The 56,381-nt window shown below is 59.2% G+C and carries 54 protein-coding genes (2 of these 54 only partly in view); 30 read left to right on the forward strand and 24 right to left on the reverse strand.

Translation table 11 applies throughout. The features are described from left to right. Both AC13DJ_RS05555 and tmpT read right to left on the reverse strand, forming a co-directional pair. Positions 1 to 1,093: the 5' portion of a PrkA family serine protein kinase gene (locus AC13DJ_RS05555; protein WP_482933351.1), read on the reverse strand. It extends 830 nt beyond the left edge of the window; the window shows 1,093 of its 1,923 coding nt (coding positions 1–1,093); the start codon lies at positions 1,091 to 1,093; its stop codon lies beyond the left edge, outside the window. A 258-nt stretch (positions 1,094 to 1,351) separates the two neighbouring features. Then, positions 1,352 to 2,011 carry a thiopurine S-methyltransferase gene (gene tmpT, locus AC13DJ_RS05560; RefSeq protein ID WP_224849490.1) on the reverse strand — a complete coding sequence of 220 codons (660 nt, stop codon included), beginning with the start codon at positions 2,009 to 2,011 and terminating at the stop codon, positions 1,352 to 1,354. Positions 2,012 to 2,085: 74 nt separating this feature from the next. Here tmpT and AC13DJ_RS05565 point away from each other — a divergent pair, with 74 nt between their 5' ends. From AC13DJ_RS05565 to AC13DJ_RS05575, 3 genes are all read left to right on the forward strand, one after another. Further along, on the forward strand, positions 2,086 to 3,021 hold the full coding sequence (locus AC13DJ_RS05565) for a D-2-hydroxyacid dehydrogenase (RefSeq protein ID WP_482933350.1): 936 nt from the start codon (positions 2,086 to 2,088) through the stop codon (positions 3,019 to 3,021). A gap of 139 nt (positions 3,022 to 3,160) precedes the next feature. Beyond that, positions 3,161 to 4,378 (forward strand): maltose/maltodextrin ABC transporter substrate-binding protein MalE, encoded by a 1,218-nt coding sequence (malE, locus tag AC13DJ_RS05570; protein WP_482933349.1) that lies wholly within the window; start codon positions 3,161 to 3,163, stop codon positions 4,376 to 4,378. Positions 4,379 to 4,456: 78 nt separating this feature from the next. After that, entirely contained in the window at positions 4,457 to 5,755 is a 1,299-nt protein-coding gene (locus AC13DJ_RS05575) for a YihY/virulence factor BrkB family protein (protein ID WP_288370251.1), read from the forward strand. Here AC13DJ_RS05575 and AC13DJ_RS05580 read toward each other — a convergent pair. From AC13DJ_RS05580 to AC13DJ_RS05630, 11 genes are all read right to left on the reverse strand, one after another. After that, entirely contained in the window at positions 5,748 to 6,977 is a 1,230-nt protein-coding gene (locus tag AC13DJ_RS05580; RefSeq protein ID WP_474541233.1) for a DUF445 domain-containing protein, read from the reverse strand. The genes AC13DJ_RS05575 and AC13DJ_RS05580 overlap by 8 nt on opposite strands. Positions 6,978 to 7,258: 281 nt before the next feature. Next, positions 7,259 to 7,993, reverse strand: coding sequence for a 16S rRNA (uracil(1498)-N(3))-methyltransferase (locus AC13DJ_RS05585; protein ID WP_474541234.1), 735 nt, complete (start codon positions 7,991 to 7,993; stop codon positions 7,259 to 7,261). 2 nt (positions 7,994 to 7,995) lie between these two features. Next, a complete protein-coding gene (locus AC13DJ_RS05590; protein WP_482933348.1) occupies positions 7,996 to 9,348 on the reverse strand; it encodes an adenosylmethionine--8-amino-7-oxononanoate transaminase in 1,353 nt (450 codons plus the stop codon). Between the two features lie 253 nt (positions 9,349 to 9,601). Next, positions 9,602 to 10,330, reverse strand: coding sequence for a TorF family putative porin (locus AC13DJ_RS05595; RefSeq protein WP_008175315.1), 729 nt, complete (start codon positions 10,328 to 10,330; stop codon positions 9,602 to 9,604). Between the two features lie 464 nt (positions 10,331 to 10,794). Next, positions 10,795 to 10,950, reverse strand: coding sequence for a porin (locus tag AC13DJ_RS05600; RefSeq protein WP_482933347.1), 156 nt, complete (start codon positions 10,948 to 10,950; stop codon positions 10,795 to 10,797). 206 nt (positions 10,951 to 11,156) lie between these two features. After that, positions 11,157 to 11,804 carry an amino acid ABC transporter ATP-binding protein gene (locus tag AC13DJ_RS05605; protein WP_482933346.1) on the reverse strand — a complete coding sequence of 216 codons (648 nt, stop codon included), beginning with the start codon at positions 11,802 to 11,804 and terminating at the stop codon, positions 11,157 to 11,159. 13 nt (positions 11,805 to 11,817) lie between these two features. Continuing rightward, positions 11,818 to 12,468: an amino acid ABC transporter permease gene (locus AC13DJ_RS05610; protein WP_482933345.1), complete on the reverse strand. Its 651-nt coding sequence runs from the start codon at positions 12,466 to 12,468 to the stop codon at positions 11,818 to 11,820. A gap of 215 nt (positions 12,469 to 12,683) precedes the next feature. After that, complete coding sequence (gene metF / locus AC13DJ_RS05615; RefSeq protein WP_482933344.1) at positions 12,684 to 13,553, reverse strand: methylenetetrahydrofolate reductase [NAD(P)H]; 870 nt, start codon at positions 13,551 to 13,553, stop codon at positions 12,684 to 12,686. Between the two features lie 12 nt (positions 13,554 to 13,565). Further along, positions 13,566 to 14,948, reverse strand: coding sequence for an adenosylhomocysteinase (gene ahcY, locus AC13DJ_RS05620; RefSeq protein WP_289101908.1), 1,383 nt, complete (start codon positions 14,946 to 14,948; stop codon positions 13,566 to 13,568). A 447-nt stretch (positions 14,949 to 15,395) separates the two neighbouring features. Beyond that, positions 15,396 to 16,586 carry a methionine adenosyltransferase gene (gene metK, locus AC13DJ_RS05625; RefSeq protein ID WP_482933343.1) on the reverse strand — a complete coding sequence of 397 codons (1,191 nt, stop codon included), beginning with the start codon at positions 16,584 to 16,586 and terminating at the stop codon, positions 15,396 to 15,398. Between the two features lie 96 nt (positions 16,587 to 16,682). Continuing rightward, positions 16,683 to 17,684 (reverse strand): metalloregulator ArsR/SmtB family transcription factor, encoded by a 1,002-nt coding sequence (locus tag AC13DJ_RS05630; protein WP_482933342.1) that lies wholly within the window; start codon positions 17,682 to 17,684, stop codon positions 16,683 to 16,685. A 235-nt stretch (positions 17,685 to 17,919) separates the two neighbouring features. Here AC13DJ_RS05630 and tkt point away from each other — a divergent pair, with 235 nt between their 5' ends. From tkt to fba, 4 genes are all read left to right on the forward strand, one after another. Then, entirely contained in the window at positions 17,920 to 19,920 is a 2,001-nt protein-coding gene (gene tkt / locus AC13DJ_RS05635) for a transketolase (RefSeq protein WP_482933341.1), read from the forward strand. Further along, positions 19,920 to 20,999 carry a type I glyceraldehyde-3-phosphate dehydrogenase gene (locus AC13DJ_RS05640; RefSeq protein ID WP_482933340.1) on the forward strand — a complete coding sequence of 360 codons (1,080 nt, stop codon included), beginning with the start codon at positions 19,920 to 19,922 and terminating at the stop codon, positions 20,997 to 20,999. The genes tkt and AC13DJ_RS05640 overlap by 1 nt, the downstream gene beginning before the upstream one ends. A 78-nt stretch (positions 21,000 to 21,077) precedes the next feature. Continuing rightward, positions 21,078 to 22,238 carry a phosphoglycerate kinase gene (locus AC13DJ_RS05645; protein WP_482933339.1) on the forward strand — a complete coding sequence of 387 codons (1,161 nt, stop codon included), beginning with the start codon at positions 21,078 to 21,080 and terminating at the stop codon, positions 22,236 to 22,238. A gap of 96 nt (positions 22,239 to 22,334) precedes the next feature. Then, the gene (gene fba, locus AC13DJ_RS05650) at positions 22,335 to 23,399 is read left to right on the forward strand and encodes a class II fructose-bisphosphate aldolase (protein ID WP_023008548.1); all 1,065 of its coding nucleotides are present in this window, start codon (positions 22,335 to 22,337) and stop codon (positions 23,397 to 23,399) included. Positions 23,400 to 23,438: 39 nt separating this feature from the next. On the opposite strand, the gene AC13DJ_RS05655 is transcribed toward fba, so the two are convergent. From AC13DJ_RS05655 to AC13DJ_RS05680, 6 genes are all read right to left on the reverse strand, one after another. Beyond that, positions 23,439 to 24,050, reverse strand: coding sequence for a DUF2894 domain-containing protein (locus AC13DJ_RS05655; RefSeq protein ID WP_482933338.1), 612 nt, complete (start codon positions 24,048 to 24,050; stop codon positions 23,439 to 23,441). Between the two features lie 2 nt (positions 24,051 to 24,052). Next, complete coding sequence (locus tag AC13DJ_RS05660; protein ID WP_482933337.1) at positions 24,053 to 24,706, reverse strand: OmpA family protein; 654 nt, start codon at positions 24,704 to 24,706, stop codon at positions 24,053 to 24,055. Beyond that, the gene (locus AC13DJ_RS05665; RefSeq protein ID WP_482933336.1) at positions 24,706 to 26,538 is read right to left on the reverse strand and encodes a DUF802 domain-containing protein; all 1,833 of its coding nucleotides are present in this window, start codon (positions 26,536 to 26,538) and stop codon (positions 24,706 to 24,708) included. Before AC13DJ_RS05665 ends, AC13DJ_RS05660 begins: the two co-directional genes overlap by 1 nt. Further along, entirely contained in the window at positions 26,535 to 27,176 is a 642-nt protein-coding gene (locus AC13DJ_RS05670) for a DUF3348 family protein (RefSeq protein WP_482933335.1), read from the reverse strand. The genes AC13DJ_RS05665 and AC13DJ_RS05670 overlap by 4 nt, the downstream gene beginning before the upstream one ends. A 149-nt stretch (positions 27,177 to 27,325) precedes the next feature. Further along, positions 27,326 to 28,453 carry an MFS transporter gene (locus tag AC13DJ_RS05675; protein WP_482933363.1) on the reverse strand — a complete coding sequence of 376 codons (1,128 nt, stop codon included), beginning with the start codon at positions 28,451 to 28,453 and terminating at the stop codon, positions 27,326 to 27,328. A 165-nt stretch (positions 28,454 to 28,618) separates the two neighbouring features. Beyond that, positions 28,619 to 28,876, reverse strand: a complete 258-nt coding sequence (locus AC13DJ_RS05680; RefSeq protein WP_474544313.1) for a hypothetical protein — start codon at positions 28,874 to 28,876, stop codon at positions 28,619 to 28,621. Between the two features lie 253 nt (positions 28,877 to 29,129). Here AC13DJ_RS05680 and AC13DJ_RS05685 point away from each other — a divergent pair, with 253 nt between their 5' ends. The 10 genes from AC13DJ_RS05685 to AC13DJ_RS05730 all read left to right on the forward strand — a co-directional run bounded on the left by AC13DJ_RS05685 (position 29,130) and on the right by AC13DJ_RS05730 (position 38,122). Then, positions 29,130 to 30,101 (forward strand): DnaJ C-terminal domain-containing protein, encoded by a 972-nt coding sequence (locus tag AC13DJ_RS05685; protein ID WP_482933334.1) that lies wholly within the window; start codon positions 29,130 to 29,132, stop codon positions 30,099 to 30,101. 12 nt (positions 30,102 to 30,113) lie between these two features. Further along, positions 30,114 to 30,458, forward strand: a complete 345-nt coding sequence (locus tag AC13DJ_RS05690) for a chaperone modulator CbpM (RefSeq protein WP_474541173.1) — start codon at positions 30,114 to 30,116, stop codon at positions 30,456 to 30,458. Between the two features lie 156 nt (positions 30,459 to 30,614). Then, positions 30,615 to 31,874 (forward strand): DUF5666 domain-containing protein, encoded by a 1,260-nt coding sequence (locus AC13DJ_RS05695; RefSeq protein ID WP_482933333.1) that lies wholly within the window; start codon positions 30,615 to 30,617, stop codon positions 31,872 to 31,874. Between the two features lie 78 nt (positions 31,875 to 31,952). Then, positions 31,953 to 32,810 carry a DUF6502 family protein gene (locus AC13DJ_RS05700; RefSeq protein WP_482933332.1) on the forward strand — a complete coding sequence of 286 codons (858 nt, stop codon included), beginning with the start codon at positions 31,953 to 31,955 and terminating at the stop codon, positions 32,808 to 32,810. Then, positions 32,807 to 33,205: a hypothetical protein gene (locus tag AC13DJ_RS05705; protein ID WP_482933331.1), complete on the forward strand. Its 399-nt coding sequence runs from the start codon at positions 32,807 to 32,809 to the stop codon at positions 33,203 to 33,205. The genes AC13DJ_RS05700 and AC13DJ_RS05705 overlap by 4 nt, the downstream gene beginning before the upstream one ends. A gap of 85 nt (positions 33,206 to 33,290) precedes the next feature. Beyond that, positions 33,291 to 34,724, forward strand: a complete 1,434-nt coding sequence (locus AC13DJ_RS05710) for a DUF5666 domain-containing protein (protein WP_482933330.1) — start codon at positions 33,291 to 33,293, stop codon at positions 34,722 to 34,724. A 2-nt stretch (positions 34,725 to 34,726) separates the two neighbouring features. After that, the gene (locus tag AC13DJ_RS05715; protein ID WP_286816149.1) at positions 34,727 to 35,308 is read left to right on the forward strand and encodes an acyl carrier protein phosphodiesterase; all 582 of its coding nucleotides are present in this window, start codon (positions 34,727 to 34,729) and stop codon (positions 35,306 to 35,308) included. Positions 35,309 to 35,321: 13 nt separating this feature from the next. After that, a complete protein-coding gene (locus tag AC13DJ_RS05720) occupies positions 35,322 to 36,053 on the forward strand; it encodes a thioredoxin domain-containing protein (RefSeq protein ID WP_476131731.1) in 732 nt (243 codons plus the stop codon). 290 nt (positions 36,054 to 36,343) lie between these two features. Next, positions 36,344 to 37,363 (forward strand): oxygen-dependent tRNA uridine(34) hydroxylase TrhO, encoded by a 1,020-nt coding sequence (trhO, locus tag AC13DJ_RS05725; RefSeq protein WP_199456678.1) that lies wholly within the window; start codon positions 36,344 to 36,346, stop codon positions 37,361 to 37,363. A gap of 24 nt (positions 37,364 to 37,387) precedes the next feature. After that, complete coding sequence (locus tag AC13DJ_RS05730; protein ID WP_199456679.1) at positions 37,388 to 38,122, forward strand: DUF481 domain-containing protein; 735 nt, start codon at positions 37,388 to 37,390, stop codon at positions 38,120 to 38,122. A gap of 68 nt (positions 38,123 to 38,190) precedes the next feature. On the opposite strand, the gene AC13DJ_RS05735 is transcribed toward AC13DJ_RS05730, so the two are convergent. From AC13DJ_RS05735 to AC13DJ_RS05745, 3 genes are all read right to left on the reverse strand, one after another. Beyond that, entirely contained in the window at positions 38,191 to 39,138 is a 948-nt protein-coding gene (locus AC13DJ_RS05735; protein ID WP_474540601.1) for a YbgA family protein, read from the reverse strand. 97 nt (positions 39,139 to 39,235) lie between these two features. After that, entirely contained in the window at positions 39,236 to 41,455 is a 2,220-nt protein-coding gene (locus AC13DJ_RS05740) for a glycosyltransferase (protein WP_482933329.1), read from the reverse strand. Further along, a complete protein-coding gene (locus AC13DJ_RS05745; RefSeq protein WP_482933328.1) occupies positions 41,452 to 42,510 on the reverse strand; it encodes a lysylphosphatidylglycerol synthase transmembrane domain-containing protein in 1,059 nt (352 codons plus the stop codon). The genes AC13DJ_RS05740 and AC13DJ_RS05745 overlap by 4 nt, the downstream gene beginning before the upstream one ends. Before the next feature lie 439 nt (positions 42,511 to 42,949). Here AC13DJ_RS05745 and gloA point away from each other — a divergent pair, with 439 nt between their 5' ends. Then, positions 42,950 to 43,498, forward strand: coding sequence for a lactoylglutathione lyase (gene gloA, locus AC13DJ_RS05750; RefSeq protein ID WP_022989764.1), 549 nt, complete (start codon positions 42,950 to 42,952; stop codon positions 43,496 to 43,498). Between the two features lie 34 nt (positions 43,499 to 43,532). On the opposite strand, the gene AC13DJ_RS05755 is transcribed toward gloA, so the two are convergent. Then, positions 43,533 to 44,477: a DMT family transporter gene (locus AC13DJ_RS05755; protein WP_094623763.1), complete on the reverse strand. Its 945-nt coding sequence runs from the start codon at positions 44,475 to 44,477 to the stop codon at positions 43,533 to 43,535. Positions 44,478 to 44,580: 103 nt separating this feature from the next. Beyond that, entirely contained in the window at positions 44,581 to 44,853 is a 273-nt protein-coding gene (locus AC13DJ_RS05760; RefSeq protein ID WP_094623764.1) for a ComEA family DNA-binding protein, read from the reverse strand. Between the two features lie 618 nt (positions 44,854 to 45,471). Here AC13DJ_RS05760 and urtA point away from each other — a divergent pair. The 12 genes from urtA to ureG form a co-directional block, all read left to right on the forward strand. Further along, the gene (urtA, locus tag AC13DJ_RS05765; protein WP_058341621.1) at positions 45,472 to 46,785 is read left to right on the forward strand and encodes an urea ABC transporter substrate-binding protein; all 1,314 of its coding nucleotides are present in this window, start codon (positions 45,472 to 45,474) and stop codon (positions 46,783 to 46,785) included. Positions 46,786 to 46,863: 78 nt separating this feature from the next. Further along, positions 46,864 to 48,468: an urea ABC transporter permease subunit UrtB gene (gene urtB, locus AC13DJ_RS05770; RefSeq protein WP_482933327.1), complete on the forward strand. Its 1,605-nt coding sequence runs from the start codon at positions 46,864 to 46,866 to the stop codon at positions 48,466 to 48,468. Positions 48,469 to 48,471: 3 nt separating this feature from the next. Further along, entirely contained in the window at positions 48,472 to 49,605 is a 1,134-nt protein-coding gene (gene urtC, locus AC13DJ_RS05775; RefSeq protein WP_474540607.1) for an urea ABC transporter permease subunit UrtC, read from the forward strand. Next, positions 49,602 to 50,426, forward strand: a complete 825-nt coding sequence (gene urtD, locus AC13DJ_RS05780; RefSeq protein ID WP_014422380.1) for an urea ABC transporter ATP-binding protein UrtD — start codon at positions 49,602 to 49,604, stop codon at positions 50,424 to 50,426. Before urtC ends, urtD begins: the two co-directional genes overlap by 4 nt. Continuing rightward, the gene (urtE, locus tag AC13DJ_RS05785) at positions 50,426 to 51,124 is read left to right on the forward strand and encodes an urea ABC transporter ATP-binding subunit UrtE (protein WP_288372669.1); all 699 of its coding nucleotides are present in this window, start codon (positions 50,426 to 50,428) and stop codon (positions 51,122 to 51,124) included. Before urtD ends, urtE begins: the two co-directional genes overlap by 1 nt. Continuing rightward, a complete protein-coding gene (locus AC13DJ_RS05790) occupies positions 51,121 to 52,017 on the forward strand; it encodes an urease accessory protein UreD (protein WP_474540608.1) in 897 nt (298 codons plus the stop codon). Before urtE ends, AC13DJ_RS05790 begins: the two co-directional genes overlap by 4 nt. A 25-nt stretch (positions 52,018 to 52,042) precedes the next feature. Then, positions 52,043 to 52,345 (forward strand): urease subunit gamma, encoded by a 303-nt coding sequence (gene ureA, locus AC13DJ_RS05795; RefSeq protein WP_022992779.1) that lies wholly within the window; start codon positions 52,043 to 52,045, stop codon positions 52,343 to 52,345. 10 nt (positions 52,346 to 52,355) lie between these two features. Then, positions 52,356 to 52,673 (forward strand): urease subunit beta, encoded by a 318-nt coding sequence (locus AC13DJ_RS05800; protein ID WP_474540609.1) that lies wholly within the window; start codon positions 52,356 to 52,358, stop codon positions 52,671 to 52,673. A 148-nt stretch (positions 52,674 to 52,821) separates the two neighbouring features. Next, complete coding sequence (ureC, locus tag AC13DJ_RS05805; RefSeq protein ID WP_474540610.1) at positions 52,822 to 54,525, forward strand: urease subunit alpha; 1,704 nt, start codon at positions 52,822 to 52,824, stop codon at positions 54,523 to 54,525. Between the two features lie 62 nt (positions 54,526 to 54,587). Continuing rightward, positions 54,588 to 55,163 (forward strand): urease accessory protein UreE, encoded by a 576-nt coding sequence (ureE, locus tag AC13DJ_RS05810; RefSeq protein ID WP_058341613.1) that lies wholly within the window; start codon positions 54,588 to 54,590, stop codon positions 55,161 to 55,163. Beyond that, the gene (locus tag AC13DJ_RS05815; protein WP_416225925.1) at positions 55,135 to 55,863 is read left to right on the forward strand and encodes an urease accessory protein UreF; all 729 of its coding nucleotides are present in this window, start codon (positions 55,135 to 55,137) and stop codon (positions 55,861 to 55,863) included. Before ureE ends, AC13DJ_RS05815 begins: the two co-directional genes overlap by 29 nt. A 25-nt stretch (positions 55,864 to 55,888) precedes the next feature. Next, a protein-coding gene (ureG, locus tag AC13DJ_RS05820; protein ID WP_036219814.1) for an urease accessory protein UreG crosses the window boundary here: on the forward strand, positions 55,889 to 56,381 show its 5' portion. 146 nt of this gene lie beyond the right edge of the window; only the first 493 of its 639 coding nucleotides appear in the window; the start codon lies at positions 55,889 to 55,891; its stop codon lies beyond the right edge, outside the window.

Here is a 56,381-nt window from a genome sequence, read left to right on the forward strand (position 1 = left end):
CCGAGAACTGGGCCAGCATATCCAGGGTGTCCGGCGCACAGGGGGAGCCCGCCAGAGAACTGTTCTTCAACAGTTTGCGGTAGATCTCTATCTCTTCGGTCACGCGCACACAGTAAGGCACCTTGACGATGTACACCCGGTCCAGGAAGGCTTCGTTGTGCTTGTTGTTGCGGAAGGTCTGCCACTCGGATTCATTGGAGTGGGCCAGGATCACGCCGTCAAAAGGCACCGAACCCATGCCTTCAGTGGTGTTGTAGTTACCTTCCTGGGTGGCGGTCAGCAGCGGATGCAGCACCTTGATTGGTGCCTTGAACATCTCTACAAACTCCATCAGCCCCTGGTTGGCCTTGCACAGGCCGCCGCTGAAGCTGTAGGCATCCGGGTCATCCTGGGAATAGTCTTCCAGCATGCGGATGTTGACCTTGCCTACCAGGGCCGAGATGTCCTGGTTGTTGTCGTCACCCGGCTCGGTCTTGGACACACCGATCTGGTCCAGCACCGAGGGGTAGCGTTTCACCACCCGGAACTGGCTGATGTCGCCGCCAAATTCGTGCAGGCGCTTGACCGCCCAGGGCGACATGATGTTTTTCAGGTAGCGGCCCGGAATGCCGTATTCCTCTTCCAGAATCGGGCCATCCTCGGCCGGGTCGAACAGGCCCAGCGGGCTTTCGTTCACCGGAGAGCCCTTGATCGCGTAGAAGGGGACCTTCTGCATCAGGGCCTTGAGTTTCTCGGCCAGGGAAGATTTACCGCCGCCAACGGGGCCGAGCAGGTAGAGAATCTGTTTCTTCTCCTCCAGGCCCTGGGCCGCGTGGCGGAAGAACGAAACGATGTTTTCCACGGCATCTTCCATGCCGTAAAACTCGTCGAATTCCGGGTAGCGCTTGATAACCTTGTTGGAAAAGATGCGTGACAGGCGGGGGTCACGGGAGGTATCGATCAGTTCTGGTTCGCCGATGGCAATCAACATCCGCTCCGCGGCGGTGGCATAGGCCGTTGGGTCCTGTTTGCAGATCTCCAGGTATTCCTCAAGGGAGTATTCTTCCTCCTGAGTCTGTTCATACCGGTCCTTGAAGTGCTGCAGAATGGTCATAGATAACCCCTCGCTTACTCTTGTCTGTTATAGGTTCACGCAATGTCCCCGTTGCTGTTTCGCCGCCTGTCCCGGCGGTGTCTCTGGTAATGGAATGAATGGGATGGTGTTAAGCAGGTATACGTTATCCGGAGGTTTCCGGCCTGCTTATTCTGAGCTTAGTTCAGAGTTCGGGGGTTGGACAGTGGGCAGTCAAATTAGGTTCATTAAATTATGTTATGAGCGGCAAGCCAGGGGCTTGCCGCTCATGATCGAAGGTTATTTCTTGGCGAGGGTAAACACGCTTTCCGTGGCGCCGTTTCTCAGGCCACGGCGTTTGGCAAACGGGTTGTCACGGGCCATGTCTCGTTTCAGCACGTGGTTGATTTCGTAGTCCTCGCCGTAGAGCTTGAACACTTCGTCGTCGGTCACGTTGAACGGCGGGCCCTGCATTTCCGAACTGTCGTAATCCAGCGTGATCAGCAGGATTCTGGTGTCGTCCGGGATGATGGCGGTGAGGTGGTCGACATAGCCTTTGCGCATTTCCGGCGGCAGGGCAATCAGAGCGGCGCGGTCGTACACCAGGCGAATGTGCTTGAGATCGTCCGGCACCAGCTGGAAATAATCGCCACACCAGATTTGAAGATCGTCATGGCGGAAGGTGGTAAAGGGTTCACCCGGGTGAACGCTGGCTTTTTCCCGCGCCTCTTCAAAAAAGTCCTTGCAGGCAATCTCGCTTAACTCCACGCCGATAATCGGATGCCCGCGATCGTGCAGCCACCACATGTCATGGGCCTTGCCGCACAGGGGAACGAACACGGCGTCGGTGCCGTTGCCTGCCAGTTCGGGCCAGTGGTCATGCAGGTACTGGTTAACCGTGCCTTCGTGGAAGCCGATTTGGTCTTTTGCCCAGCGTTCGTGCCAGAATTCGTGTTCCATGGGTAGCCTCCCGGAGATTGATCATTTTCCTCAGTCTACCTTAATCTGTGGGGTCGATGAGTCAGGAGAAAAGTATGAAAGCCGTTTTTCTGGATGCCGCAACACTGGGCGAGGATGTGGATCTGAGCCCCATTGAAAACATCACCGGCGGACTGACCTGCCACCCGCGCACCAAGCCGGATCAGGTGATTCAACGGATTCGGGGCTTTGATACGGTGCTGGTGAACAAGGTGGTGCTGAACCGCGAACATTTTGAAGCCTGCCCTGAACTGAAAACCATCGCGGTGGTGGCAACTGGCCTCAATAACATCGATCTGGAGGCCGCCAGGGCCCACGACATCAAGGTAATGAACGTCACCAATTATGGCCGTTCCACCGTGGCCCAGCACACCATGGTACTCATCCTGGCACTGGCCACCCGGCTGCTGGATTACAACCGGGATGCCCGCAATGGCCTGTGGGCCAAAAGCGATATGTTCTGCCTGATGGACTACCCGATTATGGAACTGGAAGGCAAAACGCTGGGCATTGTCGGCTACGGCGATCTGGGCCAGGGTGTAGCGGAACGGGCCAAAGCGTTTGGCATGAACATCGTGCTTGGCTGCCGGCCCGGCCAAGAGCCCGGAGAGGTGGACGGCTATCCACGAGTTCCGTTGGATGACCTGTTGAAGCAGGCCGACGTGCTCTCCTTGCATTGCCTGCTGACAGAAGAAACCCGCCATATGATTGGCGCCCGGGAACTGGAACTGATGAAGTCCTCGGCATTGTTGATTAACACCAGCCGCGGCGGCTTGGTTGATGAAGTAGCTTTGGCTGACGCCTTGCGCAACGGCGATATTGCCGGCGCGGGCTTTGATGTGCTGACCGAAGAACCTCCCCGCAATGGCAACCCGCTGCTGGCAGACGCTATTCCCAACCTGATTCTCACCCCGCACTCGGCCTGGGCCAGCCGTGAGGCCAGACAACGGATTGTTGAGATTACGGCGCGGAATCTGACGTCGGGTGCCTGAGAACTGCTCGACTTCGCCGGGGGGATAGCGCTACGCCCCTGGCGTACTCCCCGAAAAGTTGGCCGTGGTATGGCGCGATCATTGATGCTCTTTGCTTACATGTTCGGAACGCCGAATAACAAGAAAAGGGCAACATGCAATGATCCGAACCATTCTGGCTGTTCTGCTGTCTTTCAGTGTGTTTTCACCTCTGGCTTCTGCCTTTGAACGTGGCGAGTTGCTCATCTGGATAAATGCCGACAAGGGCTTTAATGGCCTTGCGGAGGTGGGTAGACGGTTTGAGCAGGAAACTGGCATTCCTGTCACGGTAGAGACTCCCGAAGATCTGACCACTCTCTACGATCACTATGGGTTCACGGCACGGGCCCCGGACATCATTATCTGGCCCCATGACCGTTTTGGTAGCTGGATCAACGAAGGTCATTTGGAGCCCGTCGTTCCCTCTCTCCATGTGCGAGAGGTTATAGCGCCGTTCGCCTGGCAGTCGGTCTCTGTTGGCGAACGGGTCTATGGCTATCCCATTGCCATGGAGGTGGTCAGCTTGTTGTACAACAAGGATCTGGTCAGTACACCACCGAACACGCTGACGGAGGTTGCTGAGCTGGATCGTGAGCTGCGTGCCCGGGGGGCCCGTGCCATTGCCTGGGATTATCTGAATGTGTACTTCTCTTGGCCAATCTTTGCCGGTTCTGGTGGCTACAGTTTTGGCGCCAGGGACTTTGTTTACGACCTGAGTGATGTGGGCGTAGCGACCGATGGCGCGATAGAAGCCGTGGCCGGAATCCGCATGTTGCTTGAGCAAGGGGTGCTGAATCAGGGCGAGGATTATGGTTCCATGATGAATGGGTTCAAGGCAGGCGAGGTGGCGATGATTATAAACGGTCCCTGGGCCTGGAGTGAGTTGCGGGATACGGGCATCAGGGTAGGTATCGCTGATGTCCCTACGGTAGACGGTTCACCGGGGCGGCCGTTTGTGGGTGTGTTGGCGGCTGGTATCAGCGCGGTATCCACCAACAAGGAGATCGCCCGCCAGTTTCTGGAAGACTACCTGCTGACAGAAGACGGACTCCATGCGGTCAACAGCGATAAACCCCTGGGCGCCGTGGCCCATCTTGGTGTTGTAGAAAGCCTGAGTGCAGACCTGTTCATAGATCATACCTTCCGCTCTGCGCGTAAGGGAGAGATCATGCCTAACATCCCCGAAATGAAACGGTTCTGGGATCTGATGACCCATCGCTTTGCCAGCATGCTGACGGAAGACGCGCCAATTCGGCCCACGCTGACCAATGCTGCTACCCGGTTGCAGCGTCTGGATAAATTGAGGGGTTGGACGCGGCGGCACTTTGTCGGGGAGTGAGCGAAATACCGGGTTTCGGGGTTGTTTACTGACAGCTGCCTGATAAGCTTGAAGAAACACTGACAAGCAGGATGTTGCGTGGCTTCTTCTCAATTGAAAGAACGGCTTCAGGCCGCCGAAGACTGGATTCTTGCCAACCCCAATCCGCCCCAGAAGTGGCCCTGGACCTGGCTGTACAAAACCGGGCGTTCGCTGTACGCGCTGATCCGGGATGTACTCAGTGGCCAGCTCACCCTGCATGCTATGAGTCTGGTGTATACCACGCTGCTGAGTATTGTGCCTTTGCTGGCCCTGAGCTTTTCCGTGCTCAAGGCGCTGGGGGTGCACCAGAAGATGGAGCCCTTCCTTTATCAGTTCTTCCAGCCCATGGGCCCTCAGGGGATCGAGATGGCGGAACGGATCCTCGGCTTTGTGGATAATATCAAGGTGGGGGTGTTGGGTTCTGTGGGCCTCGGCCTGCTGGTGTACACGGTGATCTCGCTGGTGCAGAAGGTGGAGCGCTCCTTCAACATGATCTGGCGGGTGCCGGAAATGCGCTCCATGGCCCAGCGCTTCAGCAACTACCTGAGCGTGATCATGGTGGGCCCCTTGCTGATGGTGTCGGCCATTGGCGCTACCGCCACGGTGTTTTCGTCCGACATGATGCAGACACTGATGGCGGTTGAGCCATTCGGTTCGCTGATTGTGGCTGTCAGCCGCTTTACCCCGTTCTTCCTGGTGGTTGCCGCATTCACCTTTGTTTATATTTTCATCCCCAACACCCGGGTGAAATTCCGCTACGCCTTCCTGGCGGGCCTGATTGCCGGTGTGTCCTGGCAGGCGGCGGGTATGATCTTCGCGTCCTTTGTGGCGGGCTCTGCCAAGTATGCGGCCATCTACTCCGGCTTTGCGGTGGGTATTATCCTGCTGATCTGGATTTACTTGAACTGGATGATACTGCTGCTCGGTGCCAGTTTGTCGTACTACATGCAGAACCCGGGCTCGGTGGCCAAGCGCCGTGAAGTGCAGCTGGCACCGGAGCTGCAAGAGCGGGTGGCCCTGGCCTTGATGTGGATGGTCGCCAGGCCGTTCAGCCGGGGTGAGCCGGCGCCACAGCAGGAATCACTGGAGTACCAGATGCATGTGCCGGGCGAAATTACCCGGAATATCAGTGACAAGCTGATTCGCGCCGGCCTGTTGAGCCTGGCCGGCCGCAATGGTGACCAGCTGGTGCCCGGGCGGGCGCTGGACCTGATCACCGTGGGTAACGTGCTGCAGGCGGTGCGCCGGGATGAAGACCGGGTTGTGGAGCGCTTGCCGGTGCAGTCGATGCCGGAGCGGTTGCTGGAGCTCTCGTCCGGCCGTGAAGATGTCAGTTTTTCGGAGCTGCTCAGATAAGCGCTTCGCCGAATACGAACACCAGCTGGCACACGCCGGCGGCAAAGCCAAGGAAGGCACCTACCAGGATGAGCTTGATCTCGTCCTCCTGGAAACAGGGCCGCAGCAGGTCCTGAAACTCTTCTGACGACAGCGCAATCATGCGCTCTACCATGATCGACTCCACGGCCCGGGCCCGGTCTTTCTCGAACACCGGGTTGTTGAAGGAGGTCTGGGAGATTTCGATAGCCTTTTCGCCCACCTGGTTCTTCAGGGTGGCAAAGCCGGTCGGGCCGAACGCCATCTGGGTGAGGGCCTTGCCCATGCCTGCGGTTTCATCCACCAGCGGTTTGATGTGTTTTTTTACCATGTTGCGGGCACGGTCGCCTTTCGGGCCTTCCATGATGGCGTTGATGATATTGCCAACGGTGAGGATTTCGTGGGTCACGATATGGCAGAACGACTCGGCCACTTCCGGCTGGCGCTTCAGGAACAGGCCCTGGATTTTCAGGGGGCCGACCTTGTGTTCTTTAAGGGGCCGGAAGATCACGTTCAGGGCAATCCAGTTGGTGGCCCAGCCCACCAGCAGGCCAAACAGGGGCAGTACCCAGATGGCGGGGTAGAGGTACCAGACCCCCATTTGTACAAGGCCGAACAGAAAGCCGAAGTACAGGCCGGAGTTGATGATAAAGCGGAATTCTACGTCGCCACACTTCAGGAAAATGCGGTTGAGCAGCTGTTTGTCGCTGGCCAGCCGTTCGATGACCATGCCTTTGATGTCGAGCAGGTCTTCGATGTTGTCGGATACGTCTTCTACCAGGTTGTCGACCAGTTGCGGGGTGGACTTGCGTACCCGGTCGTAGACCATTTTGCGGGCGGAGGCAGGCAGGTTTTCCCAGAAGGTGGGGTACTCTTTGAGCATGAGTTCGTCGACATACTCTTCTACCCTGGGGTCGACGGTGTAGATGATGTGGGCGGCCAGTACCTTTGGGTCAATCTGTTCGAAGATTTCCTGTACGGTGCCGATTTTGGAGATGGTGGCATCGACGCTGATGGCGGCCATTTTCCGGGCCTTGGAGGGGATGATGCCTTGCCAGCCGAGCAGGGGTGGTTTGCCGATGAACTCCAGAGGGTAGAAGGTCATTTTGATGGCGAGCCAGTTGGTGCTCCAGCCGATGAGGGCTGCGATCACTGGAATACTTAGGTATTGCCAGAATTCCGGGTTGGTAAGTAGGCTGGTCATCCGGTACTCGCTGGTTTTGTTCTGATTCGGTTGGTTCTGTCCTGGGTGCAAGCGGCAGTGCGAGAGGGGGTTTCCAGAAAACGCTCCTTGCGGCACATCCATGTGGCGCTTCTGCTCCGCCATCCATGGCTCCGCAAATTTCTGGAAACCCCCTCTCGCACTGCCGCCCATCATGGGCAGAGCGTCTTGCTGCAATTGTCAGACACGGATCATGTTGGTGACAGCGGAATCTGTCAATGACTGAACCGCCACTGCATCACGTTACAGAAGGCCATTCGCGGTTAACCGCCAATATCTCCCCATAACCACTGGCACAGGGCCATGGCCGCCACCGGCGCTGTTTCGGTGCGCAGAACCCGGGGGCCGAGGGCTACGGGCAGAAAGCCGTTTTGTTCTGCCAGGGCAATCTCGTTGGCGCTCAGGCCGCCTTCGGGGCCGATCATCAGGGCGACGCTGGCGGGTTTTTCCAGTGTGTTCAGGGAGTGTTCGGTGCGGTGGTGCAGCACCAGGCGCAGGTCGCAGGTTTGGCTGTATTGCAGCCATTCCGCTACGGTCATCACCGGCAGGATGTTCGGGACCTTTGCACGGCCGCATTGTTCGGCGGCGCTGATGGCGACTTGTTGCCAGTGGCGCAGGCGTTTTTCTTCCCGGTCGCCTTTGAGTTTTACGTCGGAGCGTTCGGTGGTGAGGGGGGCGATGGTGGTTACGCCCATTTCCACGGCTTTCTGCACGGCGTAGTCCATGCGGTCGCCCTTTGACAGGGTCTGGCCCAGGACGATGGTCAGGGGCGATTCGGTGGCGTTGGCCTCGGCGCTTTCGATGGTTACGGTGACGTTCTTTTTGCCGGCCTCGGTGATGGTGGCGGTGTAGTCTTTACCGTCGCCATTGAACAAGCGCAGCTGATGGCCGGGCTGCATGCGCAGTACCCGGCCTACGTGGTTGGCGGCGTTGTCGTCGAGTTCACACGGGCTGCCGGTGTGCAGGGGGCTGTCGGTGTAGATTCTGGGAATGCGCATGGTCAGCCCTTAACTGCGATTTCGATGCCTTCGGTGGCCACCTGGGCCAGGTGTCGGATCTGGTCTTCGGTGATCACGTAAGGCGGCATGAAGTACACCACGTTGCCCAGCGGGCGCAGCAGGGACTGGCGGGTGAGGGCATGCTGGTACACCTTGATGCCACGGCGTTCCTGCCAGGGGAACGGGGTTTTGCTGGCTTTGTCTTTGACCATTTCGATGGCCAGGGTCATACCGTGCTGGCGGATGTCACCCACGTTGGGGTGGTCGGCCAGGTGGGCGACGGATTCGGCCATGCAGCGGGACAGCTGGCGGTTGTTTTCGATGACGTTTTCGTCCCGGAAGATGTCCAGGGTGGCCAGGGCGACGGCGCAGCCGATGGGGTTGCCGGTGTAGCTGTGGCTGTGCAGAAACGCACGCAGGGTTTCGTAGTCGTCGTAGAAGGCGTTGTAGACGGTGTCGGTGGTGAGCACTACGGACAACGGCAGGTAACCGGCGGTCAGGCCCTTGGACAGGCACATGAAATCCGGGGTGATGCCGGATTGTTCGCAGGCGAACAGGGTGCCGGTGCGGCCGAAGCCCACGGCGATTTCGTCGGCAATCAGGTGTACGCCATAGCGGTCGCAGGCTTCGCGCAGTTTGGTGTGGTAAACCGGGTGGTGCATGCGCATGCCGCCGGCGCACTGGATCAGGGGCTCCACCACCACGGCACAGATTTCGTGGTGCCGTTCGGCCAGCAGCTTGTCCATGGCTTCGAACTGACGCAGGGCGTAGTCTTCATCGGTTTCGCCCGGCTCCTTGTTGTAGGCATCCGGCGAGGGTGCGGTGAGCACTTCCATCAGCAGCGGCTGGTAGGTGTCTTTGTACAGGGCAACATCGCCCAGTGCCAGCGCGCCCAGGGTTTCGCCGTGGTAGCTGTTGCTGAGGTTAACGAAGTTCTTCTTGCCCGGATGGCCCTGGTTTTTCCAGTAGTGGTAGCTCATCTTCAGGGCGGCTTCGATCGCGGACGAGCCGTTGTCGGCGTAAAAGCATTTGTTGAGTCCTTCCGGAGTTGCCTCAATCAGGCGCTCGGACAGGTTGACCACGGGCTCATGGGTAAAGCCGGCCAGGATGACATGCTCAAGCTGGCCAATTTGTTCCTGGATCGCGGCGTTGATTCTCGGATTGGCATGGCCGAACAGGTTGACCCACCAGGAGCTCACGGCGTCGATGAACCGGTTGCCCTCAAAGTCTTCCAGCCAGACACCTTCGCCCCGCTTGATCGGGACCAGTGGCAGGGTTCCTTCATGGTCTTTCATCTGGGTGCAGGGATGCCACACAGATTTGAGGCCACGGGCGACGAGGTCAGCATTGCGCATGAGAATTCTCCATCAGACGGTCGTGTTCTGGATTGTCGGCGGTTAACCTGTGCGGATATTACCGTTAACAGCGGCGACTGGCCAATGCCGACAAACTTCCAGAGCCTCGGAATTCCTTAAGAAAGACTAAGGGGACGCTGATGGGACGGGGATTAAAAAATCCCAATAATTTACTGTAGCAGGATTTCAGGACGCAGGCCCATTGACCGGGCCTGCTTTCACTTGACCAAAATCACTGGAAAAGCGTCCGTAATCAGAAGCTTTTACTCCAGCCAAGCCAGAATTTCGGATCATCCGAGTTGACGGAGCCAAGGGCGCTGTCCGGGTCGATATCCGAATATTCCAGATTGATACTGACGGAGCCGAGCGTTCCCGCATCCTTGGTCACGTTGACGGCGGCGTGTCCATAGCTCGCCTCGCCCACGGACGGTTTTTTGTCGTCGGTAAAGTCGTAGTAGCCTAATGTAACACCTGCACTGAAATCATTTTCCAATGGCATGTGGGCGCTCAGGTAATAGAAGACATCGCCTTCCACGAACAGCCCTGGTGTGCTGTTGTCACTGTTTACTGTATAGGCTAGCCCCGCGGATAAATACCCGTAACTCAGCTCCCCGTATATCTCCCCGAAATCAATAGAGGCGGGAGCGTCCGGGTAAGCATAATATATATACCCGACGTCATATCCGATATCGTTGATAGCGCCCGAGTAACCCGCATAGAGGTCAAACTCATAGCTGGTCCCGTCGCCAAAATCCACATTGGAACCCCATACACCGGCATACAAGCCGGACGCATGCTCGTAGTCGAGCCCACCCTGGACAGCAGCTGAATTGTCTGTTTGTGTCACGCCACGGAAGAGGTAATTGCTGGAGACGCCTACATTGGCGCTTACGTCAGCGCTGACCATTGAAGGAGTTGCCTGAAGAACTGCAAACAGACCAACACCGAGCAATCCGGATTTTCTGAGAACTTGCTTATCCATTATGTACACCTTTTTAAGTTGCGCTTTTCGCATTCCTCAGGAGCAAACAAGGTGCCAATCATTATAACTTGTTGTTTATTATAACTTTAATTCTAAAAAGCAGTAGCGAAGTCCGATTCATAAATCCGCAGCGCCCCAAAATGGAGCGATATCCATCGTTCGATCAGGGTGGCGCTCGATTTTAGTGCCAGCCTGGTCGCCCTTGACCTTTTTGCGCCCAAAGTCATCCGGCCAGCCCCGGCGCTGTACCGGAACAACGCCGGTCAACGCGCTGCGCGCCATGTCGGGCGCACCATAAAAAAGGGGCAGAAAAATCTGCCCCTGAAACCTGATTAACTCTTTATCTCGCCAGTATCAGCGCCAACGCGGACAGAACCCAAACCCAATAACCATCTTGCTGTTTATACAGCAATTTTACCATTTGGCTTGAGCCTTACATAAGCGGAACCGGGGATCATGCATGATCAAAACGCATACTGGAACCGCGCACGGACCTCATCTCCGCTTTCGCCGCTGGCTTGCTCGCCATCCATGTAGCTCATGCCGAGTCGGACATTCTTATTGGCGTAGTAGTTGACACCCAGCGTCGTTTGCTCGCCGTCGGTTGTGGCCAGCCCCACGTCACTGTATTTTCCATCACCCTCTTCAAAACTTAGCCATGGTTTTCTCTTACCTTGTCGGTTTGCTTGTGTATTTTGGAACACCGGGGTAAGTATATTAGGCTAACATTGCGAAAAAGTTACAGAAAACCAATTAGTCGACCCTGAAAAAAGAAAAACCTGAAGAAAAGCCCCCGGAAGCAGGGGCTTTGCCTGGGCGGCTTAGCTCAGTGCGCGAGTACCCGTGACAGGAATGACTGGGTGCGTTCGTTCTGGGGGTTGTCGAAGACGTCTCCGGGTTTGCCTTGCTCGACAATCTGGCCCTCGTGGATGTAGATCACCCGGTCGGCCACTTCGCGGGCAAAGCCCATTTCGTGGGTGACGACCATCATGATCATCCCTTCTTTGGCCAGCTCGCGCATGACGTCCAGCACTTCACCGATCATTTCCGGATCCAGGGCTGACGTTGGCTCGTCGAACAGCATCAGGCGCGGTTCCATGGCCAGGGCCCGGGCATTGGCAACTGTCGGTGATTCGCTCTTGACCTTCCGGGGTGCCAGCATGATGTTCTTCTTCACCGTGAGGTGCGGGAACAGGTTGAACTGCTGGAATACCATACCGACTTCCTTGCGGATCTCGGCCAGGGCTTTCGGATTACCGCTCTTTGGCGCAAGCTCGTGGCCATCCACCTTCAGATGACCGGATTCAAACTCTTCCAGGCCATTGACGCAGCGGATCAGGGTGGACTTACCGGAGCCACTGGCGCCGATAATGACCACCACTTCGCCTTGTTCGACGGTTAAATCTATATCTTTCAGGACATGCAGGTTGCCGAAGTACTTGTTCATGCCCTTTATTTCTACAATATGAGTCATGGGTACCTTTCCTTCAGACAGAGACCAGTCCGCGCCGCTCGACGTAGCGGAGAAGCAGGGACAGAGAGAGGGTAATGGCGAGATACAGGATCGCGACCACGAAATACACCTCAAACGCGGTGAAGGTGTTGGCAATGTAGATCTGACCCTGGCGGACCATCTCGCCCACACCAATGACCGAGAAAAGAGACGTGTCCTTGATGCTGACGATGGCCTGGTTGCCCAGCGGTGGAATCATCCGGCGGAATGCCTGGGGCCAGATGATGGACCAGAATGTCTGGGTTCTGGACAGGCCCAGGGAAAGGCCTGCTTCGCTCTGGCCTTTGGCAATGGACTGAACACCACCGCGAACCACTTCCGAAATATAGGCGCCGGAGTTCAGCGCAATGGCTGCGATACCGGCGGTCAGGGGATCGATCGGGCCGCCGATCAGGTCGGGCAGGCCGTAAAAGATAAACAGGACCTGGACCAGGATCGGAGTACCGCGAAAAATTTCGATGTAGGCGGTCGCCGGCCAGCGCAGGAACCATTTTTCGTAAATGGTTTTGTAGGTGCTGTCTTCCTTGATTTCTGCCAGGGCCTCGTTAACCGGGCCAACCCATTCGCTACCTTTTTTCAGGGCGATACCGTACTGCTGGCCTTCATACAGCGGGCCTACTGCCATGTTGTACTCATGCTTGCTCCTTTCTCTTATTGTGGTTCCGTCTGCCCGGTAAGGCAGGCTGCGCTATGACCGGTTTGTTCGGTATTGCACAGGGAACATTGATGGGGATGCATCAGATACAGGTTCGTCCATCTTGAAAGGATTTGCAGGAAATCAGCTGGTTAGAAAACGAAAGAGGGGCCGAAGCCCCTCTTTGTACTGCTTTGAAGAATGCCTTAGAAGGCAATCTTTTCGCGGTCGCTGATACCCAGGTTCTTCCAGATGGAAAGGCTGGGTTCGGCCTGGTTCAGGGTGTAGAAGTGCAACCCCGGAGCCCCGGCTTTCAGAAGCTTTTCGCACATTTCGGTGACCACTTCTTCACCAAACTTGCGGATGCTGTCGGTGTCGTCGCCGTAGGCTTCGAGCTGCTTGCGGATCCAGCGAGGGATTTCCGCGCCGCACATGTCAGAGAAACGCACCAGGCTGGAGAAGTTGACGATGGGCATGATGCCCGGCACCACCGGAATGGTGACGCCCATCTTCTCCAGACGGTCGATGAAATAGAAGTAGCTGTCCGCATTGAAGAAGTACTGGGTGATGGCGCTGTTGGCACCGGCCTGTACCTTGCGGGCAAAATTCTTCAGATCATCTTCCGCACTGCGGGCCTGAGGATGGAACTCGGGATAGGCGGCCACTTCCAGGTTGAAGTGATCACCGCTGTGGTTCCGGATGAATTCCACCAGCTCGTTGGCATACCGCAGCTCACCAGACGCCCCCATGCCCGAGGGCAGATCGCCGCGCAGAGCAACGATCCGGTTGATGCCGTTCTCTTTATACAGATCCAGCAGCTCGCCGATCTCTGCGCGGGTTCCCCCCACGCAGGACAGGTGCGGTGCTGTGGAAATACCCTGCTTGTGCAGGCTGAGCACGGTTTCAATGGTGCGGTCCCGGGTGGAGCCGCCGGCGCCGAAGGTGACCGAGAAAAAATCCGGGTTCACCTCGGCCAGTTGGTCGCGCACAACTTGAAGTTTCTCCTTGCCCTGATCGGTCTTGGGCGGGAAAAACTCGAAGCTGAAGCGGCGTTTGAATTGCTTCTGGGATTCCATGATCGTTTCCGCTTAGTACCTGTAGCTTTCCGGCTTGTACGGGCCTTCGACCGGTACGCCGATGTATTTTGCCTGGTCCGGAGTCATCTTGGTGATCACGCCACCAAAGCCTTCCACCATGGCGCGGGCCACTTCTTCATCCAGCTGCTTGGGCAGAACCTGGACGTAAACGCCCTTGGCCTTGGACTCTTCAGGCAGGTCCGCAAACTTGCGCTCGAACAGGTACATCTGTGCCAGCACCTGGTTGGCGAACGAGCCGTCCATGATGCGCGACGGGTGACCGGTGGCGTTGCCCAGGTTTACCAGGCGGCCTTCGGACAGCAGGATCAGGTGGTCGTTGCTGGCCTTGTCGCGGTAAATCACGTGTACCTGCGGTTTGACCTCGTCCCACTCCCAGTTCTTGCGCATGTAGGCGGTATCGATTTCATTATCGAAGTGGCCGATGTTGCACACCACAGCGCCGTTCTTCAGCGCCTTCAGCATGTTGGCGTCACACACGTTGACGTTACCGGTGGTAGTCACCAGCAGGTCAGTGGTGCCCAGCAGGTCGGTGTTGATGCCTTGCTCGGTACCGGTGTTGATGCCATCGATGTACGGGGATACCACTTCAAAACCGTCCATGCAGGCCTGCATGGCGCAGATCGGGTCGGCTTCCGTTACCTTCACGATCATGCCTTCCTGACGCAGGGACAGGGCAGAACCCTTGCCCACGTCGCCGTAACCAATCACCAGCGCTTTCTTGCCGGACAGCAGGTGGTCAGTGGCGCGCTTGATGGCATCGTTCAGGCTGTGACGACAACCGTACTTGTTGTCGTTCTTGGACTTGGTCACCGAGTCGTTGACGTTGATGGCCGGGATCTTCAGAGTGCCGTCGCGCAGCATTTCCTGCAGACGGTGCACGCCGGTGGTAGTCTCTTCGGTCACGCCGTGGCACTTGGCGATTACCTGCGGGTATTCCTTATGCAGCAGCTCGGTCAGGTCGCCGCCGTCGTCCAGGATCATGTTCGGTTCCCAGCCGTCTACGTCTGCGCCCACGGTCTTGTGCAGGCACCATTCGTATTCTTCGTCGGTTTCACCCTTCCACGCGAACACGGGAATGCCCTGGGCTGCGATGGCGGCAGCAGCCTGGTCCTGTGTGGAGAAGATGTTGCACGAAGACCAGCGCACATCAGCGCCCAGCTCGACCAGTGTTTCAATCAACACGGCAGTCTGGATGGTCATGTGGATGCAGCCCATGATGTTGGCGCCTTTCAGCGGCTGCTCGGCTTTGTACTTCTCACGCAGTTTCATCAGGGCGGGCATTTCGCCTTCGGCGATCTTGATTTCCTTGCGGCCCCAGCCGGCGAGTTCGATGTCGCGGACTTTGTAATCGTCGAAATTGTTCGGAGTGCTCATGGTGTTCTCCTGTCAGCCTTTGCCTGTGGTCCCGGAAAATTGTCGGGTACCGCTTGTATTGGTGGAGTCGGAGATGGGGAACGTCTTTCGCGGAACCGCTACAAGCACATCCCTGTGCGCTTCTCTCAGGCCATCCATGGCCTTCGAAATTCCGCGAAAGACGTTCCCCATCTCCTTTTCATAACTTTTGGCGTTTGCCGTCTCCGGTACGCCGTAAATTCAAACTTGGTCTTCTTTCAGTCGGGTGCTTGAAAGAATTTCGGATAAGCCCTAACCACAATTATGAAAGCGGTGGTGAGGAACGTCTTTCCGGGACTATCTTTGGCCATGGATGGCCAAAGCTAAGCGCCCACGGATGGCTTGAGCGTGTCCCGGAAAGACGTTCCTTGCCGCCGCCCACTCCAAAAATGAGAGGGCTGGGCCGCGACAAGAATCCAGAGTCATTCGTTAGATACCTGCAGCATCCTTCAGAGCCGCAGCGCGGTCGGTCTTTTCCCACGGGAACGCGGTGAAGGTCTTGCCGCCAACGGTCATCTCGTACGGATCACGGCCGAAGTGGCCGTAGGCTGCTGTGGCGCGGTACATCGGGTGCAGCAGGTCCAGCATGTTGGTGATCGCGTACGGGCGCAGGTCGAAGTGCGCGCGTACCAGCTCGATGATCTTGTCGTCGCTGATCTTGCCGGTGCCGAAGGTGTTCAGGGAAATGGAAGTCGGCTGGGCCACACCAATGGCGTAGGACACCTGGATCTCGCACTTCTCAGCCAGGCCAGCGGCCACGATGTTCTTGGCTACGTAACGGCCAGCGTAGGCGGCAGAGCGGTCAACCTTCGAGGGGTCTTTGCCGGAGAACGCGCCGCCACCGTGGCGGGCCATGCCGCCGTAGGTGTCTACGATGATCTTACGGCCGGTCAGGCCACAGTCGCCAACCGGGCCGCCGATTACGAACTTGCCGGTCGGGTTGATGTGGAACTCGGTGTCTTTGTGCAGCAGTTCGGCCGGCAGGGTGTGCTTGACGATCAACTCCATCACTGCTTCTTTCAGATCTTCCTGGGTAACATCTTCATCATGCTGGGTGGAAAGGACCACCGCGTCGATGCCGGCAACCCGGCCATTTTCATAGCGGCAGGTCACCTGGCTTTTCGCATCCGGGCGCAGCCACGGCAGCAGGCCGCTCTTGCGGGCCTCGGCCTGGCGCTGCACCAGCCGGTGAGAGAACGTGATCGGAGCTGGCATCAGCACGCCGGTTTCGTTGCTGGCATAGCCGAACATCAGGCCCTGGTCGCCGGCGCCCTGGTCTTCCGGCTTCTGGCGGTCAACGCCCTGGGCGATGTCCACCGACTGCTTGCCGATAATGTTGATGACACCACAGGTGTCGCCGTCGTAGCCCACTTCGGAGGAGGTGTAGCCGATGTCTTTGATCACGCCACGCACCAGGTCTTCCAGGTCTACCCAGGCACTGGTGGTGATTTCACCGCCAACGATGGCCACACCGGTTTTCACCATGGTTTCGCAAGCTACGCGAGCGTGCGGGTCGTCGGTCAGGATGGCGTCCAGTACCGCGTCGGAGATCTGGTCGGCCAGTTTGTCCGGATGGCCTTCAGAGACCGACTCGGAGGTGAAAATGTTGTAGTCAGACATAGTGGTGCTCCTCTGTGAGCGTTTTCAAAATCGGTGTACGTAATTCTACGTACGTCAATATCAAAGTTTTTTGATGTTCTAGTGTCTGCGCGGGCTTCAGGCCGTTCCAGACGTTTTCCAGAATTCCCGTACCTGCACCTGGAAGCCGTTGCGCAGGCCGATAAACAGTTGCTCGCCCGCAGTCAGGCCGGCATCGGCCGCCCAGGCGGTGAGTTCTTCCGGCTCGAAGCCCAGCCACAGGTCGCCGCAGTTCTCCTTGGCCCAGTCCTGGTCGTGGCTGCACAGGTCGCTGACGATAAAACAGCCACCGCTGTTCATCAGAGCTGCGGCGTCCAGAAAGATGTCCGCCGGGCTGGGTACGTGGTGCAGCACCATGTTGGCGACAATCAGGTCAAAGGCATCGCCCCGGGCCAGTACCGTGTCGGTGACACCTTCAATAAGGTCGACGTTGTTCAGCCGTTCCTCAATACAGGTGCGGGTGGCCTTGGCCAGCATGTCCTTGCTGTTATCCAGCCCCACCACATGATCAAACAGTTGTGACAGCACCGGCAGGAAGCCGCCTTCACCGGGGCCGATTTCCAGCACGCTGCGCCAGTCCTGCCGTGCTGCCCGCTTGCGGATCAGCTCGGCGGTGGGCTCCGCATACAGGTCAAAGGCGGCGATCAGTTCCTGCTGTTCCCGGAACTGCTCCGAATGCCGGGAGAAGAAGGCCTGGGACTGTTCCGCCCGCTGCTCGCGGATGGCCTCGATTTTGTCGTCCAACTGCGGAGGCAAGGGCACCCGGTCTACGGTCTCGAAAATCTGCCGGATGGCCTGGTCTGCCAGCTTGTCGCCGTCCAGGTTCAGGGGGCGGCGGTAGAAAATGGCATTGCCTTCCCGCTGGGGCTCCAGCAACCCGGCTTTGTGCATCACCTTCAGGTGGTGGCTCATGCCGGACTGGCGCATATCAAACATCTGGCTCAGCTCCAGCACACCGAAGGTGTCACGGCGCAGCACCCGCAGGATCTCCAGGCGCAGGGGGTCTCCGCTCGCCTTGAAGATCGGTGCCAGGGTGTCCACAGAGGACAGTTCGTTAGCATGTGCATTGAGTGAGGTCATGGTTGGCAAGTGTAGGGGTGATTGGTTGGTCGATCAATAGCCATATCAAAATTTTTTGATATAGGTTTATGGCTTTGTGAAATCAGTTGCTTTGGCGAGTTTGTGCCGCCGCCATCGGAAAACCACTACATATGGATTTGCCCCGGCACACAGTAATCGGCGAAAATACGCGCCTTCTTTTTGAGCAGTTTTTGCAGCTTGAAGTCTTTTCCTGAAAAACACTGGAGAATTGTCAATGCCGTCCCGTAAAGATCTCGCCAACGCCATTCGCGCGCTGAGCATGGATGCGGTTCAGAAAGCCAAGTCCGGCCACCCGGGTGCGCCCATGGGTATGGCGGATATCGCCGAGGTACTGTGGAACGATTACCTGAGCCACAACCCGGCCAACCCGCAATGGGCCAACCGTGACCGTTTTGTACTGTCTAACGGCCATGGTTCCATGCTGCAGTACTCCCTGCTGCACCTGAGCGGGTACGACGTTAGCATTGACGACATCAAGAACTTCCGGCAGCTGCACTCCAAGACTCCGGGGCACCCGGAATACGGCTACACCCCGGGCGTTGAGACCACCACCGGCCCGCTTGGCCAGGGCATCGCCAACGCCGTTGGTTTCGCGCTCGCTGAAAAAGCCCTGGCGGCGCAGTTCAACCGCCCGGGCCACGACATTGTGGACCACTACACCTATGCGTTCCTGGGCGACGGCTGCCTGATGGAAGGCATCTCCCACGAAGTGGCTTCCCTGGCCGGTACCCTGGGCCTTGGCAAGCTGGTGTTCTTCTACGACGACAACGGCATTTCCATCGACGGCGAAGTGGAAGGCTGGTTTACCGACAATACTCCGCAGCGTTTTGAGTCCTACGGCTGGCAGGTAATTCCGGACGTTGACGGCCACGATGCCGACGCCATCCGCGCGGCTGTTGAACAGGCCCGGGCCAACACCGAGCAGCCGACACTGATCTGCTGCAAGACCATCATCGGCTTTGGTTCCCCCAACAAGCAGGGCAAGGAAGATTGCCACGGTGCCCCGCTGGGTGACGATGAAATCGCCCTGACTCGCGAGGCTCTGGGCTGGCAGCATGGCCCGTTTGAAGTGCCCTCTGAAATCTATGCCGCCTGGGATGCCAAAGAGAAAGGCGCAGCGGCCCAGAAAGCCTGGGAAGACAAGTTCGCCGCCTACGAAAAGGCCGAGCCGGAACTGGCGGCCGAGTTCAAGCGCCGTATGGCGGGCGAGCTGCCGGCGGACTTTGCCGAGAAAGCCCAGGCCTACATCCAGGAGTGCCAGGACAAGGGCGACACCATCGCCTCCCGCAAGGCCTCCCAGAACACACTGAATGCCTACGGCCCGCTGCTGCCGGAACTGATGGGTGGCTCTGCCGACCTGGCCGGTTCCAACCTGACCATCTGGTCTGGCTGCAAAGGCGTGAGCAAAGAAGACGCCTCCGGTAACTATATTTACTACGGCGTTCGTGAGTTCGGTATGGCTGCGATCATGAACGGCATCGCCCTGCACGGCGGTTTTGTTCCTTACGGCGCAACCTTCCTGATCTTCATGGAATACGCCCGTAACGCGGTGCGCATGGCCGCGCTGATGAAGCAGCGTTCCATCTATGTATTCACCCACGACTCCATCGGCCTGGGCGAAGACGGCCCCACCCACCAGCCCATCGAGCAGATGGCCAGCCTGCGCACCACGCCCAACATGAGCATGTGGCGCCCGGCCGATGCCGTGGAATCTGCGGTAGCCTGGAAAGCCGCCCTGGAGCGCAACGACGGCCCAACCGCCATGGTGTTCTCCCGTCAGAACCTGCCGCATCAGCAGCGTGATGCAGAACAACTGGCCAACGTCGCCAGGGGTGGCTACGTGCTGTCTGACAGCGAAGGCTCCCCGGAACTGATCCTGATCGCCACCGGCTCTGAAGTGGGCCTGGCCCAGGACACTGCCGCCAAGTTGCGAGAGCAGGGCAAGGCCGTGCGTGTGGTTTCCATGCCGTCCACCGACGTGTTCGACGCCCAGAGCGCCGAGTACAAGCAACAGGTACTGCCGCTGGAAGTCACCAACCGTATCGCCATCGAAGCCGGCATCGCCGATTACTGGTACAAGTACGTTGGCCTGGACGGCCGGGTTGTCGGCATGACCACCTTTGGTGAGTCTGCGCCGGCTGGCGAGCTGTTCAAGGAATTCGGCTTCACCGTCGATAACATTCTTGAAGTGGCTGCGGAACTGCTGGACGCCTGATGAGCAACTCAACGCCGTTTCGAATCGCCATCAACGGGTACGGCCGTATCGGCCAGTGCGTGTTGCGGGCACTGTATGAAAACGGCTATCGCGATTACCTGCAGGTGGTCGCGATCAACGAGTTGTCAGACATCGACACCATCGCTCACCTGACCAAATACGACTCCACCCACGGGCGGTTTCACGGTGAGGTGGCGGTGGATGGCGACAACCTGGTGGTGAACGGCGACCGCATTCGAGTACTGCGTCACCCGGACCCGGCGGAACTGCCCTGGCGTTTGCTGGATGTGGATCTGGTGCTGGAATGTTCCGGCGCCTACTCGGACCGGACAACTGCGGAAAAACACATCGCAGCCGGTGCCCTGCGCCTACTGTTCTCCCAGCCGGGTGACCCGGATGTTGACCGCACCGTGGTCTATGGCATCAACGATGGTGACCTTAACCCGCAGGATGTGATTGTGGCTGCAGGTTCCTGCACCACCAACTGCCTGGTACCGGTGATCAAGGTGCTGGACGACGCCTTCGGCGTAGAACAGGGCAGCACCACCACCATCCATGCCGCCATGAACGACCAGCCAGTGATCGACGCCTACCACCACCAGGACCTGCGCCGCACCCGCAGCGCGCTTCATAATATCGTCCCGGTAGACACAGGACTGGCCCGAGGCATCGAGCGCCTGCTGCCCCACATGGAAGGCCGCTTCAGCTCGGTGGCCATGCGCGTGCCAACGCTGAATGTGTCTGCTATAGACATGGTGGTGAACGTACGTGAAGCAACCGATGTTGCGGCAGTAAACCAGCTGCTGAAAAACGCCGCTAACGGATCGCTCAAAGGCATTCTCGGCTACACCGACGAACTCCTGGCCAGCTCCGACTTCAACCACGACGCCCACTCCGGCGTGGTCGACGGCGGCCAGACCCGAGTGACCGGCGGCACCATGGTGAAAGTACTGTGCTGGTTCGATAATGAATGGGGCTTCGCCAACCGGATGCTGGATGTCAGCCAGGCGTGGTTGCCAAACAAGACGGATACAAAGGGGTCTGACCCCGAACGGGGTCAGACCCCAACCATAGCTTGAAAGTATGCCGAACGGGGTCAGACCCCACCCAAGGCTTAACAATTTGCACCTGTGAACCCATAACTACGGAACCTGATTATGGCCATCAAAAAAATGACTGACCTGAACCTCGCCGGCAAGCGGGTTCTGATTCGTGAAGACCTGAACGTACCGGTCAAAGACGGCAAAGTGTCCAGCGACGCCCGTATCCGCGCCTCGCTGCCGACCATCAAGGCCGCCAAAGACGCCGGCGCCAAAGTCATGCTGATGTCCCACCTGGGCCGCCCGGAAGAGGGCGTGTACGACGAAGCCTCCTCCATGAAGCCCGTAGCCGAGCACCTGAGCACCCTGCTAGGCCAGGAAGTGCGCCTGATCAAAGACTACCTGAGCGGCGTTGAAGTGGCCGACGGCGAAGTGGTGTTGTTTGAAAACGTCCGCTTCAACAAAGGCGAAAAGAAAGACAACGAAGACCTCGCCAAGCAATACGCTGCCCTGTGCGATGTCTACGTGATGGACGCCTTCGGCACCGCCCACCGCGCCCAGGCCTCCACCCACGGAGTGGCTAAATTCGCCCCCGAAGCCTGCGCCGGCCCCCTGCTGGCAGCCGAACTGGACGCCCTCGGCAAGGCCCTCGACAACCCGGCCAAGCCCGTAGTTGCCATCGTTGGTGGCTCCAAAGTCTCCACCAAACTGGACGTCCTCAACGCCCTGGAAAAAGTGTGTGACCAGATCATCGTCGGCGGCGGCATCGCCAACACCTTCCTGGCCGCAGCCGGCCACCCGGTAGGCAAGTCTCTGTGCGAACACGACCTGGTCGACACCGCCAAAGACATCGCCAGCCGCGTTGAAATCCCGCTGCCGGTAGACGTAGTGGTTGCCAGCGAATTCGCCGAAACCGCCACCGCCACCGTGAAAAACATCTCCGACGTCAGCGCCGACGACATGATCCTCGACGTAGGCCCGGAAACCGCCGGCCAGTTCGCGAGCCTGCTCAAGAACGCCAAAACCATCCTTTGGAACGGCCCGGTTGGCGTATTCGAATTCGACCAATTCGGCAACGGCACCAAGGCACTGGCAGAAGCCATCGCCGAAAGCGACGCCTTCTCCCTCGCCGGCGGCGGCGACACCGTTGCCGCCGTTGACAAATACGGCATAGCTGACAAGATCTCCTACATCTCCACCGGCGGCGGCGCATTCCTCGAATTCGTGGAAGGCAAAACCCTGCCGGCAGTAGCCGTACTGGAAGAAAGAGGCGAATAAACGAGTTGCCGCCGCAGACTCCAAACCCTGAAGACAGGCAAAGAGTCGGCGGTAACAAAGAATCCAAACATCAAAAGTCAACGAAGGAGACAACCCATGGCCCTGATATCGCTGCGGCAACTTCTGGACCACGCCGCCGAGCATGGTTACGGTGTGCCAGCCTTTAACGTAAACAACCTCGAACAAATGCGCGCCATCATGGAAGCCGCCGACAAAACCGATTCCCCAGTCATTGTCCAGGCCTCCGCCGGTGCCCGCAAATACGCCGGTGCGCCGTTCCTGCGCCACCTGATCCTGGCCGCCATCGAAGAATGGCCGCACATCCCCGTGGTTATGCACCAGGACCACGGCACCAGTCCGGCCGTGTGCCAGCGCTCCATCCAGCTTGGCTTCAGCTCCGTGATGATGGATGGCTCCTTGGGTGAAGACGGCAAAACCCCGACCAGCTACGAATACAACGTAGATGTTACCCGTCGCACCGTTGAAATGGCCCACGCCTGTGGTGTCTCCGTAGAAGGTGAACTGGGCTGCCTGGGCTCCCTCGAAACCGGCCAGGCCGGCGAAGAAGACGGCATTGGCGCCGAAGGCACCCTGGACCACAGCCAGATGCTGACCGATCCCGAAGAAGCCGCCGACTTCGTCCAGAAAACCCAGGTCGACGCCCTGGCCATTGCCATCGGCACCAGCCACGGCGCCTACAAGTTCACCCGTCCGCCCACAGGTGACATCCTGGCCATCGACCAGATCAAAGCCATCCACGCCCGCATCCCGGACACCCACCTGGTCATGCACGGCTCCAGCTCCGTACCCCAGGAGTGGCTGAAGGTGATCAACGAATTCGGTGGCGAGATCCCGGAAACTTACGGTGTACCGGTGGAAGAAATCGTCGAAGGCATCAAACACGGCGTGCGCAAAGTCAACATCGACACCGACCTGCGCCTTGCCTCTACCGGCGCCGTTCGTCGCTTCATGGCCCAGAACCCGGCCGAATTCGACCCGCGCAAATTCCTCAAGGCCACCATGGTCGCCATGACCGATATCTGCGTAGCGCGCTACGAAGCCTTCGGTTGTGCCGGCCAGGCCAGCAAGATCAAGCCTCTGAACCTCGAGCAAATGTTCGAGCGGTATGAGGCTGGCGAGCTGGACCCTAAGGTTAAGTAAGCCCTCTGCTCAAAGCCCCCGTAACCCGGGGGCTTTTTTCTATCCCTTTCTCGCCAGCCGCTCCAATGTGAGCAACGTATCGGTATAACGAGCAAATCGCTCCAGATACTCCGGCGAAAGCTTCTGCATTTCAGCAATAGCGCGGCTCACCAAACGATGCGCATTCATCGGCCCTGCTTCTTTCGGAGTGCTCACAATGGCGTGTCGGATTCGCTCGTCAAGAACGTGATTGCCTTGTTCCGCCTTCGCTCTGATCATGGCTTTCAGCGGGCGCGGGTTATTGGGGCTTGATGCCGGGTGTGCCTGTGGCTGCTCTTCTGTCTGCTGCCCGAACACCCGTTGTTCCAGGGCCGATCGCGGAGCTTCAACCGACGGTTCTACCGTTTGATTCAACCGGTTCAGAAGTGAAGACAGAGGAGAAGGCTCGCTAACAGCGGGTGTGGGCTCAGGCTGGCAGGCACCATCGAACGTTGCCTGATAGTCCGATACCGCCTGTTCCAGCTTCCGCCAGTGCGTCGTTCCCTGATGCAGCCCTTTTGAGCGCAGCCTTTGCTCGAGAGACTCCAGATAGCGGAACCGGACCGGGTTATTCTGATCAGCGCCGTTTTGCCTCAGGCTTTCCAGCAAGGAGGGGCCGGGGGCTTCGCTCATGGTCAATCACCTTCCCCTGTTTCAGCGTCCGTGGAAGCCGAAGGCGCCCGGGGCACGGTACTGATTTCCACCCGCCGGTTCTGGGCCCGGGATTCCGCATCGACGTTGGGCACTGCCGGGTGGTGAGGACCAAAGGCGGCAGCGAATACCCGGTCATTGGGCAAGCCCAGCTCTGTGAGGGTTCGGGTAACCGTCAGGGCCCGCTGGGCCGACAGACCCCAGTTGTCCTGATAACGATTGCCCGGATGCATCGGCAAGTCGTCGGTGAAGCCACTCACCATCAGCAGCTCGTCGTGCTGTTCCAGGTAGGCCTGTAACGGTCGAATCAGCGATTCCAGCACTTCTTCACCTTCGGCCTGCAACTGGTCTGAATTCAGCTCGAACAGCACGTTGCCGCTGATGCCGATGCGGCCATCCCGGAAAGTCACCAGCCCCTTGGTGAGCGGGTCCTCCAGTGCCTGCTCCAGGGCGATCCTGCGCTGTTCTTCCGCCTCCCGTTTCTCGATTTCCTGGGCCAGGGACTGGCTCAGTTCCAGCTGAATGCCGATCACCCACACCAGAATCAGCGCCAGAATACCCACCAAAGCAGCCATCAAGTCCGAGAATATGGCCCAGACCGGTGCCGATTGTTGTTCGCCGCCTTGCAGCTGTTCCATCAGCCGGCCTCGCTGGGTTCTGCCCGGCGCAGTGCTGCGGCGGCATCGATGACGTCCTTCTGGGCACTGACGCTGAGATCAATCACCTCACGGGCCTGGGCGACGTAGTAAGCCAGTTGCTCATCGTGCCGGTTACCGGCCTTGTCCAGCGCTTTCTGGATATCCGCCAGGCTGCCGATGACCTGCTGGTTGGACTGGCTGAACAGCTCAATGGCCTGCGCGAAGGCATCGCTCAGGGCGCCGACTTCCTGGCTGCTGCCGGTGATGTCGTCGCCCAGTTTGCCCAGTTGCTGGCTCTGTTCCTGGATCAGGGTGTTGAAGCGTTCGCTGATGCCGGTCAGGGTTTCGCCGGCGCCGGTGATCAGGGTATCCACCGCCTCCCGCTGACTGTCAGCGGTGCTGCGCTGGTTCTCCAGCAGAGTGTCCAGTTCCTGAACCAGTCGCTGGCGTTCCTCCAGCAGCTCGTTTTCCCGCTCGCTGTTGCGGGCGATTTCCGACTGCAGCTGTCGGATCACCTCGGCGGCGGCCTTCGGTGTTTCCGAGGCCGTCTCAATCAGGCGGGTCATGGGCGCTTCCAGGGCGGTGCCCAGCTCTGTCAGGTGGCGGGCAGCTGTTGCTTCCAGTTGCCCCATCCGCTCGCTTGTGACTCGGGCGTGCTCGCTTTCCTGGTTACGGAGCTTATCGAGTTGAGCGCTAATGGTGCTGACAAGTTCTGCGAGCCCGGCCTGTTGCTGCTCGATCAAGCTGGTGCTGCTGGTCTGGAAGTGGCTCTGGTATTGAGCCAGCGTCTCCTGGTTCTGGGTCTGCTGCGCGCTCAGATTCTGCTGCCAGCGCTCCCCAGCCTCAACAGTGGTTTTCTGGAAAGCGGAGGTCAGCTCCGCTAACTGCTGGCGGGCATCCTTGGCCCAGCTTTGCTGAAGGTTATGAGCATCTTTCTGAAGCTGCTCCATGGCATGAATCACAATGGGTTCAACCCGTTCAGAGGCCTGCTTTGCGCTGTCATCCAGTGCCGATTTCAGGGACTGGGCCACGGAATCAGCCAGGGTCTGGTAGTGACTGCCGACCGTGCTGTGGAATTCCTGCTGGTTCCGGGTGAGGGACGTTTCCAGTTGCTCGCCGAGCTGCTCCATGCGCGCCGTCATGCGTTCCATGGCCGAGGCCATCTGCGGTAAGGCTTGAGCCTGGATTTCCAGTGCCTGGAACGCCTGGTGGCGTTGATGATCTGCGGATAGATGATGCAGCTTGTCGCGCAGAGCACTATCCAGTGCGCGGGAAGCCTGCAACCGGTCCCGGCGGCTCAGGGTGGAGGCCAGCCCCAGCATGGCGGAGGCGGCCACGCCGGCAATGGAGGTGCCGAAGGCGAGACTCAAACCGGCAATCGGTGCGGCCAGTGCGCTGCGAATAGCGCTCAGTTCGGTACTGTTATCCAGCGCCGAGGCGGCGCCGCCCAGGGTCACAATCATGCCCGCAAAGGTGCCCAGCAGGCCCAGCATCACCAGCAGGCCGGTCAGGTAGGGTGTCAGTTGCGGGCCGGGTAATGCGGCGGCATGGCCCTCGATTCGCCGTTGCACCGGGAACTGCATCGGGGCGGGCAGTGTGCCAAGCCAGTGGTTAACCTGCTCCTGGCTTTCAGGTAACTGATGAACCTGTGCGTTCAGTTCGCGGGTTTGTCGGCGGAAATTCACCAGTTCGCCAAAGCCGAGACAGTAAACGGCGCCAATCAGGCCGGTAAACGCCAGCGCCAGCAGGTCGGAACCGACAAATCCGGCACCAATCCAGGCTACCACGGCCAGGCCGATGGCAAACGCCAGGGTAAAGAACAGTTTACTCATGGGGTGTTGTTAACCTCTTTGTGGCAAGCCTCCAGCAAACCCAGAACCGGTTCCAGCCGAACATCCAGTTCAGCGAGTAACAAAGACTGCGCTTCCTCGCAGTAGCGGTGGAACCAGTCGGCCGTTGTGGCCGGGGTGGGGCTTTGCTCCGGGGTGGTCGATCGGTGCTCGAATCGTTGTTCAAGTACCTTGGGAATATGGGAAAAACACTGTGCGGTATACCCGGCCATTGTTTGATCAAACACGGCGTCCAATTCGGCCAGGTGGGCCAGCTTCGGGCCCTGATCTTTCATCGATTTTCGAACCTTGTCCCGCAACTGACGGCTGTTGGCCGCCACTTTGCGTTGCAGCGCCAGCCAGGCATTGAGAGCGGCTTCAAGCTCGGGTTCACCGTCAAACTCCAGATCGGCGCCAAACCCGCGAATACGCTGAACCAGTGCCCTGCATATTGTCGCCAGCTCCTCGGTTAACCGCTCTACCGTGGCGCCCTGAGGCGTGCCTGGCTGTTTCGCCCGATAACCAATGGCCGCATCCAGAGTCATGGTGTCGCCCAGGCCAAACAGCCGGCTCAGGCGCTCTGCGAAGCAGGGCAACTGGGTGCCGTTCAGCGTTGTCGCTGAATCATCCAGTTGGCGCAATAGCCTGGCTCTGAGGCCAGTATTTGCCAGAGGTTGCGAGGGCATTGGCTGGGTTTCACTCCGGTTTCCGCGCAGGTAGCGTTCAAAGCTCGCTATTCTACTGGCTAAGCGGAGTGAATGATAATGACTGTAGCGTGAGAAATGAGCGCCTAGCTGGCCTCAGGCACCGGCTCAGGCCGGCGCCAGGCAACCAGGAAAATCATCAGCCCGGCCACGGCGGTGGCAGCCCCTACGTAGCCGGTAGATTGCCAGCCGAAGCCGGCGGTAATGGCCAGCCCGCCCAGCCATGGGCCGAGGGCGTTGGCGAGATTGAACGCGGCGTGATGGGAGGCAGCGGCCAGAGTCTGGGCGCCGGTTGCCACGTCCATCAGGTGGGTTTGCAGAGCCGGGCCCAGCGCTACCATTAATGCGGTCAGAAAGCAGACTACGAGTAACACGGGCAATGAGCCTGTGGCAGACGGAAAGACGCTCAGAATCATGGCGCTGAACACCAGGATCACGCCAACGGCCCGGAATTGCAGACGGTCAAACAGCCAGCCACCAAGCAGGTTGCCCACAAAACCGCCCATCCCGAACACCACCAGGGCCACGGGAATCCAGACCGCATCCACTCGGGTGACTTCCAGCAGTGTCGGGGCAAGGTAACTGAACACCGCGAACATGCCTGCGAAGCCGATGGCACCAATGGCCAGCGCAAACCAGATTTGTGGTTTGTTAAAGGCGCGGACTTCGCTTAACGGGCTGTGCCTTTGTTCCTGGGGGTTTTTGGGCAGGAACAGCGTAATCAGCACCACGGTTAGTAACGACACCAGGCCAACAAAACCAAAGGCATAGCGCCAGTCCATGGATTGCCCCATCACCGTGGCCAGGGGGTTGCCGATCAGTAGTGCAAGTGTCAGCCCCATCATGATCTGGCTCACCGCCTTGGCCCGCTTGTGTACCGGCACCAGTGAAGCTGCCACAAGTGCGGCAACACCGAAGTAGGCGCCATGGGGCAGTCCGGCGATAAACCGGAAAACCAGCAGGGATTCGTAATTGCTGGCCAGGGCACTGGCCAGGTTGCCCAGCGCGTAGAAGGACATCAGAAGAATGAGCAGCTGCCGCCGGAACAGTTGCGCACCGAGAATGGCCAGAATGGGTGCGCCGACTACTACGCCCAGCGCATAGGTGGAGATAATGTGGCCTACCTGTGGCTCAGAAACGCCGAGATCCTGGGCGACATTGGGCATCAACCCCATGATGGCGAATTCACCGGTACCGATACCAAAGCCGCCCATCGCCAGCGCAAAGACGATCAGCCAGGTTGGAAGGCCGGACTCGGAATTGTGGTTGGCGGCGCTCAATTTGATCTCCTTGATCCAATCAGGGAAGAGAAAGCCCGCCATTGTTAGGGTTGGGTGTGCTAACGGCAATAAGCGATTATGAGGATGGACGTTAGCTTGCTAATTCAAGCCGTAGCGGCGTTCGCGCTCAAACCTGAAAAAGCCCTCTTCCTCTTCCCGTTCGATGGTCGGAGCAAAAATGGAATCGCCCACAAAGACCACCTGGTCGTTGTCGGCATCGGTCACTTTGTCGTTGCTCAGCAGGTAGCCGAGTTCGCTGCAACCGGAAAACAACAGCGCGGCACTGAGTGCCAGTGCGGGCTTCAGGGATTTGCTGGTAAAGGCCGAGAGGGACCAGCGGCGTGCTTTATTTATCATTGTTAGAGCTCCGTGTGTAAGAGACAGACCATTCGTCTACAAATACTGCCCCTTAACTATTGACCAGGCTCCGGAATTTCTCGACCGCAAACAGGGGTGAAAGGTTGTCAGATTCGGCCACGGGATAAAGGGTGTGAACCCGGTCTCAGTGTTTGATCTGCAGCAAGGCTGCAAGGAAGCGGCTTGTAATTTCCACAGCAACGACAAATATAAAGAGTCAGAGATCACGTTTTGGTCAGATGCGAGGGGTTACATGGACTTCAAAGACTATTACGCCGTTCTGGGGGTGAGCGAGTCGGCTACGCCCGAGGACATCAAGAAGGTCTACCGCAAGCTGGCGCGCAAATATCATCCGGATGTGAGCAAGGAAGAGAACGCCAGCGACAAGTTCAAGGACGTGGGCGAGGCCTACGAAGTACTCAAAGATCCGGAAAAGCGAGCCGAGTACGACCAGTTGCGCAAATACGGCGCCCGGGCCGATGGTTCCTTCCAGCCACCACCGGGCTGGCAGAGTGCCTCTGGCTTTGGTGGCGGCGGATATACCGAAGCCGATGCCCGGCAGTTCAGTGAGTTTTTCGAGGAGATGTTTGGCGGAGGCCGGCATGGCGGGTTTTCAGGAGCAGACTTCGGTGGTGGTTTCCGCCAGGGCGCGAGAATGCGCGGGGAAGATGTTCACGCCCGCCTGGCCCTGTTTTTGGAAGAGGCCTTTAACGGCTGTGAAAAACAGGTGTCGTTTACCGTGCAGGAGATCGACAGCCACGGCCGGATGATGCCCCGGCAGAAAACCCTGAAGGTGAAAATTCCCGCTGGTATGCGGGAGGGCCAGCACATCAGGCTGAAAGGCCAGGGGGCGCCCGGTGTGGGCGGTGCCGAGCCCGGTGACCTGTTCATTGAACTGGAGCTGGCGCCCCATCCGCATTTCACCATCGAGGGCCGCGACGTTCTGGTAACGGTGCCGGTTGCGCCCTGGGAAGCTGCGCTGGGTGCCACGGTGACCGTGCCAACCGTGGGTGGCAAGGTGAACGTGAAAGTGCCCAAAGGGTCTTCCAGCGGCCGCAAGCTCCGGTTGAAAGGCAAGGGCTTCCCCGGTAAGCATCCGGGCGACCAGATTGTGGTGCTGCAGGTGGCCATGCCTGAGCAACACACGCCGGAGGCGGAAAAGCTCTACGAGACGCTGGCGGAGCTGGAAAAAGACTTCAATCCGCGCAGCAAGCTGCACGTGTGAGTGGGGGTGAACATGACAAATAAAGACCAGATAGTGACCGTAGAAGTGACCGACACCAACGGCAGCACCTTCACCCTGCGCGAAATCTGCGAGCGTGGTGACTGCCACGCGGAGTTTGTGATCAAACTGGTGAATTACGGGGTGATTACTCCGCTACAGGAGCTGCCGGAAGTGCGCCAGTGGCAGTTTGATGTGGCCGCACTCCAGCGTCTTCAGAAAGCCCTGCGCCTGCAGCGGGATCTGAAACTCAACCTGCCAGGGCTGGCAATGTCCCTGGAGCTGTTGGACCAGGTGCAGGACATGCGCCGGGAAGTGAACCGGCTTAATCAACGGATTCGTCAGTTGATGGGCGAGTAAACCCCCCCCCGATTCACAAAAGTTTCATATCCAGAAACTGAACAATCTCAAAAATTGGGATTATTTTCCCATGCAACGGTTTGGGAAAAATATCCCAAACGGGCGGCGCGCAGTGAGAATGCGCCGGATTGAGTGAAATCAGCCTGGAGATGGAACATGAAACGTAACGGACTTTCGAAAGCGATCAAGTTGGTGATGGCCGGAGCTTTGGTGGGTGGTCTGGCGGCCTGTGGCGGTGGTGGCTCCGGCTCTTCCGGTTCCGCTGACACCAGAGCCAGCAGCCAGGGCACCAGTGTGGGTGCGGTTACCGGCTTTGGCAGTGTATATGTGAACGGCACTCGCTTTACCACCAATGGCAGGGTGGACGGCGATGACGGGCTCGAGCGGGAAGACCAGCTGGACAAGGGCATGATCCTGAAAGTGAAAGGCAGCTGGGACGACCGGGGTGAAGGCCGGGCCGATGACATTTCCTATGACGACACCCTGCGTGGCCCGCTGACAGCGGCAAGCTGGGACGCCTCGGCCAATACCGGCCAGCTTGAAATGCTGGGCCAGGTGATTGGCCTGACCAATGAAACCGTCTTCCGTGGCGCAACCCCGGAGCAACTGGCGGCCAGCCCAGCGAGTTACCGGGTGCGGGTGAGCGGCTGGCGACTGGACGATGGCAGCTTCCGGGCCAGTTACGTGGGCGCCAGGGTTAGCGGACCGGATTTCGACGATGACAATGAAATTGAGCTGGAAGGCGTGGTACAGAACCTGGATGCCGTAGCCCGAACCTTCACCATTAACGGTTTCTCCGTCAATTACGAGTTGGCCAGTGGCGACGATGACTTCGACCTGGATGACCTGAGCGACGGCATGGCGGTAGAAGTGGAAGGCTATCTGCAGGATGGCATCCTGATGGCCAAAGAAATTGACGACGAAGACGACCTGTTTGATGACGACGATGACGTCGAAATCTCCGGTGATCTCTACGACTACGACAGCAGTACCCGAACCTTCCGCATCAACGGTGTGCTGGTGCAGATCGACAGCGACACTGATTTCGATGACATCAGCGCCAGCAGCCTGCAGGACGGTGTATTTGTGAAGGTAGAGGGCGACTTCCGCAACGGTGTCTTGCTGGCCGAGGAAATTGAAGGCCGGGAAGGCGATGACGAGGTGGAAGGCCGGATCGAGCAGATCGACCTGGCCAGTGAAGTGCTGATTGTCAGCGGCGTTCGGGTTCAACTCACGGCCAGCACCCTGATTGATGATGACGACGATGACGATGGCCGCCGTAGCCGGGTAGACGATATCAACGCCTTCATGGTCGGTGACTATGTAGAAGTGGAGGGTCGCCGTCGGGACGGATACCTGGAAGCCTTCACCATCGAGCGTGAAGACGAGGACGATGATGACGGTGACGACGACTGACCGGTAATCCCGAAACGGGCCGCAGTGCTGGCGGCCCGTTCTGGCTTTTACAATCGCTATGGGAATACAATCCCAAACATGACTGATGCCAATGCCAACCCCCTCCACAAAGCACTGTTTCGCATTTTGCGGCCCCTGGCCCGTTTGCTGTTGCGCAACGGTGTGCCTTTCGGCGAATTCTCCGAACTGGTCAAACGCGCCTATGTGGAAGCGGCACTGGAAGATTTCAGTGATGGCCGGCGTAAACCTACGGATTCCCGGGCAGCGGTTATGACCGGCCTGACCCGCAAGGAAGTCAAACGCCAGCGGGAAATCCTGGCTGGCCAGAACCCTGCGCGGGAATCCCGGTCTAATGCCAACCGGGCATCCCGTGTGGTGTCTGGCTGGGTACACGATCCGGCTTATCAGGCTGACGACAAACAGCCCGCCATGCTGGATTTTGAAGGTGCCGGCAGCTTCACCGAACTGGTACGCAAGTACAGTGGCGACATGACGCCGCGTGCTGTGCTGGATGAGCTGATGCGGGTGGGCGTGGCCGCGGTAGAGCCGGACTCCGGCAGGCTCCAGCTAAAACAAAGAGCCTACGTACCGGCCGGTGACAGTGAGGATATGCTCCAAATCTTCGGTGAAGACGTATCTGATCTTGTGGCTACCATCGATCACAACCTGATCAGCCGTTCGGCCGGGAAGCCGCCGCTGTTCCAGCGGACCCTGACCTACGACAACATCCCGGCAGACGTGATTGAACGGTGGCGGGAGATTTCGGCGGAACGGTCCCAGGCGCTGCTGGAACAACTGGACGACTGGCTGGGGCCCCATGACCGGCAAGGGTCTGGAAACCAGGGTGAAGGCGCCAACAAAGTGCGTACCGGCGTTGGCATTTTCTATTTCGAAGAACCGATACAACCGGACACCAGCGGAGATAAACGCTCATGAGCCCGAAGATCACAACGGTGGAGCCTGCCCGATGGCAGCCGACCGGGCTGGTGACCACCTTGCTGTCACCCGGAGCCCGGCAGGTGATCAACTGCTGGTTGGGAACCGGTGACTTCCTGGATGAGCAGCACCAGCCCAGAATACTGCTGGCCCTGGCCGAAGGGGATGACGCCTTTACCGACCTGGTGCGTTGCGCCAACCCCGACCTGGTGTCTGCTGTTGTGCTGAACGAACTCCTGCGCAAGGGCATTGTCGAGGCCCTGGAAAGCGGTCATGTTCTGTTAAAACGCAGCGCCTATGCTCCTGCGGGGCAGCCTGAACCGGAATCGGTACTGGCTGAGCCTGAAGACCTGTTCAGCAACGGCATTCCCCGCCGTCGCTTTAACGATACCTGATAACCATGGCCGGCCCGGATGGCTGGCGGGAGAGCACAATGACGTCTGACCAACTCCGTAAACGCCTTTCCCTGGCATCGCACCTGTGGCTTTCGGCATTTTCAGTGCCTGTGGCGGCGGTGGAGGCGGCGGTATCGGTATAGCCGACGGCGGCATTCGCGGCACCGGCTCCAGCGTCGGGCCGGTTTCCGGGTTTGGTAGTGTGTTTGTGAATGGGGTGAAGTTTGAGACTGACGGCGAAGTCATCAGCAATGACGGCATCGAGCGCGAGGATCAGCTTGAAGAAGGCATGATCCTGAGGATTGATGGCGATTGGCGTGATGATGGCTCCGGCGACGCGGATACTGTTGAATACGACGATACCTTCCGTGGCCCCGTCTCCGATGTACAGCAAATTCTGGATGCTGACGGTGCCGTGGATGCGGTGACCTTCACCATCTACGGCCAACCCCTGGTTGTTGATAAACAGACCGTCACCAAACGAACGACCCTGGCCACTCTGACCAACGGTGACTTTGTGCGGGTGAGCGGCTGGCGCCAGCCCGATGGGGTTTATCGAGCGAGTTTCCTGGGCCTGTTCGATGGCACTGAAAACGACGTGGAAATTGAAGGGCGCATTGATCCGGGCTCACTCGACACCAGTCTTCAGCAGTTCAGCATCAACGGTCAGCTGATTTCCTATGGCAGCGCTGATGACCCGAGTGAGACCGACCTCGCCGATCTGCCGCTGGTGGAAGTCGAAGGCTCGATTTCTGGCAGTGATTTCATTGCGGAGAACGTTAACAAAGGCGAGGTTCGCCGCTATCGTCGCGGCACTGGTGACGATATTGAGTTTGCAGGGCCAGTCAATTCGGCCTACAGCGCAAGCGCTCGGACTTTCGAAATCAATGGCCTGACCGTTCAGGTAGATAACGATACGGAGTTTGATGACGGCCTCACGGAATCTGACTTGTTGCCAGGTCTGTTGATTCAGGTGGAAGGCACATTCCGGAATGATGGCACCGTATTGGCAGAGGAAATCGATGCCCGTGAAGGTAGTGCCTCTGTTGAAGGTGTGGTCGATGTAAATACTCTGGACCCGGCTAATGAAACCTTCCGGGTGGGTGGCGTGCTAGTCAAGGTTACCCCCGCGACCATTATCAGTGACGATGACAGTGATCAGCGCCTGAAACTGGCAGACCTGAACGGCAGCTACGAGCTGGAGGTTGATGGTATCGAACGTACCAGTGCGTCTGGCGTTGTGTTCCTGGAAGCATTCCGGATTGAGCGGGATGATGATTCTGAAGCCGGCGAGGTGCTCGAGTTTGAGTTAATTGGGGAGCTAACTGAGGTTTCCGGCACCGTTTTTAGTGTTCTTGGGATTGCGATCGAGACCAGCGGCGCGGAGTTTGATGATACGAGTCGTGACGCTCTGGAAGATGCCCTGAATGCAGGTCAGCGTCCGTTGCTGGAAATCGAATATTCCGGGTCGGCTTCGAGTGACTATATTGCCGAAGAAATCGAACTAGCAGAAGACTGAGTATGAACCACCTCGCCCACACCTTCCTCGCCCCAGACTCCCCCGAGGCACGTGTGGGCAGCATCCTCGGGGATTTCTCCCGGGGTGTGGACTGGGCGGCCTTGCCACCCCCGGTGCTGGAAGGCGTTCGCCACCACCTGGCAGTCGATAGCTTCACCGACCAGCACCCGCAAGTGCTGGCCAGCAAGCGGCTGTTCTCCAGCCAGCGCCGGCGCTTTGCCGGCGTGGCGCTGGACATTCTCTACGACCACTTCCTGTTGCGGCACTGGTGCCGGTTTGCCGACTGCGAGAGTGGGGAGTTTGTGCAGACGGTCTATCAGGAGCTGCAGTGCCACGAACAGGTCATGCCGCCTGCCATGGTCAAAGTCACCCGCCGTATGGTGGAGCACGACTGGTTTGGCGCCTATCAGGACCTCGACAATATTGGCTTCGCCCTGGACCGGGTTGCCGGCCGAATCCGCTTCCCCAACCAATTCACTGGAATAATTGACGAAATTCGGGACAATGAGCCGGAACTCGAGGCGAATTTCCTGACGTTCTTCCCGGAACTCCAAACCTTCGCCCGCCAGTTTCCGAACGTATAACAAGGAGCCCCAGATGGGTGAAGCCAAACGACGCAAACAAACCGGCGCCCCCTCGCCAGCCAGGAAAAACAACAAAAAGCCCCTGCTGATTGCAGGTGCATTGGTGGTTGTTGCGGCTGTGGCCGCCGCCCTGTACTTCCTCACAACCCCACCGGCCCCGACCTCCGACGAACTGCCGGTGGCCGCCGCGAACGCCGAACCCTTCCCGGCCTCCCTTGACCAGTACGGCACCTCCGTTGGCTCCGAAAACGCCAGAGTCGTCGTGCGTGAATTTGCCGACTACCAATGCCCCGCCTGCGCCCGCTTCGCCGAAGCCAGCCAGCGTTTGAAGCAGGAATACGTCGAAACCGGTAAAGTCCGCTTCGTCTACTTCGACCTCCCCCTGCGCCAACACCAGAACGCCATGCCCGCCGCCCAGGCCGCCCGCTGCGCCGGTGACCAGGGCCAATACTGGGCCATGCACGACAAACTCTACGACGCTCAGGGCGAATGGAGCGGCTCCAACGACCCGGTAGCCACCTTCACCCGCTACGCCAACGGCATGGACCTCGAAGAACGCCGCTTCCGCCGCTGCCTGGAAACCGAACTGCACAAAGAAGCGGTAGAACAGAGCCTACAGGTTGCCGTTCAAATGCGTGTTTCCAGCACTCCGACAGTGATGGTGGACAACATCCAGCTGACCCGCCCGGGTTGGGGGCAGTTGTCTGCGGTCGTAGAGCGTGAATTGAATAAAACGGCAGACTAAAGCTCTCGCCTGGTAACGCAGCATGCGTTGCGGCGGCTAGGCGAAGAGTTAGCCCTGGGTGGGGGATGTCTTTCCAAAATCGTGCGGAGCCATGGATGGCGGAGCCGAGCGTACAAGGACGTATTCACAGCGTATTTTGGAAAGACATCCCCCAGTCAGGGCGGCATCCACGGCACCTTCCACGGCTAGCACCTACTTGCGTCCAAACTCAGGTTGGTTAAACTCTGCCCCCTTCCGTGAACACCACAAACCATGCTCCGGATTTACGATCCGGCCCGCAGGAGAAAACCATGAGCAACAACATCGTTGTCTGCGCACTGTACAAGTTCGCAGTATTGAATGATTACAAAGACCTACGCCAGCCCCTGCTGAACCTCATGCTGGAAAAAGACGTCCACGGCACCCTGCTGCTGGCCTGTGAAGGCATCAACGGCACCATCGCCGGCAGCCGTGAAGGCATCGACGCCGTCAAAGCCTGGATCGCCAGCGACGACCGCTTTGAAGGCGTGGATTACAAAGAATCCTTCGTGGAATTCCAGCCGTTCAAACGCACCAAGGTCAAACTCAAGAAAGAAATCGTCACGATGGGCGTGCAAGGTATCGACCCGAAACGCGTCGTGGGTACCTACGTAGACCCCAAAGAATGGAACGACCTGATTTCAGACCCGGAAGTGCTGCTGGTCGACACCCGTAACCAGTATGAAGTGGAGATTGGTACCTTCAAAAACGCCGTCAATCCGGCCACTGACACCTTCCGGGAATTTCCCGAGTATGTGAAACAGAATCTGGACCCGCAAAAACACAAGAAAGTCGCCATGTTCTGTACCGGCGGCATTCGTTGCGAAAAGTCCACCGCTTACCTGAAAGAACAGGGGTTTGACGAGGTGTATCACCTCAAGGGCGGCATTCTGAAGTACCTGGAAGAGGTGCCTCAGGAGCAGAGCCTGTGGCAGGGCGAGTGTTTTGTATTCGACGACCGGGTTACCGTCAACCATAACCTGGAGCGTGGTGATTACGACCAGTGCCACGCCTGCCGCCGGCCCATTACCGAAGACGATAAACAGCGCCCGGAATACGAACAGGGTGTGAGCTGCCACCAGTGCATCGACTCCCTGACCGAGGAACAGAAAGCCCGGTTCAAGGAGCGCGAGCGCCAGATGCGTCTGGCCGAGGAACGTGGCGAAGCCCACGTGGGTGGCGAAGCGGCCCGCATTATTGCCGAGCGCAAGGCCCGAAAGAAGGCCGAGCGCGAGCAACAGGCCCGCAGAAGTCTGGAGGGGGAAAACGCACGTAAGTCTACGTCGAATTAAAGAAAACTCAACCAAGGAGAAACTATGTTGATCAGGAAACCGCTGGTAGTCGCCTGTATGGCACTGGCCCCGATGGTTCATGCCCAGGAAAGCGGAAACTGGAAAGGCGAAGCCGAACTGGGTGTGTTGATGACCACCGGTAACAGCGAGGAAACCAAGGTGAACGGCCGGCTGGGGCTGATTCACGAAACCGGCACCTGGCGTAACAGCGGCGATTTCAGTTCCAGGTACACCGAGGCGGAAGACCAAACCACTGCCGAGGAATACAAGGCTGCACTGGAAGCCAACCGCAAGTTCGACGACCATCAGTACTGGTTTGTTCGCGGGTCCTGGGAGGATGACCGTTTCTCCGGCTACGACTTTGAATCCACCCTGACCACCGGTTATGGCAACCGGGTGTGGCAGTCTGGCGACCGTTCCTTCCTGGACCTGTCTGCCGGCGCCGGTTATCGCTACAACAAGCTCATGCAGGTGGACGTGGACACCGGTCGTGACGTGGAAAAAGAAGCCATCGCGCGGCTGGCAGGCCAGTTCGATTACGGTTTGTCTGAAACCTCCCTGTTCCGGCAGAAACTGAGCACGGAAATCGGCCTGGATTACAACAACACCATCACCGAGTCTGAGACCTCCTTGCAGAGCACCATCGTGAACAGCCTGTCCATGAAAGTGGCGTTCCGGGTGAAGAATGTATCGGATGCGCCGGAAGGTTCAGACAAGACCGACACCGAAACGTCGCTGTCTTTGCTCTACGGTTTCTGAGCAGCGTCGGTTAAAAAAACGGGACAGGTGGTTTAACCATCTGCCCCGTTTTTGTTTGCGGAAACCGGTTATACGTTGTTTCGCAGCCCCAGCTCGTCCGGGTAGGGGGTCAGGTATTTCTGGGTGTGCAGGTAGTCTACCGGCTCCTTGCGCTGGGCCAGGCGCAGCAGCGTCATCGGCACCACCAGCGGGATCTCGCCGCGCCGGTAGGCTTCAATCTGCTCCAGCAGCACCGTTTTCTCTTCGGCGGACATACCGTCTTTCAGGTAGCCCAGCAAATGCTGCATGGCATTCACGTGGGAGCCCCGGCTCACTTTCTGTGTCATGGCTTCCATAAAGCCGTGAATATAGCGCTCGGCAATCTGCGCCAGCGGCTCGGATTTCAAATCGGCCAGCATCGGCCCCAACTGGCGGTAGATCTTTTCAGAATGTGCCAGCAGGGTGAACTTGTGGCGCTGGTGGAACTCCAGCAGTGACTGCTTGGTGAGCTGGTCGCCGGCCACGTTCTGCATCCAGTCGTCGTAGGCGAACACACGCTCGATAAAGTTTTCCCGCAGCATGTCGTCGTGCAGGCGGCCCTCTTCTTCCACCGGCATCAGCGGGTAGGCTTTCATCAGGGCATCCGCGAACATGCCCCGACCATCGCGATGCATGAAGGCGCCCTCGGCGTTATGGATCTTGATGCGTTCCATGCCGCAGCTGGGGGACTTCGCCATCAGGATATAGCCGCGCAGATTCTCCAGGGAGGGCAAAATCTGCTGGATGAAGTCCTGCATGGGTTGTGTGTGGTCTTTGGTGCCTTTGCTTTCAATCAGGTGCAGCCCGTCTTCGTGCTCGCGCAGGTGAATGGCCGGGCGGGGCACGCCAAGGCCCGCTTCCAGCTCCGGGCAGATAGAACAGAACTCGAAATGCTTAGACAGCACCTGGGTGCAGTATCGGGAATGTTTATGGCCGCCATCGTGGCGAACTTCCTTGCCGAGCAGGCAGGTGCTGATGCCAACAGGTATGCCGCTCACAGGCTTCTCCAGTCTTGAAAGTGACGTTGCTCATATCGCTTACGTGCTTTCAGTGTAAACCGATCAGGCGGCTGTGCCCAACACCGGCGTGTGCCGGTCAGTGTCGCTTTTGCCTGGCCGCCAGGCTGGTGGCGTAAATGCCACGGACATCCCGGGCAAACTGTTCGATGGAGTAGTCTGCGGCAAAGCTGCGGGCCTTGTCGGAGAGTTCTGCACGCAGTGCGTCATCTTCCAGCAGTTGCCGGGCCTTCTCGAGCCAGCGAGCCTGGTTCTCCGGTGTCTTGTAGCCGTTCAGGCCGTCGCGCACCACGTCTTCAATGCCGCTGGCGCGAACAGCCACCACCGGCAAGCCGGCAGACATGGCCTCCAGGATGACCATGCCCTGGGTTTCGGATTTGGAGGCGAACAGGAAGGCATCGCCCAGGTTGTACCAGATCGCCATTTCCTCCGGTTGCACCGCACCAGCCAGGGTGAAATGGCTTGCCAGGCCCAGGCTTTCAATTTTTTTCTGAAGGCGGTCCCGCTGGTGCCCGTCGCCGATCATCAGGAAACGGAACGGTACGCTGGTTTCTTTCCTCAGCCGGTCGATGGCCTCAATCATGAAATCGATGTTTTTCTCGTTAGACAACCGCGCCACGCTGATGAAAACCTTTTCGTTGGTCAGCCCCAGTTTATTGCGCAGGGCATCAACGTCGGCTTTTTCTACCGACTGAAAGCGTTGGTACTCGATGCCGGTGGGCTGCACAAAGGTGGGCGTGGTTACTCCGATCATGCGCAGGTATTCCTCGGTGGAGTAGGTGGGCACAATCACCCCGTCGCAGCGGTTAGCAAAACGCTTGATCAACGCGTGGGAAATCAGGTTGCGGAACAGCATGCCGGGCAGGGGCACGAAGTGGGCATAGTGCTCCAGCCGGGTGTGGTAGGTGTAGATGGCCGGAACGCCGAGCTGGCGGGCCATAAACAGCCCCAGGCTGCCGAGCCAGAACGGATGATGCAGGTGAATCACATCAGGCCGGAACGCCCGAACCTGTTTGCGAATGCGGGCCAGGAAGATATTGGCCAGCCGGAACTCCCGTTTCTCGCCCATGGCCAGCAGCGAGGGCACGCGAACCACCGCATCTTCCTGGTCGGACTGGTCGCGGTATTTTGGGGCAACAACCAGGATGCTGTCGCCCAGCTGCTCCAGCCCGTTGCGCAATCGTTCGATGGAAATCGGCACACCGCCAATGAACGGCAGGTAGTTGTTGGTAAACATGGCCACCCGTAACGGTTTCTCCAGCCAGGGCGTAGGGTCCAGGTCGTAGTCCGGATAGTAGTCTTTGCCGATGAAGATCACCTGGTACAGCTTGATGGTGATGGCCACAAACACGGACACAATCAGGATGAAGTTCAAAAAGCCGGTATAGAACAGGGAGTAGATAAAGAACCAGAAACCTTCCAGCCGTTTCCAGAGGGGGTGCTGGCCCACCTCTAGGCGCTTCATCTGGTGTTGCACCTCGCCGTTCGGCGAGACGGACACGTCAACGTAGTGGTAGAAGCTCTCTTCTGTGTTGAGTACCAGGCCTCCGGCGCCGCCGGTCGTGATGTACGGAGTGCCGTCAATCTCCTGTTCGTCATACAGGGACAGGTTGGCGGAAAGCACCAGGTCGATATCCTGCTCCTTCACCAGCTGCATCAACGCCTGGCGAAAGGCTTCCGGTTGCAAGTAGTCTTCTTCTCCGTCAAACAGGATCGGGGTTTGCGGTTTCAACAGCGGATGGCCAACAAACAGGATCTGGGCGTTACTGGTGTCGTGGGCCAGCAGGTCCCTCAGCCAGCGTATTTGCCAGCGCCAGGGGGTTTTGCCGGTGCTGTCGAGAAAAATCAGCCGGGTATTGCCGGTACGGATGCTGTAGAAATGTGGCCCGAAGTGGTCGTAGAACCGGAAGCTGCCGAAGTCCTCGTATTCGTGGGCCCCGAAGGTAAGTAAGTAGGGAATCTCCAGGTGGCTCAGGGTGCCGTACAGCGCCCGGTATTTGTCTTCGCCACCGCCGCTGACCGCGTTGCCGGCGGAAACCAGGAAATCCAGCCCGGCCTGGTTCAGTTCCGGAATAAAGCGCCGCTCGAAAATGCCGACCGAATTGTTGATGTTGCCGACTACTGCAAAGCGGATACCTTCGCCGGGTGGTGTGCGCTGGTGGATTCTCTCCACCTGCCCGCTGTGCAGGGCTTCGAAATCCTGCTTGAAGAAATTCAGGTACACCTTGTAGCCGATCAAGGCCACGACAATTACCAGGCACAGGTAAAACAGGAGTTTCAGCGGGTTTCGTCGGGTCATGACTCGCTCCGGTGGCTTTTGATCAGTTCCCTTTGCATCACCAGCAGGCCGATCAGCATACCCAGGTAGATCGTCAGAAAGCGCCAGGCAATGGTGACCAGCACCAGGTGGTTACCCGATAGGATATCCCGGAAGAAACTGCCGAACACCCCTTCGGAAATGCCGGAAGCGCCCGGGGTGGGTGAGAAGTACATGATGAAGGTTGTCACCACCAGCAGCCCCAGAGTGACCAGGTAATTCACCTCATAGCCCAGACCATGGATCAGCAGCGCCGGAAAGCTGAACAGGCTGAGCAGGAACAGCGCGGTAAAGCCCACCGAGAGCAGGATGTCGCGGGGGTTACCTTGCAGGTAATCGCTGAAGCACTGGGCAAACCGGAGCATTTCCCGGCGCAGTTTGAACTGCCACCGGTCGTGGCGGCTGGCGTTGATCAGGTGGGCCTTGCGAAGCCCGGCAATCAGGGCGCTCAGAGGGGCAATCAGCCAGCGGGTGCGGAGCAGCAGCACCGCAAAAAATCCCAGATAGAGTGTTACGAACACGGCCAGGGCCGTGCCGACACCAGACGACCAGACGCCGCCATCGAGTACATCCAGCGTGAGCAGAAAGACCGGAGTCAGGGAGAAAATGAAGATCACCGCCAGTACCGTGCGAATCGTGGTGGCGGCAGTGGCGCGGGCAACCGGCACGCCGTGGCGGGTCAGGTACCAGATCTGGGCAAAGCCACCACCCGTGGCCATGGGCGTGACGTTGGAGAAAAACAGGTTGATAAACACCAGCCGGAATACTTTGCGCAAGGGCAGCCGGTGGCCGAGCGCCCGAAGGGTGTAGTGCAGGCGCAGGCCATCGGCCAGGTAATACACCAGTAACAGGGCCGCGGCCGGGATCAATAAGGTGGGGGAGTGCAGGCGGTTATCAAACTCGAAACTGCGGCCGGCAAAGCGGTCGTATACGGCATAGAGGCCTGCGCCGGTCATCAGCAGGAAGACCAGGCTGAACAGCGTCAGCCTGCGCCAGGAGGTCCGTTTCTGGTAATCGCCGTCAGTCTCGCTTGCCATTGCTCGCCCGCCGTATCAGGGCAGGCAGTTTACCCTGACCGGCGTGGGCATTGTCCAGTGAACGGTGCCACGCGAGGCTCTGTCAGTGTCCGTAAACCATCATGGTGGTGTCGGCAATGGCAAAATCGGTAAACTGCACCGTACCGATACTGGTGCCGCCAATCTTGAAAACCGGCATATCAATGTCCGCCCGGAACTCGACATCGTGAATGGACAGCCCGTCTTTGCCGGAGCCCGCGCTGGTGCCTTTTGCAAGGCGGGCGGTTATTTGTTGTGCAGGTGTACTTTCAAGGCGGGGAGGGCGCGGGTATCTGTGCGCTGTTTCACAAACCGGCTGGTCGCATGGGAGCGGTCTATGACCTTGAAATCGGCGCCAGCCGCACGCAGTGATAGGAGTTGAATTCTTAAAATCACCCTCTAAACCAAAGGGGAAACCACGATGCCCAAGCATTTCGAGCAGGCGCCCGGTCTTTACGACGCTCCGGTACCGGAAACCGAAGGTTATGTGTTCAACCAGACCATGATGCGCATCAAAGAGCCTGAGCGCTCCCTGGACTTCTACACCCGGGTAATGGGGATGCGGCTGGTGCGTAAACTGGATTTCCCGGAAATGAAGTTCACGCTCTACTTCCTCGGCTATCTGGATGACAAACAGGCCCAATCTGTACCGGCAGACGATGCCCATCGCACAACCTACACCTTCGGGCGCGAAGCCATGCTGGAACTCACCCACAACTGGGGTACCGAAGACGATGCAGACTTCGCTTACCACAATGGCAACGACCAGCCCCAGGGCTTTGGCCACATCGGTGTTGCAGTGCCGGATGTTTACGCCGCGTGCGAGCGTTTCGAAAAACTGGGTGTGGAGTTTGTGAAGAAGCCGGACGACGGCAAGATGAAAGGCCTGGCCTTTATCAAAGACCCGGACGGCTACTGGATTGAAATCCTGCAGCCGAACATGCTGGAAAAACAGCGCAAAGACAGCTGATCTCTGCGCGGGTTAACCAGCGGTAGCCCCGGTATCAGTGCTCGGCACTGGTATCCGGGGATTTGCCATAGCGGGAGGCCACGATCACCGCAATGGTCAGAATCAGTGCTCCGGCAATACCGACAGGCCCCAACACTTCCCCCAGAATCACCCAGGCCAGCAGCGCCACAAACAGCGGCTCCAGCGTTACGATAATGCTGGACAAGGTTGCTGGTGTGGTTTTCATACCGCTAAAAAAGCTCACATAGCCGATGCAGGTGGGCACCACGCCGATGTAGACAATCATCAGCCAGTGCTTCAGCCCGAGAGTGTCCAGCCCTTCAAAACCTCCACTGAATGCAACCACCGGCAACAGCAGTAACGCTGCCGTGGCAAAGCAGATAAACGCTGTTGTGAATACCGGTGTGCCGGCAGAGTTGTAGCGGCTGGTCAGTGTGAAGCCGGTATAGACGGCGGCAGCCAGCAACGCCATCAGAATACCTGCAAGGCGCAGTGAACCGGCGGTATCCATATCGCTGACCACCAGCATGCCGGTGCCGGCAATGGCGGCGAGTGCTGCGATGACCGTCAGCAGGTTCGGTTTTTCCCCGAGCAGCGGCGCGGCCAGAATGGCCACCAGGACGGGCGGCAGGCACAGGGAAATCAGGGTGGCAATGCCAGCGCCGGTCAGGTCGACGGCCAGCAGGTAGCTGCCCTGGTAAAACGCCTGGAACAGGCCAAGAGCGGCCAATGGCAGAAAGGCTTTCAGGTCCAGCGAACGGAGCGAGCTGCCGGCAACCTGCTGGCCGGGGTGGGTGGCAACCAGTTGCTTCTGCTCCCGGCGCATCAGCAGCCAGAAGAAGGGCAGGGCAACCACCAGCCGAAGAAAACCGAGGGTGATGGCCTCAAGCTCTGTGCCGGTAAACAGAAACTTGGCAACAATGCCTGTGGTGGCCCAGAGCAGCGCGGCCAGGGCAATCAAAAGGGCGCCTTGAATCATCTGAATCTGCCGGATTGGTGTGGGTTGGCCGGCAAGGGTAGCAGCGGCAGCATGGCTGCGCCAGAGGGGCAGGGAAGGGCAGCCGGGGCTGCCCGACAGGGTCTTACTCTACGGCGAGCCGCTCGGCATTCTTCTCAACCGTACGGGCACCAATACCTTTCACCTTGGCAAGCTCTTCGGTGGCGGAAAACGGGCCGTTTTCTTCGCGGTAAGTGATGATCGCCTGTGCCTTGGCTTCGCCAATACCGTTCAGCGAGGCCAGGGTAGCTACATCGGCTGTATTGATATTGATGGTTTCAGCTTCGTTGGCGTAGGCAAAGCCGGTGGCCAGGCTGAACAGCAAAACGAGGGTTGCCAGAAGGGTGTTGTGTTTCATCGGAGAACTCCTGAGTGTCGATAATGTTGTTATGAACAGTCAGGTATGACAGCGAGTGGTTGCTGGTAGGGCGGTAGGTAGGTGTTGGAGCCTGAGTGCACGGAATGGGACTACGATCCGTGTAGTCCCGACATTCCGTGGCTGACCCCTGCCTGATCCGTCAGGCGCGCATCATCCTGAGCACTTCGTCCTTGCATTCATCCTTGCAGCCCTGTCCTTCGGGCAACTCCTGAATCCGTGGAGTTTCCATCCCTGAGCCAACGTCCGTGCTGGCTTATCATCCCTGACAACCGCCATTTTACTGAACATGAGTGGGGGAAATACCGGACATCGGCTCGTTGGTGTGTGCGAGATGTCTTACATTGTTGTGAGTATTTCGGTGAATTTGGGTTCATGGTTTGGGTGCTGCGAGCGTCGTGCACACAAACAGCGCGCTTGGTTGCCCAGTGCACTAAATTGAAGCAAAGGTTAGTGCGCTATCTTGTGGCGCGATTACGAAATGCGCGATGAACAATATATAACATGATGTTTTTAAAGTATTTTCTGTGGTGTTGGAACAGCTGATGCTATGGGGTTCAGGCGTTGACGACTCATAACCCAACGAAAAGGACGCACAACATGAGCATCAAAAAACACGTGAAACTGGGCCTCTCTGCATTGGCGCTGTCTGTCTCTTTCGGTTCCATCAATACCGCGTTTGCCGCCGAAGACCCCATCAAGGTGGGTATTCTCCATTCCCTGTCCGGCACCATGGCCATCAGTGAAACCGCGCTGAAAGACACCATGCTGATGCTGATTGAAAAGCAGAACGCCGCCGGTGGCGTACTTGGCCGCCAGCTGGAGCCGGTGGTGGTTGACCCCGCTTCCAACTGGCCGCTGTTCGCGGAGAAAGCCCGTGAGCTGCTGGAGAAAGAAAAGGTCGACGTGATCTTCGGTAACTGGACCTCGGTGTCCCGTAAATCCGTATTGCCAGTGGTTGAGGAGCTGAACGGCCTGTTGTTCTACCCGGTTCAGTACGAGGGTGAGGAATCATCTGAAAACGTGTTCTACACCGGTGCGGCGCCCAACCAGCAGGCGATTCCAGCGGTTGATTACCTGATGAACGATCTGGGTGTTGAGCGCTGGGTGCTGGCGGGCACCGACTACGTTTACCCACGCACCACCAACAAGATTCTGGAAACCTACCTGAAAGACAAAGGTGTGGCCGCCGGCGACATCATGATCAACTACACGCCTTTCGGCCACTCTGACTGGCAGACCATCGTGTCTGACATCAAGAAATTCGGCAGCGCCGGCAAGAAGACCGCCGTGGTCTCCACCATCAACGGCGACGCCAACGTGCCCTTCTACCGTGAACTGGGCAACCAGGGCATTTCCGCCACCGACATTCCCGTGGTTGCGTTCTCCGTGGGTGAACAGGAACTCTCCGGCATCGACACCGCTCCGCTGGTTGGCCACCTGGCTGCCTGGAACTACTTCATGAGCGTGGATAACGACGCCAACTACGACTTCATCGACGCCTGGGTTGCCTACAAGGGCGACGATGCCGCCGTCACCAACGACCCGATGGAAGCCCACTACATCGGTTTCAACATGTACGTTGAAGCGGTGAAGAAAGCCGGCACCGCCGACGTGGATGAAGTGAAAGACGCCATCATCGGTGTGAGCGTACCGAACCTTACCGGCGGATACGCCACCATGATGCCGAACCATCACATCACCAAGCCGGTGCTGATTGGCGAGATCCAGGACAACGGCCAGTTCTCCGTGGTCTGGGAAACCCCGTCTACCGTGGCTGGCGATGCCTGGTCTGACTTCCTGCCAGGTTCCAAGGACCTGATCAGTGACTGGCGGGCGCCTCTGCGCTGCGGCAACTTCAACGTGGTCACCGGCAAGTGCGGTGGTGGCTCGGCTGACGTGGCCTCCAACTAAGCTCCAACCGGGCACAGCCGGGCAGGCCAGAGCCTGCCCGGCACCGCTCCCGAATTCCCAAGCCAACAGGAATGAATCATGAGCATTCACCGATTGCTCGCCAGGATGGCATTGGCTGTCTGTCTGGCCCTAGGGGCCACACTGGCGAATGCCCAGGCGCAGACGAATGCGCCCGAAGCGCTGCTGAAACGGCTCGTAGAAGCAGGACAAGCTGAAAAAACCGACTTACTCAAAGCCCTCTCCGAAACTGGCGATGAACGCGCCCGGGGCTGGCTGGAAGCCGTTCGTGACGGCAAACTCGCGATGATTGAAGACACCGGTGTCCTGGTAATTGTGGTTAATAACCGGGGCCGTAACTGGCAGATCGCCGACGCGCTGACCGGCGAAGACCTGGGTGAAATGTCGCGCCGGGATCTGCAAAGCCTGCGGGTAAACAACGCCCTGCGGGCCGACATCGAGGGCATCCTCTCGGTGATCGACCTGACCGTGGCCGACCCCGGCCAACGCCTTGATGCCGCGCGCAATCTGCTGGGCGACGTGAATGAAGCGCTGGCCACCCAGTTGCAGGCCCGCCTGCAGGTGGAAGACAACGAGCGGGTGCGTGACATGCTCACCAATGCCCTGGCCATTTACCAGGTGGAGCAGGGCGATGTTGAGGCGGTTGCCACTTTGTCCGGCAGCCTGAACCCGACCGTGCGTGCCGCCCTGAATAATGCTGTGAACAGCGATGACCCCGCGCTGGCGGCTGCGGCCGAGGAAGCCCTGGCCAGCATTGAACAGAAACTGAAACTCAACCGCGCTGCCGAGACCCTGTATTTTGGCCTGTCCCTCGGCTCGGTACTGGTGCTGGCCGCCATTGGCCTGGCCATCACGTTTGGTGTGATGGGCGTGATCAACATGGCCCATGGCGAGCTGATCATGCTTGGTGCCTACACCACCTGGGGCATGCAGCAGCTGTTCCCGGGCCAGCCCGGCCCGGCCCTGATCCTGTCCATCCCGGCCGGTTTCCTCGTGGCGGCGCTGGCGGGCATCGCCATCGAACGCAGCGTTATCCAGTACCTGAAGGGCCGCCCGCTGGAAACCCTGCTGGCCACCTTCGGCATCAGCCTGATTCTTCAACAACTGGTGCGTACCGTGATTTCCCCCCTCAACCGCACCGTGGTCACGCCCGAGTGGATGAGCGGCTCAATCATGGTGAACGAGGCGTTGTCGCTCACCCTGAATCGCCTGTACGTGATCGGCTTTGCCCTGGTGGTATTCGCCGGGCTGATGCTGATCATGCGCAAGACCCGCCTGGGCCTGGAAGTCCGTGCTGTTACCCAGAACCGGGCCATGGCCCGCTCCATGGGCATTAAAGCCACCAAAGTGGACATCATGACCTTCGCCCTGGGCTCCGGCGTTGCCGGGCTGGCGGGTGTGGCCCTGTCGCAGATCACCAACGTCGGCCCCAACCTGGGCCAGAACTACATCATCGATTCCTTCATGGTGGTGGTGTTCGGGGGCGTGGGCAATCTCTGGGGCACCCTCATTGCCGGGCTTTCCCTGGGTACCATCAACCAGCTGCTGGAACCCTGGGCGGGGGCGGTCCTCGCCAAAATCATGGTGCTGGTGCTGATCATCCTGTTCATTCAAAAGCGGCCACGCGGGCTATTCCCGCAGAAAGGCCGTGCGGCGGAGGGCTGAGTTATGGCGACATCACAAACCTGGCTGCTTCGGCCCTTTCAGGAGCGTTCCACCCAGCTTTTCCTTGGCGTTCTGTTCGCCGCCCTGGCCCTGGTTACCTTCCTGCACCTGTTTATGCCGGAAGACAGCGCCCTGCACGTAAGCGCCTACACCGTCACCCTGCTGGGCAAATACCTCTGTTACGCCCTGCTGGCGGTAGCGGTAGACCTGGTGTGGGGTTACCTGGGTATTCTCAGCCTGGGCCATGGCGCCTTCTTTGCTCTCGGTGGCTACGCCATGGGCATGTACCTGATGCGCCAGATTGGTGATCGTGGCGTGTATGGCGATCCTGTATTGCCAGACTTCATGGTGTTCCTGAACTGGCAGGAGCTGCCCTGGTACTGGCAGGGCTTCGACATGGCCTGGTTCGCCTTCATCATGGTGCTGCTGGCCCCGGGCCTGCTGGCGCTGGTGTTCGGCTTCCTGGCGTTCCGCTCCCGGGTAACCGGCGTGTACCTGTCCATCATCACCCAGGCTCTGACCTTTGCCCTGATGCTGGCGTTCTTCCGCAACGAGATGGGCTTCGGTGGCAACAACGGCCTGACCGACTTCAAAGACATCCTTGGATTTGACCTGCGCAGCGATGCCACCCGGCTTGGCCTGTTCCTGGCAACCGGCATCGCGCTGGCAGTGGGCTATGTCGTGTGCCGGGCCATTGTCACCAGCAAGCTGGGCCGGGTCAGCGTGGCCTGCCGCGACGCTGAAGCCCGTACCCGGTTCCTCGGCTACCGGGTGGAACGGGTGCAGCTGTTCGTGTTTGTGGTCTCCGCCATGCTGGCGGGCGTGGCCGGGGCCTTGTACGTGCCCCAGGTGGGCATTATCAACCCCAGCGAATTCTCGCCGCTGTTCTCCATCGAAATCGTGGTGTGGGTTGCCCTCGGTGGCCGCGCCACCCTGTATGGCGCGGTTATCGGCGCCTTGCTGGTGAACTACGCCAAGACCGTGTTCACCGGCATCATGCCGGACGCCTGGCTGTTCGCCCTGGGCGCGCTGTTCGTGCTGGTGACGGTGTTTCTGCCCAAGGGCATTGCCGGGCTGTTGCAGAAACGCCGCCAGAAGGGCGATGACCAACCCGGCGCTCAGGAGGCCACCGCATGAGCATCTTTGAACAACTTGCCAACCGGGACCAGGTGTTTGAGTTTCTCACCCCCGTGGCCTCGCCGGTTGACGTGCGGCACGGCCCGATCCTGTACATGGAAGACGTGAGCGTGAGCTTCGATGGCTTCAAGGCCATCAACAACCTCAACCTCACCATCGACGACGGCGAGCTGCGCTGCATCATCGGCCCCAACGGGGCGGGTAAAACCACCATGATGGACATCATCACCGGTAAAACCCGGCCCGATACCGGCTCGGTGTGGTTCGGCAGCCGCCACAACCTGCTGCGCATGAACGAGCCGGATATTGCCACCCTGGGCATTGGCCGCAAGTTCCAGAAGCCCACCGTGTTCGAGGCGCTGACCGTATTCGAAAACCTCGAACTGGCCATGGCCGCCGACAAACGCATCCTGCCCACCCTGACCGCCATCATGACCGCGGAATACCGGGACCGGATTGACGAAATCCTTGAAATGATCGGCTTGCAGGCGCTGCGCGACAAGCCCGCCGGCATCCTCTCCCACGGCCAGAAACAGTGGCTGGAGATCGGCATGCTGCTGATGCAGAAACCCCGGCTGCTGCTGGTGGACGAGCCCGTGGCCGGCATGACCGAACAGGAAATGGAACGCACCGCTGAACTGCTCACCAGTCTCGCGGGCAAGCAGTCCGTGGTGGTGGTGGAGCACGACATGGGCTTTGTGCGCTCCATTGCCCGCAAAGTCACCGTACTGCACCAGGGCAGCGTGCTGGCCGAAGGCACCATGGACCAGGTCTCCAACGACCCGGACGTGATCAAGGTGTATCTCGGGGAGGAGGCCTGATGCTCAAGATTGAAAAGCTCAACCAGTTCTACGGCGAAAGCCACACGCTCTGGGATCTGGAGCTGGACGTGCCCCAGGGCCAGTGTACCTGCGTGATGGGCCGCAACGGCGTAGGCAAGACCACTCTGATGAAATGCATCATGGGCGAGGAAACCGTGAAAAGCGGTGCCATCGAGTTTGCCCGGGATGTGGAACTCACCAAAAAGAAAATCGAGGACCGCTCCCGCCTGGGCATCGGCTACGTGCCCCAGGGCCGGCAGATCTTCCCGCTGCTGACCGTGGAGGAAAACCTGCGCACCGGCCTGGCGGTGCGGGCCGATGGCAGTAAGCAAATCCCCGAGCGCATCTACGAACTCTTCCCGGTGCTGAAAGAAATGAAACACCGCCGGGGCGGCGATCTCTCCGGCGGCCAGCAGCAACAGCTGGCCATTGGCCGGGCGCTGGTGATTGAGCCGAGACTGCTGATCCTCGACGAGCCGGGGGAGGGCATCCAGCCCAACATCGTGGCTCAGATTGGCGAAGTGATTCGCCGGTTGATTGAAGAAGACGGCCTGACCGTGCTGCTGGTGGAACAGAAACTGCCGTTCGCCCGCAAATACGCCGACCGCTTCGCCATCCTCGACCGGGGCCGGCGCGTGGCCGAAGGCGATATTGCCGGGCTGACCGATGAACTCATCAAACAGCACCTGACCGTATGACCGCCTACCAAGCCATCGACCGCCACGCCTCCGGCCACCGTTTCGACACGGAACGGCGCTGGGCGGCGGCCCTGGAACTGGGCTTTGAGGCACGTACCGAGAGCGAACCTGCGCCGGTAACCCGGTTGGTGCGCCGGCGCCACCATGGTCCACTGCGGGTGCAGCGCCCCTTCTACCCGGAGGGCAAAACCGGCTGCTGTCATGTGTACCTGCTGCATCCCCCAGGTGGCATGGTGAGCGGCGACGAACTGCGCATCGAAGCCTCTGTGGCCGAAGGTGGGCATGCGCTTTTGACCACCCCGGCCGCAGCGAAACTGTACAAGGCCGACAGCCATGGCGTGGCCTGGGGCCAGCACACCCGGTTGCAGGTAGCCAAAGACGCGATCCTGGAATACCTGCCCCAGGAAACCATCGCCTTCGACGGCTCCCGTGGTTTGCAAACCACCACCATTGAACTGGAAACCGGCGCCCGAACCCTGGGCTGGGAAGTGCTCGCGCTGGGCCGCCCGGCCAGCGACCTGCCGTTTGCCACCGGCGAACTGGAACAGCGTTTCCATTTAAGCCTGGACGGCCAACCGCTGTGGCTGGAACGCCAGCTACTGGACCCGAAACACCGCCGGTTCACCGGCCCCTGGGGCCAGGGCGGCGCCACTGTACAGGCGACCCTCTGGGCGGTCGGCCTGGACGACGAAGCCGCCGCCATCGAAGTGCTGAGAGCACATTTACCGGACCACAACCGCTGGGCCGTCACCCGGCGCCGGGGCGTGCTGCTACTGCGCTACCTGGGCACCGAACGCAACGAAGCCTGGGCCCTGTGCGAACAGGCCTGGCACCTGCTGCGCCCCATGCTCGCCAGCGTACCGGCACACACACCCAGAATCTGGCTTACCTGACGCATAAGAGACAACGGAGTCATCCATGGAACTCACCCCCAGAGACAAAGACAAGCTGCTGCTGTTCACCGCCGCCCTGCTGGCCGAACGCCGCAAAGCCAAAGGCCTGAAACTGAACTACCCCGAAGCGGTGGCCCTGATCAGCGCCGAAATCATGGAAGGCGCCCGCGAAGGCCGCACCGTGGCCGAACTGATGAGCGCCGGCACCGAAATCCTCACCCGCGAGGATGTGATGGACGGCGTCGCCGACATGGTGCACGAAGTCCAGGTGGAAGCCACCTTCCCGGACGGCACCAAACTGGTCACCGTCCACAACCCGATTGTTTGAGGAACGCGCCATGACCCCCGGTGAATGCCAACTCAAAGACGGTGACATCGAACTCTGCGCCGGCCGCGAACGCATCCAGCTGGACGTGGCCAACACCGGCGACCGCCCGGTGCAGATCGGCTCCCACTACCACTTCGCCGAAGCCAACCCGGCTCTGGATTTCGACCGCGCCAAAGCCCGCGGCTTCCGACTGGACGTGGCCGCCGGCACCGCCATTCGGTTTGAGCCCGGCCAGACCCGGTCTGTGACGCTGATTCCGTTTGCGGGGAAAAGGGAAATTTACGGTTTCAGAGCTGAGGTGATGGGGAGTTTGGACTCCAAGAACTAAGTCTGAGGTCCGGCGGGGGTTGCCCTTCCGGGAATGTGCGGAGGCATGGATGCCGGAGAACAAGCGCCACAGGGATGTGCCGCAAGGAGCGTTTCCCGGAAGGGCAACCCCCGCCGGGCCCGGCACCAAGATTAAAGTGAGAAAAAACATGAAAATCAGCAGACAAGCCTACGCCGACATGTACGGCCCCACCGTAGGGGATCGCGTCCGCCTGGGCGACACCGAACTGTGGATAGAAGTGGAAGAAGACCACACCCACTACGGCGACGAAGTAAAATTCGGCGGCGGCAAAGTCATCCGCGATGGCATGGGCCAGAGCCAGCGCTGCGACCACGAAGTGATGGACACCGTCATCACCAACGCCCTCATCCTCGACTGGTGGGGCATTGTCAAAGCCGACGTGGGCATCCAGAAAGGCCGCATCGCCGCCATCGGCAAAGCCGGCAACCCGGACACCCAGCCAGATGTGACCATCGTCATCGGCCCCGGCACCGAAATCATCGCCGGCGAAGGCAAAATCCTCACCGCCGGCGGCATCGACCCCCACATCCACTTCATCTGCCCCCAGCAGGTAGAAGAAGCCCTGATGAGCGGCGTGACCACCATGCTCGGCGGCGGTACCGGCCCGGCCACCGGCACCAACGCCACCACCTGTACCCCGGGCCCCTGGCACATCGGCAAGATGCTGCAGGCCGTGGACAGCCTGCCCATGAACATCGGCTTCCTGGGCAAGGGCAACGCCAGCCTGCCGGAAGCGCTGGAGCTGCAGGTAAAAGCCGGCGTGATCGGCCTCAAACTGCACGAAGACTGGGGCACCACTCCGGCCAGCATCGACAACTGCCTGACCGTGGCCGACCAGTACGATATCCAGGTGGCCATCCACACCGACACCCTGAACGAATCCGGCTTTGTGGAAGACACCCTGGCCGCCTTCAAAGGCCGCTGCATTCACACATTCCACACCGAAGGCGCCGGCGGCGGCCACGCCCCGGACATCATTACCGCCTGCTCAAAGGACTACGTGCTGCCGTCGTCCACCAACCCGACCCGGCCCTACACCGTGAACACCATCGACGAACACCTGGACATGCTGATGGTGTGCCACCACCTGGACCCGAACATCCCGGAAGACGTGGCCTTTGCCGATTCCCGCATCCGCCGGGAAACCATCGCGGCGGAAGACATCCTGCACGACATGGGCGTGATCTCCATGATCTCCTCCGACTCCCAGGCCATGGGCCGGGTGGGCGAGGTGATCTGCCGTACCTGGCAAACCGCCCACAAAATGAAAGTGCAGCGGGGCCTGTTGCCGGAAGACCAGGAGTGCGGCGCCGATAACTTCCGCGCCAAACGCTACATCGCCAAGTACACCATCAACTCCGCCATTACCCACGGCATCGCCCATGAGGTGGGCTCAGTGGAAGTGGGCAAGCTGGCGGATCTGGTGCTCTGGAGCCCCGCGTTCTTTGGTGTGAAGCCCGCCTGCATCCTCAAGGGCGGCATGATTGCCGCTGCCCCCATGGGCGACCCGAATGCCTCCATCCCCACGCCGCAGCCGGTGCACTATCGCCCCATGTTTGGCGCTTTCGGCAAAGCCGCCAGTGCCACGCGCCTGAGTTTTGTCAGCCAGGCTGCGCTGGACGCCAATATTGGCAAAGAACTGGGGCTGGACAGCCCGCTCTCCGCCTGCAAAGGCGTGCGGAGCGTGCGCAAGCAAGACATGAAACTGAACGACGCCTGCCCGCACCTGACCGTAGACCCGCAAACCTACGAAGTGCACGCCGATGGCGAATTGCTCACCTGCGAGCCAGCGACCGAACTGCCCCTGGCCCAGCGCTACCACCTTTTTTAATCAATACAGCCTAAGGCTGATTTTTAAGCAAGACAGCTCAAGGCTGGGAGAGGAACGAACGGATGTTGGAACTGATAAAACGCATTACCCAAGTAGACGCCAGCGAAATCCACGACAACCTGGTGCTGCCCTACGAACTGCGCATTCGCGGCCGCCTGCGGGCCACCACCGAAACCAACCTGGACGTGGGCCTGTTTCTGGACCGGGGCCCGGTGCTGAGAGATGGCGACCTGCTGGAAGCGAAATCCGGCGAGATCATCCGCATTCGCGCTGCCGAGGAGCGTGTGGTCACCGCCCGCGTAGAAACCGGCCTGCCGCTGGCCCGCTTGTGTTACCACCTGGGCAACCGCCACGTCACCCTGGCGATCGGTGAAGACGAGCAGGGCGCCTTCGTGCGCTTTCCGCCCGATCACGTATTGGAAGAGCTGGCCGAACGCCTGGGCGCCACCGTAGTGCACCACACCGCCACCTTCGACCCGGAACCCGGAGCCTACAACCAGGCCGGCCAGGGCCATTCGCACGGTCATAGCCATGGCCATTCCCACGCGGACTCTCATGAGCACTTGCACGGTAAAAGCCATGACCACACTCACGCTGCTGGACATACCCATGCTCACGGCCACAAACACACCCACTGAGCCCGCAGCCATGGCGGGTGAGGGCGAACCCGGCGGCGACCTGGCTTTGCTGGGGCTGATGCAGCTGGTCAGCCCGGCTTTGCCCATCGGCGCCTTTGCCTGGTCCCAGGGCCTGGAAAGTGCCTTTGAGCTGGGTTGGGTGAACAACGAAGCGGAACTGGCCCGGTGGATTGAAGGCGTACTGGAAGACGGCCTGAGCCGGTGCGAGTTGCCATTGCTGGCCCGGCTGCAAACCGCCTGGGCGAACGACGACGGCGCCACCATCGCGCAATGGAACCAGTGGCTGCACGCCACCCGGGAAACCGCAGAACTGAGCGACGAAGACACTCGCCTGGGCGGTGCCCTTAAAACCCTGCTGGGCAACCTCAACCTGCTGCCGGAGAGAACCCTGATTCCGGCCGAGCCCGGCTACATCACCCTGTTTGCCTGGGCCGCCCAGATGCGCCGGGTGCCGGTGCGGCAAACCCTGCTGGGCTTTGCCTGGGCCTGGCTGGAAAACCAGCTGGCGGTGGCCTGCAAAGCTTTACCCCTGGGCCACACCGCCGCCCAACGGATTATCGAACAACTGCGCCCGGCACTGGTGATTGCCGCCGACCAGGCGCTGGCACGGCAAGACCACGAACTCGGGCCCATCCTGCCGGGCCTCGCGCTCGGCAGTGCCCTGCATGAAACCCAGTATTCACGGCTTTTCAGAAGCTGAATAAAAACATCAAGGAGATACAGCCATGACACATTGTCTGAGAGTAGGCGTCGGCGGCCCGGTCGGGTCTGGTAAAACCGCATTGCTACGCCAGCTATGCACCGCCCTGCGGGACCACTACGACATCGCCGTGGTCACCAACGACATCTACACCCGGGAAGACGCCGACTTCCTGCTGCGCCACGAAGCCCTGGCCGCAGACCGCATCCTGGGCGTGGAAACTGGCGGTTGCCCGCACACGGCCATTCGCGAGGATGCCTCTATGAACCTGGCGGCCATTGACGACCTCCAGCGCCGCCATCCGGATCTGGAGTTGGTGCTGGTGGAATCCGGCGGCGACAACCTATCCGCCACCTTCAGTCCGGAGCTGAGCGACCTCACCCTGTACGTGATCGACGTGTCCGCCGGCGACAAGATCCCCCGTAAAGGTGGCCCCGGAATCACCAAATCCGACCTGCTGATCATCAACAAGATCGACATTGCCGAACAGGTACACGCCTCCCTGGAGGTAATGGAAC

The organism is Marinobacter sp. L-46, assembly GCF_056859535.1.

Bases quoted from the DNA above. Each gene is read 5' to 3' on its own strand.
- tmpT (WP_224849490.1), bottom strand. From the start codon at position 2,011: ATGGAACACGAATTCTGGCACGAACGCTGGGCAAAAGACCAAATCGGC.
- AC13DJ_RS05565 (WP_482933350.1), top strand. From the start codon at position 2,086: ATGAAAGCCGTTTTTCTGGATGCCGCAACACTGGGCGAGGATGTGGAT.
- malE (WP_482933349.1), top strand. From the start codon at position 3,161: ATGATCCGAACCATTCTGGCTGTTCTGCTGTCTTTCAGTGTGTTTTCA.
- AC13DJ_RS05580 (WP_474541233.1), bottom strand. From the start codon at position 6,977: ATGACCAGCCTACTTACCAACCCGGAATTCTGGCAATACCTAAGTATT.
- AC13DJ_RS05585 (WP_474541234.1), bottom strand. From the start codon at position 7,993: ATGCGCATTCCCAGAATCTACACCGACAGCCCCCTGCACACCGGCAGC.
- AC13DJ_RS05590 (WP_482933348.1), bottom strand. From the start codon at position 9,348: ATGCGCAATGCTGACCTCGTCGCCCGTGGCCTCAAATCTGTGTGGCAT.
- AC13DJ_RS05595 (WP_008175315.1), bottom strand. From the start codon at position 10,330: ATGGATAAGCAAGTTCTCAGAAAATCCGGATTGCTCGGTGTTGGTCTG.
- AC13DJ_RS05605 (WP_482933346.1), bottom strand. From the start codon at position 11,804: ATGACTCATATTGTAGAAATAAAGGGCATGAACAAGTACTTCGGCAAC.
- AC13DJ_RS05610 (WP_482933345.1), bottom strand. From the start codon at position 12,468: ATGGCAGTAGGCCCGCTGTATGAAGGCCAGCAGTACGGTATCGCCCTG.
- metF (WP_482933344.1), bottom strand. From the start codon at position 13,553: ATGGAATCCCAGAAGCAATTCAAACGCCGCTTCAGCTTCGAGTTTTTC.
- ahcY (WP_289101908.1), bottom strand. From the start codon at position 14,948: ATGAGCACTCCGAACAATTTCGACGATTACAAAGTCCGCGACATCGAA.
- metK (WP_482933343.1), bottom strand. From the start codon at position 16,586: ATGTCTGACTACAACATTTTCACCTCCGAGTCGGTCTCTGAAGGCCAT.
- AC13DJ_RS05630 (WP_482933342.1), bottom strand. From the start codon at position 17,684: ATGACCTCACTCAATGCACATGCTAACGAACTGTCCTCTGTGGACACC.
- tkt (WP_482933341.1), top strand. From the start codon at position 17,920: ATGCCGTCCCGTAAAGATCTCGCCAACGCCATTCGCGCGCTGAGCATG.
- AC13DJ_RS05640 (WP_482933340.1), top strand. From the start codon at position 19,920: ATGAGCAACTCAACGCCGTTTCGAATCGCCATCAACGGGTACGGCCGT.
- AC13DJ_RS05645 (WP_482933339.1), top strand. From the start codon at position 21,078: ATGGCCATCAAAAAAATGACTGACCTGAACCTCGCCGGCAAGCGGGTT.
- fba (WP_023008548.1), top strand. From the start codon at position 22,335: ATGGCCCTGATATCGCTGCGGCAACTTCTGGACCACGCCGCCGAGCAT.
- AC13DJ_RS05655 (WP_482933338.1), bottom strand. From the start codon at position 24,050: ATGAGCGAAGCCCCCGGCCCCTCCTTGCTGGAAAGCCTGAGGCAAAAC.
- AC13DJ_RS05660 (WP_482933337.1), bottom strand. From the start codon at position 24,706: ATGGAACAGCTGCAAGGCGGCGAACAACAATCGGCACCGGTCTGGGCC.
- AC13DJ_RS05665 (WP_482933336.1), bottom strand. From the start codon at position 26,538: ATGAGTAAACTGTTCTTTACCCTGGCGTTTGCCATCGGCCTGGCCGTG.
- AC13DJ_RS05675 (WP_482933363.1), bottom strand. From the start codon at position 28,453: ATGGGCGGCTTTGGTATCGGTACCGGTGAATTCGCCATCATGGGGTTG.
- AC13DJ_RS05680 (WP_474544313.1), bottom strand. From the start codon at position 28,876: ATGATAAATAAAGCACGCCGCTGGTCCCTCTCGGCCTTTACCAGCAAA.
- AC13DJ_RS05685 (WP_482933334.1), top strand. From the start codon at position 29,130: ATGGACTTCAAAGACTATTACGCCGTTCTGGGGGTGAGCGAGTCGGCT.
- AC13DJ_RS05690 (WP_474541173.1), top strand. From the start codon at position 30,114: ATGACAAATAAAGACCAGATAGTGACCGTAGAAGTGACCGACACCAAC.
- AC13DJ_RS05695 (WP_482933333.1), top strand. From the start codon at position 30,615: ATGAAACGTAACGGACTTTCGAAAGCGATCAAGTTGGTGATGGCCGGA.
- AC13DJ_RS05700 (WP_482933332.1), top strand. From the start codon at position 31,953: ATGACTGATGCCAATGCCAACCCCCTCCACAAAGCACTGTTTCGCATT.
- AC13DJ_RS05705 (WP_482933331.1), top strand. From the start codon at position 32,807: ATGAGCCCGAAGATCACAACGGTGGAGCCTGCCCGATGGCAGCCGACC.
- AC13DJ_RS05715 (WP_286816149.1), top strand. From the start codon at position 34,727: ATGAACCACCTCGCCCACACCTTCCTCGCCCCAGACTCCCCCGAGGCA.
- AC13DJ_RS05720 (WP_476131731.1), top strand. From the start codon at position 35,322: ATGGGTGAAGCCAAACGACGCAAACAAACCGGCGCCCCCTCGCCAGCC.
- trhO (WP_199456678.1), top strand. From the start codon at position 36,344: ATGAGCAACAACATCGTTGTCTGCGCACTGTACAAGTTCGCAGTATTG.
- AC13DJ_RS05730 (WP_199456679.1), top strand. From the start codon at position 37,388: ATGTTGATCAGGAAACCGCTGGTAGTCGCCTGTATGGCACTGGCCCCG.
- AC13DJ_RS05740 (WP_482933329.1), bottom strand. From the start codon at position 41,455: ATGACCCGACGAAACCCGCTGAAACTCCTGTTTTACCTGTGCCTGGTA.
- AC13DJ_RS05745 (WP_482933328.1), bottom strand. From the start codon at position 42,510: ATGGCAAGCGAGACTGACGGCGATTACCAGAAACGGACCTCCTGGCGC.
- gloA (WP_022989764.1), top strand. From the start codon at position 42,950: ATGCCCAAGCATTTCGAGCAGGCGCCCGGTCTTTACGACGCTCCGGTA.
- AC13DJ_RS05755 (WP_094623763.1), bottom strand. From the start codon at position 44,477: ATGATTCAAGGCGCCCTTTTGATTGCCCTGGCCGCGCTGCTCTGGGCC.
- AC13DJ_RS05760 (WP_094623764.1), bottom strand. From the start codon at position 44,853: ATGAAACACAACACCCTTCTGGCAACCCTCGTTTTGCTGTTCAGCCTG.
- urtA (WP_058341621.1), top strand. From the start codon at position 45,472: ATGAGCATCAAAAAACACGTGAAACTGGGCCTCTCTGCATTGGCGCTG.
- urtB (WP_482933327.1), top strand. From the start codon at position 46,864: ATGAGCATTCACCGATTGCTCGCCAGGATGGCATTGGCTGTCTGTCTG.
- urtC (WP_474540607.1), top strand. From the start codon at position 48,472: ATGGCGACATCACAAACCTGGCTGCTTCGGCCCTTTCAGGAGCGTTCC.
- urtD (WP_014422380.1), top strand. From the start codon at position 49,602: ATGAGCATCTTTGAACAACTTGCCAACCGGGACCAGGTGTTTGAGTTT.
- urtE (WP_288372669.1), top strand. From the start codon at position 50,426: ATGCTCAAGATTGAAAAGCTCAACCAGTTCTACGGCGAAAGCCACACG.
- AC13DJ_RS05790 (WP_474540608.1), top strand. From the start codon at position 51,121: ATGACCGCCTACCAAGCCATCGACCGCCACGCCTCCGGCCACCGTTTC.
- ureA (WP_022992779.1), top strand. From the start codon at position 52,043: ATGGAACTCACCCCCAGAGACAAAGACAAGCTGCTGCTGTTCACCGCC.
- AC13DJ_RS05800 (WP_474540609.1), top strand. From the start codon at position 52,356: ATGACCCCCGGTGAATGCCAACTCAAAGACGGTGACATCGAACTCTGC.
- ureC (WP_474540610.1), top strand. From the start codon at position 52,822: ATGAAAATCAGCAGACAAGCCTACGCCGACATGTACGGCCCCACCGTA.
- ureE (WP_058341613.1), top strand. From the start codon at position 54,588: ATGTTGGAACTGATAAAACGCATTACCCAAGTAGACGCCAGCGAAATC.
- AC13DJ_RS05815 (WP_416225925.1), top strand. From the start codon at position 55,135: ATGCTCACGGCCACAAACACACCCACTGAGCCCGCAGCCATGGCGGGT.